Raw genomic sequence first — 56,084 nt, 5'->3', positions numbered from 1 at the left:
GCGGGGACGCGATGCTGCGAATCCTCGGCCAGCGATACGACGCCACCGGGCAGGATCTGCGTTTTTCCGTGATGGGGCAGGCGCATATGGTGCGCCTTCACCTGATCGGCGGCTTCCAGGCCGAGAATGTGCTGGCCGCGATGGGACTTGCCATGGCATCCGGCGATGCCGCCGAAGCGATTATCGCGGCGCTGCCTGAACTGCAGACCGTCCGGGGCCGGATGCAATTGGCGGCGCAACGCGACAATGGTGCGGCGGTCTTCGTGGATTACGCCCACAAGCCGGGCGCGCTGATCGCCGCCCTGCAATCGCTGCGCCCGCATGTGATGGGCCGTATCATCGTGGTATTCGGTGCGGGCGGAGACCGCGACCGGGGCAAGCGCAAGCTCATGGGCGAGGCCGCGCGCCAACATGCCGATGTGGTCATTGTCACCGATGACAATCCGCGCAGCGAGGATCCGGCCTCCATCCGCGCCGCGATCATGGAGGGCGCGGGCCCCGAGGCCACCGAGATCGGGGACCGGGCCGAGGCGATCCTGCGCGGCGTGGACGCGCTGCAACCCGGCGACGCCCTGCTGATCGCGGGCAAGGGGCACGAGACGGGGCAGGTCGTGGGGCAGGATATCTATCCTTTCGACGATGCCGAGCAGGCCTCCGTCGCCGTCGCCGCGCTGGATGGCCGCATATGAGCCTGTGGACCGCGGCAGACGCCGCCGCCGCGACCGGCGGGCGAACACAAGGGGACTGGGTGGCTTCCGGCGTCTCCATCGACACGCGGACGATCCGGCCGGGCGATCTTTTCGTTGCGCTCAGGGATATCCGGGATGGTCATGAATTCGTGGCGCAGGCGCTGGAGAAGGGGGCCTCCGCCGCCCTGGTCAGCCGCATTCCCGAGGGTGTGCCGGATAACGCACCGCTGCTGATCGTGCCCGAGGTTCTGCCGGCGCTGGAGGATCTGGGCCGTGCCGGGCGGGCGCGCATGACGGGCAAGGTCATCGCCATCACCGGCTCGGTCGGCAAGACCTCGACCAAGGACATGGCACGGGCGGCGCTGGCCGGGCAGGGGCGGATCCACGCCGCCGAGGCCAGCTACAACAATCACTGGGGCGTGCCGCTAACCCTGGCGCGGATGCCGTGCGACAGCGATTTCGCCATTATCGAGATCGGCATGAACCAGCCCGGCGAGATCGCGCCGCTAGCCCGCATGGCCCGCCCGCATGTCGCCATGATCACCACGGTCGCCGCCGCCCATCTTGAGGCCTTTGGCGCCATCGAGGGCATAGCGCATGAGAAGGGCGCGATCTTCGAGGGGCTGGAGGCGATCGGCACCGCGATCATTCCCGAGGAACTCTCCGTAACTCCGATCCTGCGAGATCACGCGGACGCGGCTGGCGCCATCCTGGTGGGGTTCGGCCGCGATGGCATGGCGCGGCTTATACGGGCCCAGGCCGAGGGCGGCATGTTGAGCTGCCGGGCGAAAGTATCCGGAGAGATAGTTGATTTCACCTTGCAGACGACCGGCACCCATTTCGCGCTGAATGCGGTCGGGGTGCTTGCCGCGCTTGCCGCCGCCGGGGCCGATGTGAAAGAGGCGGCCCGGCATCTTGGCGACTGGCAGCCGCCCAAAGGCCGCGGCGCAGTCGAGGAACTGGGTGGCATCCGCCTGATCGACGATGCGTTCAACGCCAACCCGACCTCTCTGGCGGCAGGGCTGGCCATGCTTGCCGGGCTGCAAGGAGGGCGCCGTGTGGTGATTCTTGGCGACATGCTGGAGCTTGGCCCCGACGAGATTGCGCTGCATCGCGCCGTCGCCGGTGACCCGGCCATGGAGGCGATCGACATGGTTCATGCCGCGGGCCCGCTGATGCGGCATCTTTACGACGCCCTGCCAGAGGAGAAGCGCGGGGCCTGGGCCAAGACCTCTGCCGAGTTGGCTGCGAAGGCGGCGGAACTGGTGGCGCCCGGCGATATCGTGCTGGTCAAGGGGTCGAAATCCTCGAAAGTGTCGGCGGTGGTTGACGCGCTCCGGCAATCAGGGCAAGGGCCCGCTCCGCAACAGAAGGGGTAAATAATGCTCTATTGGCTGAGCAGTTTTTCCGAGGGGGGCGACCTCTTCAACTTGTTTAGATACATTACTTTTCGTGCAGGCGCCGCTTTTTTCACCGCGCTGATATTCGGCTTCATCTTCGGCAGCCCGCTGATCAGCTATCTGCGGAAGGTTCAGAAAACCGGCCAGCCGATCCGTGATGACGGTCCCGAGGGGCATCTGCTCAAGGCCGGCACGCCGACCATGGGTGGCATCCTGATCCTCTCGGCGCTGTTCATCTCGACCCTGTTATGGGCACGGCTGGACAATGGCTATGTCTGGATCGTGCTGTTGGTCACGGCAGGTTACGCGGCAATCGGTTTCGCCGATGATTACGCCAAGGTCAGCAAGAACAATACCAAGGGCGTGTCCGGGCGGATCCGGATGGGCCTGGGGCTGGCACTGGCCTTCATCGCCTCGGCCTGGGCGATGTGGCTGCATCCGGCGGATCTGAGCGGGCAACTGGCGATGCCGGTATTCAAGGACGCATTGCTCAATCTCGGCCTGCTGTTCGTTCCCTTCGGCATGATCGTGATCGTCGGGGCCGCGAATGCGGTGAACCTGACCGACGGGCTGGACGGGCTGGCGATCATGCCGGTGATGATCGCCGCCGGAACCCTGGGCGTGATCGCCTACACGGTCGGCCGGGTTGATTTCACCGAATATCTTGGCGTGCACCAGGTGCCGGGAACGGGCGAGATCCTGATCTTCGTCGCGGCCCTGATCGGGGGCGGGCTGGGCTTCCTGTGGTATAATGCGCCTCCCGCCGCGGTCTTCATGGGCGATACCGGCTCGCTGGCCCTGGGCGGCTCGCTCGGCGCCATCGCCGTGGTCACCAAGCACGAGATCGTGCTGGCCATCGTCGGCGGGCTCTTCGTGGTCGAGGCGCTCAGTGTCATCATCCAGGTGCTCTATTTCAAGCGCACCGGCAAACGTGTCTTCCTGATGGCCCCGATCCACCACCATTTCGAGAAGAAGGGCTGGGGAGAGGCGCAGATCGTGATCCGCTTCTGGATCATCGCGCTGGTTCTCGGCCTGATCGGGCTGGCGACGCTCAAGCTGCGCTGATACTCTTCTTCTTTGTGCAAATACCTCACGGGGGTTCGGGGGTGTGAAACCCCCGGCCGAGGCTGAAAAGGTGCAAGTGATGATCCCTGTCCAAGGCGTTGAAGATCAGACCGTCGCCGTCCTCGGCCTTGGCCGTTCGGGCAAGGCGACCGCCGCCGCCCTGCAGGCCGGCGGGGCGCATGTCGTCGCGTGGGATGACGGCGTGGACACCCGCGAGGCAGCCGAAGCCGAGGGGTTGCATATCGCCGATCTGAACCGGGACGAGGCATGGCATGGCGTCACTATGCTGGTCACTTCTCCGGGCATTCCGCATCTTTATCCCAACCCGCACCCGGTGATCGCCAGGGCCTATGCGCTTGGCGTGCCGGTGGATAACGATATCGGCCTGTTCTTCCGCAGCTATGCGAGCGCTGACTGGGACGGTTTCGACCGTGCGCCCAAGGTGATCGCGGTGACCGGCTCGAATGGCAAATCCACCACCACGGCACTGATCCACCATATCCTGAAAGAAAGCGGCCGGCCCAGCCAGATGGGCGGCAATATCGGCACCGGCGTCTTGTCGCTGGAACCCGCGCGGGATGGCGAGGTGGTGGTGCTGGAACTGTCCAGCTACCAGACCGAACTGGCGCGGGCGCTGACGCCGGATGTCGCCGTGTTCACCAATCTGACGCCGGATCACCTTGACCGGCATGGCGGGACGGGCGGATATTTCGCGGCGAAACGCCGCCTGTTCGCCGAAGGCGGGCCTGACCGCGCGGTCATCGGCATCGACGAACCCGAGGGGCTGTATCTTGCCGGACAACTGGCGACGGCGCCTTCGGATGACCGGGTGATCCGGATCTCGGCGGGGCAGAAGCTGGACCGCGCGGCCTGGTCGGTCTTTGCCCGCAAGGGGTTTCTGGCCGAATATCGCAAGGGGCGGCAGGTGGCCTCGATCGATTTGCGTGGGATTTCCGGATTGCCGGGCGCGCATAATCACCAGAACGCCTGTGCCGCCTATGCGGCCTGCCGGGCGGTGGGGCTGGCCCCGCGCGAGATCGAGGCGGCTTTCCACAGTTTCGCCGGGCTGCCGCATCGCAGCCAATTGGTGGCCGAGATCGGGGGCGTCCGTTACGTCAATGATTCCAAGGCGACGAATGTCGATGCCGCCGCCAAGGCGTTGCAGGCTTTCCAGCGTATCCGCTGGATCGCCGGGGGGCTTGGCAAGGATGGCGGGATCGCGGCGCTGAGCCCCTGGCTGGAACATGTGACCAAGGCCTATCTGATCGGCCATTCGGCGCGGGATTTCGCGCTGGAGATCGGCCAGACGCCCTATGAAATCTCGGAAACGATGGAGCAGGCGGTCGCGAACGCAAGTGCCGAGGCGGAACCGGGCGAAACTGTCCTGCTTGCCCCTGCCGCTGCCAGTTTCGACCAGTATCCGAATTTCGAGAAACGCGGCGAGCATTTTACCGCGTTGGTCGAGGGGCTGAAGGCAGGGTGATCCGGTAAAGTTTGCCTGAGCGCTCGTCCGCCTAGGCATTCACCCCGAGCAGCGACAGAAACCGGTCCAGTTCTGGCCCCGTTGCCGCGCGATTGGCGAACAACGTCGCCTGAGAGCGCAGGATCGGCTCTTCCGACAGGATTTTCAGGTTATTGGCCCGCAGGGTTTCGCCCGAACTGGTAATATCGGCAATCGCCTCGGCGGTCTGGTTCGCCACCGTGCCTTCGGTCGCGCCCTGACTGTCCACCAACTGATAATCGGCGACCTCGTGGCTGGCCAGCCATGCCCGCACCAGCCGGTGATATTTCGTCGCGATGCGCAGCCGGAAACCATGCGTGGCGCGGAAATCGCGGGCAATCGAGGTCAGGTCGTCCAAAGTGTCGCAATCGCGCCAGCACTCGGGAACGGCGAGGATCAGGTCAGCATGGCCAAAGCCCATCCCGGCGAGCTCGATGATATCCGAGCGCCATCCGGCCAGCTTCTCGCGCACCAGGTCGGTGCCGGTCACGCCCAACTCGATCCGGCCCGCCCGCAGCTCCCGCGGGATTTCCCCGGCCGACAGCAGCACCAGCGACACGTCCTCGGCGCCTTCGACCCTGCCGGCATATTCACGATCCGAGCCGCTGCGCGATAAGCGCACGCCGCGATCCGCGAACCAGTCGAATGTCTGCTCCATCAACCGCCCCTTGGAGGGCACCCCAAGCCGGATCATGTCGCCTCCAGTTCCGCCAGCAATCCGGGGCGTATGATGCCGCCCACCGCCGGGATGGCACGGCCCTTGCCCAGCACCGCCGTCAGCGCATCATAGCGCCCGCCCGTGGCCAGCGGCGGCCAATCCGGATGCCCGGCCAGGAAGCTGAAGGTGAAGCCATCGTAATATTCCATCGTCGTCCGGCCATGACTCGCGTCGAAGACAACCTGTGCCGGGTCTATCCCGGCATTGGCGATTGCCGCGAACCGGGTCTCGATCCGTTCGACTGCCGGTGCGATCCCGGACCAGTCCGATGCGAGTTCCCGCAGCGCCGCCAATGCCTCTGGCGCAGGGCCACGCACCGCGAAAAGCCGCTCAAGCCGCTCGCTCCAGATGGCGGGCAGCGGCGCGGTGGCGGCATCGGCGCGCAGCCGGGCGATCCGTGTCACCATTTCCGACTCGCTGCGCAGGCCCGACCAGTTGGCCCGAGGCTCCGGGAAGTCGCGAGCCATGGCGGGGGTCGAGAAACGCGCCAGCAGGCGTTGAAAACGCAGGGGCCGCCAGATGTGATGCAGCAGCGCATCGCGGCGTGGATCGGGCAGGGGCAGGCCCCGGACCGCGTCCCGCAGCAGGCCCATATCGCCGGTTTCGGACCGGGCGCCATAGGACGCCAGAAGGCGGTGGAACAAGGCAAATATTTCGGCATCCGCGCCTGCCTCGCGCGAGAACAGCTCGAACCCCGCCTGCAGGTATTCATTGTCGCGCGGATTCTCGGGGCGAGTATCGCCCATGTCCTGCTTGCGGAACACCTCCCCCAGATAGCAATAGCGTGCCGGTTCCGCGCCGTTCTCCATATGCGCCTGCACCACGGGGACGGTGAAATCGGGCCGCAGCATCATCTCGCCCCGGATCGGATCGGCGGTGACATAGGCGCGGGCGCGGATATCCTCGCCGTAAAGATCCAGCAGGCTTTCGGCGGGCAACAGGATGTCGGGCGCGATCTCGACCGCCCCGGCATCGCGGAACGCCGCCAGCAGCTTCTGGCCGAGCACCTGCTTGTCGCGCTTGGAGGTCATCCCAGAATCCGCCGCACTTCATCCACCAGCTTTTCGCGTGGCACCTCGGTCTGCGCGGGCTGTGCTTTCCATTCGTCATGGCTGGCCTCGGCGGCGAGTTTCGCGCCCAGCACCAGGTCCTTGACCTGCACCACGCCACGCTCGGCCTCGTCCCCACCCTGGATGATGGCGACCGGAGCGCCGCGCTTGTCGGCATATTTCAACTGGTTGCCGAAATTCTTCGGATTGCCTAGGTAAACCTCGGCCCGGATTCCGGCGGCGCGCAGATCCGCGGCCATGGCCTGGTAATCGGCCATCCGGTCGCGATCCATCACTGTCACGACCACCGGCCCCATCGCATCCGCACCGGCCAGCCCCTTGGCGCGCAGAGCGGCCAGCAGCCGGTCTACGCCGATGCTGATCCCGGTCGCCGGGACCTTCTGGCCGGTAAAGCGCTCCACCAGCCCGTCATAACGCCCGCCCCCCGCGACAGAGCCGAATTGCCGCTTGCGGCCCTTGTCGTCGAGGATCTCGAAGGTCAGCTCCGCCTCGAAAACCGGGCCGGTATAGTAGCCGAGGCCCCGCACCACCGAGGGGTCGATCACCGCGCGATCCTCGCCTATGCCCATCGCCTTCAGCATGGCGGCGATCTGCGCCAGCTCGTCCACTCCCTCGGCACCGATGCTCGATGCGCTCACCGCTTCGCGCAGGTTGTCCAGTGTGGCGGCATTGTCGCCGCCCTTCGAGGTCAGGAAGGCAAGGACCGGCGCGGCCTGCGACTCGCTCAGCCCGACGCCGTCGATGAAGGCGCCGCTGTCATCCTTGCGGCCGGTGGTCAAAAGGTCCAGCACACCATCGCGGCCCACCTTGTCGAACTTGTCGATCTGGCGCAGCACGTCCTCGGCCTTTTCCCCGCCATCGACACCTGCTGCCTCCAGCACGCCGTTCAGCACCTTGCGGTTATTGATCCGCACGATGTAATCGCCCCTCCCGATCCCCACGGCTTCCAGCGCATCGGCCAGCATCGCGCAGATCTCGGCATCCGCCGCCACCGAGGCCGAACCCACGGTATCCGCGTCACATTGATAGAACTGCCGGAACCGCCCCGGCCCCGGCTTCTCGTTGCGCCAGACGGGGCCCATCGCATAGCGCCGGTAGGGCGTGGGCAGATCGTTGCGGAACTGCGCGGCCACCCGCGCCAGCGGCGCGGTCAGGTCATAGCGCAGCGCCAGCCAATCGCCCGAGCCGCCGCCCGGTACTGCCTCTTCCTGCCATGCGAAGACACCGGCATTGGGACGATCCACATCGGGCAGGAATTTTCCAAGCGCCTCCACCGTCTCGACGGCACTTGTTTCCAGCGGGTCGAACCCATGGCGATCGTATATTTCCGCGATACGGTCCAGCATCGCCTTGCGTTCGGTCACATCCGCGCCAAAATAGTCGCGAAAGCCCTTCGGCGTTTCCGCCTTGGGACGGGGCTGTTTATTTTTATCCTTCGCCATGGTCCTGTGCCTTTCCGGCCAAATCCGTGGCTGCTCTAACGGAAGGGGGCCAGATGGACAAGCAGCAGCAGGCACGGATCGAGCATCTGGAAGAGGCGCTCGCCCATCTGACGCGCCTGACGGACGATCTCAGCGAGGTCATCGCGCGGCAGGATGCCGAGATCGCCCGGCTCACCCGCCTTGTCGAAATGCTCATGCGGGCAGAGGCCGAGCGCGAGGCCGATACCGGCAGCACCGTCCCGCTGGCCGATCAGCGCCCGCCGCATTGGTGAACAGGTTCCTTCTTCTTTGTGGCAAATACCTCGGGGGAGCGCAGGCCTGTTTCCATCGGGGAAACTGGCCTGCGCGGGGGCAGAGCCCCCGGTCTTCGGCGACAGCAAGACTCGCCGGATCGAAATCCCCGCTTTTCCCCGCCTGTCGCATGCGCTAGACCCTGCTGCGGACAATTTTCGGGCAATGGAAGGACCGGTTCATGGCCAATGTGGTGGTTGTCGGCGCACAATGGGGCGACGAGGGCAAGGGCAAGATCGTCGACTGGCTCAGCGAGCGCGCCGATGTGATCGCACGGTTTCAGGGCGGCCATAATGCCGGTCATACGCTGGTCATCGGCAATACGGTGTTCAAGCTCTCGCTGCTGCCCTCGGGGATCGTGCGCGAGGGCAAGCTGGCGGTGATCGGCAATGGCGTGGTTCTCGACCCGTGGTCGCTGTTTTCCGAAATCGACAAGCTGTCGGCGCAGGGGGTGCGGATCTCGACCGAAAACCTGATGATCGCCGAGAACACGCCGCTGATCCTGCCGCTGCATCAGGATCTGGACAAGTTGCGCGAAGAGGCCGCGGGCAAGGCGCGTATCGGCACCACCGGGCGCGGCATCGGCCCGGCCTACGAGGACAAGGTGGGACGCCGCACCATCCGCGTCGCCGATCTGGGCGATGAAGAGACGCTGGACGCGCGGCTCGACCGGCTTCTGGCCCATCACGACGCGCTGCGGCAGGGGCTGGATGCCGAGCCGATCGACCGGGCAAAGCTGAAGGCCATGCTGCAGGAGATCGCGCCCAAGCTGCTGCCCTATGCGCAGCCGGTCTGGAAGGTCATGGCCGAAGCGCGCAAATCCGGCAAGCGGATCCTGTTCGAGGGCGCGCAGGGATCGCTGCTCGACATCGATTTCGGCACCTATCCCTATGTGACCAGTTCCACCACCATGTCGGGCATGGCGGCCTCGGGCACCGGCATGGGCCCGGGTGCGATCGATTTCGTGCTTGGCATCGTCAAGGCCTATACGACCCGCGTTGGCGAAGGCCCGTTCCCGACCGAGCTCCACGATGATGATGGCCGGCGCCTAGGCGAACGGGGCCATGAATTCGGCACCGTTACCGGGCGTCAGCGCCGTTGCGGCTGGTTCGACGCGGTGCTGGTGCGCCAGACCTGCGCGATCTCGGGGGTCAATGGTATCGCGCTGACCAAGCTGGACGTGCTGGACGGATTCGAGAAATTGAAGATCTGCGTGGGTTACGAGATCGACGGCAAGCAATATGACTACCTGCCCACCGCCGCCGCATTGCAGGCGAAGGTCACGCCGATCTACGAGGAACTCGACGGCTGGCGGGAATCGACCGCCGGTGCGCGAAGCTGGGCCGATCTGCCCGCCGAGGCGGTGAAATATGTCCGCCGCGTCGAGGAGTTGATCCAGTGCCCCGTCGCGCTGCTGTCGACCAGTCCCGAGCGCGACGACACGATCCTCGTGACCGACCCATTCGCCGACTGATCGGGGCGGGGAGGCGGGGCGAACCGATCATCTCGCCCCGCCTTCGGACTCGATTTCCCTGCCCGTCAGCTATACGGATAGAGGGACGTTGCCCGGAACGGATCGGAAATGAAGAAGTCGAATGCCGTCTTGATCCTGTTGCTTGTCCTCGAACTCCTGCTGGTGCTGGGGACCTGGTATCTGGTCTCGCAGATCCGCTCTGGTGCATGGGGAGAATGGGATGAGCCGGAGGCGTTGAAACGCCTGATGACCGTGGCGTTCGGCGCGGCACCGCTGATTGCCATCCCCTTCGTGATCATCATTTTCTCGTTGCGCCGCAAGGGGCAATGAGCGAAGCGGTAAGAAGCCTCCACCCGGATCGGCGGATGAGGGGACGATAGCAAGGTATGACCGTATGGACCTGAAAACCCGCAAACGCCTGTCTATCCTGGTCCTGGTGCTTGGGCTGCCCGCCTATATCATCGTGGCGGTGACGCTGGTGAACTGGCTGGACGCGCGTTTCGGGCGGCAACCGATCTGGATCGAGTTGCTTGTCTATATTGGACTCGGCATCATCTGGATCCTGCCGCTGAAACGGTTGTTTACAGGGATCGGCCGGGACGAATGATGCCGCGACTGGTGATATCCGAACTGGGCGTGACCGTCATCGGCGGAGGGTTGGTGCGCCCGGTCGAGCTGATGACCGCCCTGAGCCTCGCTCCGACCCTGGTGGCGGCTGACGGGGGTGCCGACCGGGCGCTTTCACTGGGACAGGCCCCGGATTGGGTGATCGGCGACCTGGACAGTATCAGCAGCGCCGCGCGCGAGATCATTCCGGCAGAACGTATTGTCCGTGTGGCGGAACAGGACAGCACCGATTTCACCAAATGCCTGACCCGCATCGCGTCGCCCTTCGTGCTTGCGGTCGGGTTTTCCGGGCTGCGGCTGGACCATACGCTTGCGGCGCTGACGGCTCTGGCGAATGTCGGACGGCCGGTTTCCATCATGCTCAATTCCGACGATATCGTTTTCCTGGCTCCTCCGCGCCTGACCCTGCCGCTGATGCCGGGGACGCGGGTTTCGCTTTATCCGATGGGGCCGGCGCGCGGGGTCAGCACCGGCCTCGAATGGCCCATCGAAGGGATCGAGTTCGCACCCGGCACCCGGGTGGGCACCTCGAACCGCGCGACCGGCCTGGTGACATTGCGGATCGAGGGCAAGATGTTTGTCATCCTGCCAAGGGAAACGCTGACGACGGTGCTGACCGCATTGCGGTTGCCAGGAAACAGCCGGGCGAAGACCTGACGGAAGGGCCGCCGGCCCTTCTCCGCGCTGGCGTTTCGTGGCAGCCGCTTTCCGGCAGCCCATGCCGCCCGGCCCGGAAACGCCCTGCCGGGCGGCGCGATTACCCCTGCCGCGTTTCGCGGATGAGGCGCAGGATATCGGCGGCGGCGGCGGGGATGTTGGTGCCCGGTCCGAAGATGGCCTTCACCCCTGCCTTCTGCAGGAATTCGTAATCCTGCTGTGGAATCACTCCGCCGCAGATCACCAGGATATCGTCCGCGCCCTGCGCCTTCAGCGCCTCGATCAACTTGGGCGCCAGCGTCTTGTGACCCGCCGCCTGACTGGAGATGCCGATCACATGCACGTCATTGTCAAGCGCGTCCTGCGCGGCCTCTTCGGGGGTCTGGAACAGTGGCCCCACATCCACGTCGAAACCGATATCGGCGAAAGCGGTGGCGATGACCTTGGCGCCCCGGTCGTGACCGTCCTGCCCCATCTTGACCACCAGCATGCGCGGGCGGCGGCCCTCTTCCTCGGCGAATTTCTCGACATCGAGCTGGATCGCGGCAAAGCCCTCGTCGCCCTCATAGGCGGCGCCGTAAACCCCCGCCAGCGTTTTCACCTCGGCGCGGTGACGACCGAATTCCTTTTCCATGGCCATGCTGATCTCTCCGACTGATGCACGGGCGCGGGCGGCCTCGATGGCGGCCTCCAGCAGGTTGCCGCCCTCGCGGGCGCGGCGGGTCAACTCGTCCAGCGCCGCCTGACATGCGGCCTCGTCACGGGTTGCGCGGATTTTCTCCAGCCGGGCGATCTGGCTGTCGCGGACCTTCACATTGTCGATATCGAGAATGTCGATCGGGTCCTCCTTGTCCTTGCGATACTTGTTGACGCCCACGATCACCTCGTCGCCCCGGTCGATCATCGCCTGGCGGCGCGCGGCGGATTCCTCGATGCGCAGCTTGGGCATGCCGCTTGCGACGGCCTTGGTCATGCCGCCCATCTCCTCGACCTCCTCCATCAGCGCCCATGCCTTCCCGGCCAGTTCGGCGGTCAGGCTTTCGACGTAATAGGAACCGGCCAGCGGATCGATGACATTGGTGATGCCGGTCTCTTCCTGCAGGATAAGCTGCGTGTTCCGCGCGATCCGGGCGCTGAAATCGGTGGGCAGGGCAATCGCCTCGTCCAGCGCGTTGGTATGCAGCGATTGCGTGCCGCCAAGCGCCGCCGACATCGCCTCATAGGCGGTGCGGACGACGTTGTTATAGGGATCCTGCTCCTGCAGGCTGACGCCCGAGGTCTGGCAATGGGTGCGCAGCATCAGGGAAGACGGCTTCTGCGCGCCGAATTCGGTCATCACCCGGTGCCACAACATCCGCGCCGCCCGGAGCTTGGCGATCTCCATGAAGAAATTCATGCCGATGGCAAAGAAGAACGACAGCCGCCCCGCGAAGACATCGACATCCATGCCCGCCTCGATGGCCGCCTTCACGTATTCGCGCCCGTCAGCCAGCGTATAGGCCAGCTCCTGGACAAGGTTCGCCCCGGCCTCCTGCATGTGATAACCCGAGATCGAGATCGAGTTGAAACGCGGCATCTGGGTCGAGGTGAACTCGATGATGTCGCTGATGATCCGCATCGAGGGCTCGGGCGGGTAGATATAGGTGTTGCGGACCATGAACTCCTTGAGGATGTCGTTCTGGATGGTCCCCGACAGGACCGAGCGGTCATGCCCCTGTTCCTCGCCGGTGACGATGAAATTCGCCAGCACCGGGATCACCGCGCCGTTCATGGTCATCGAGACGCTGACCTTGTCCAGCGGGATGCCGTCGAACAGGATCTTCATGTCCTCGACCGAGTCGATGGCAACGCCCGCCTTGCCGACATCGCCGACGACGCGGGGGTGATCGCTGTCATAGCCGCGATGGGTGGCCAGATCGAAAGCGACCGAGACGCCCTGCTGACCCGCCGCCAGCCCCCGGCGATAGAAGGCGTTGGATTCCTCGGCGGTGGAAAAGCCCGCATATTGGCGGATCGTCCAGGGACGCCCCGCATACATCGTGGCGCGGGGGCCGCGGGTGAATGGGGCAAGGCCGGGCAGGCTGCCCATATGCTCGAGTGTCGCGGTGTCGGCCTCGGTATAAAGCGGCTTGACGGTGATATCTTCCAGCGTCTGCCAGTTGAGGCTTTCGGGATCGCGGCCCTTCAGCTCTTTTTCAGCCAGCTTCCGCCAATCCTCCAATGTCGGTTTTGTCATGGTTCTGCCTTTCCCACAGGCCACCCCGCCCTATATTCAGATGAGGATGAGGTGCCGATGAAGTTGAAATTCCTGATAATCGTGATGGCACTGGCCGCCATGGGCCCGGCCCGCGATGCGCCGCCTCCGTCAGAGGCGCAGGTGAGCGAATCCGCCCGCCCGATGAGCCCGGAGGAAATGGCCACAGCGCCCGACCCAGAGGCGGAAGAACCCGAGCTGCCGGTGTTCGACGCGGCTGACGCCTCGCCCGCAGAGTTCCAATGGGTCTCGCGCCCGGTCGTGGTCTTTGCCGACACGCCCAGTGATCCCGCCTTTGTCGAGCAGATGCAGGCCCTTCGGGATAGCCCGCAAAGATTGATCGAGCGTGACGTGGTCGTGATCGCCGATACCGATCCGCAGGCGAACGGCCCCTGGCGGCAGCAACTGCGTCCGCGGGGGTTCTCGCTGGTCATCATGGACAAGGACGGGCAGGTGAAGCTGCGCAAGCCCTTGCCTTGGGACGCGCGCGAGATCAGCCGCGCCATCGACAAGTTCCCGTTGCGGCGGCAGGAGATCGGGCGGGCAGGGGTAATGCCATAGAATTCACCGCGATCCAGCTTCGGATTGCGAAATCCTGTTCGTGGCCCTATATTTGGTGCAGGACGGCGGATATGCCCGCCGCTGACCGGAGGAGGCGAAATGGCGAAATCGACCAGTTTGCGCAAGGAAAAGCAGCCTTCCGCCCCGGCCGTGAGTGCCGAGAGGTTCGAGCAATTGCGTTCGCGCCTGCAGGAAATCCTGCAAGCCAGAAAGGAATTTCTGGACAAGAACGGGTCGGTCAATGACGTGACCTCTGCCTTGGGATTGACGCCCATCACCGGCCGCTCCGGTCCGCGCTCGTTTTACTGATCTGCATCGGCTTGCCCTGCTGCAGGCTTGCGGCCAGCGCATTCACGGCCTCGCGCCCGGTTTCCAGCGTCTCACTTTCTATCGCGACATAATCCAAGAACATGCCCGTGGCCCGGTCGGGATCGTCCTTGACCAGGCGAAGCACATCCTGGCCAAGTGCCGCTCGCACCGTGAGAAGGCGGTAATAGCGCACGACTGAATCGATGGTCGCTTCCGGCAGCATATGCACATCCCCGATCACGGCCCGGAAAATCCTGTCATTCGCGTCATGCGGCAGGATCGGAACATAACCCTCGGACAGCATGCGCTGCATCGCGTTCTCATATGGGGAATCCTTCATCTGCCGCTCCAGCACCACGACATGCGCCCGGATTTCAGCCAAAAGGGCGCGCTGCATGTCGTTGATCCGTTCACGGCGCAGCACCAGATCGCGCCTGCGGGACAGCGCATGAGTCCAGAACCAGCCCGCCGCGACCACGCCCCCGCCGACAATGGCGGCGACCAGGGCCGCGACGACCCTTTCGCTCAATATCAGCGCCGTCCAATCCAAGGGGTCACTCGAACTCCATGATCACGTCATCGACCTTGAGGCTTTGTCCGGCTTCGGCATCGACGGATTTTACCACGCCTTTCCTCTCGGCGCGCAGGATGTTTTCCATCTTCATCGCCTCGACGGTGGCCAGTGCCTGGCCCTCCTGCACCTCGTCGCCGGCGGCCACATTGATCTTCACCACCAGCCCCGGCATGGGGCAGAGCAGGAATTTCGACGTGTCGGGCGCGATCTTCTCGGGCATCAGCCGGGCCAGCTCGGCGGCGCGGGGGCGGCGGACATGAATGCGCAAATCGGCGCCCCGCGTGCGCAGCCGGAAACCTGCCGCGATCTTGTCCACCTTCATCACCAGGGGCCGGCCATCGACCTGCATCCGGGCCAGAGACTGTCCCGGCCTCCAATCGCTTTCCACCCGCAGGTCGTGGCCTTCGACATGAACCGTCGCACCCTCGCGGTCGGCGCTGATCTTCACCGGCAGGTCGCGATCCCCGACAAAGACAACCCAGTTCTCGCCGACATGGCGCTCGTGGTTGTCAAGCCGCCCGCTGATCCGGGCGCGGCGGATTTCGCCCACGCGATGCATTGCCGCCGCCGCTGCCGCGATGCGGATGACATCGTTACCGGCAAGCGTGGCACCCTGGAAACCGTCGGGATATTCCTCGGCGATGAAGGCAGTGGTGATGTTGCCCGCGACGAATTTCGGGTGATCCATCACCGCCGACAGGAAGGGCAGGTTATGCCCGATCCCCTCGACCTCGAATTCGTCCAACGCCACCCGCATCGCCTCGATCGCCTCGCCACGAGACGGCGCCCAGGTGCAGAGCTTGGCGATCATCGGGTCGTAGAACATGCTGATCTCGCCGCCCTCGAACACGCCGGTATCGTTGCGCACGACATGGGCCGCGTCCGAGACCTCGGCGGGAGGGCGGTAGCGGGTCAGGCGACCGATCGAGGGCAGAAAGCCGCGATAGGGATCCTCGGCATAAAGGCGGCTTTCGACCGCCCAGCCATTGATCTTCAGGTCGGACTGCGCGAAGGGCAGGGCCTCGCCATCGGCCACGCGGATCATCTGTTCGACGAGGTCGACGCCGGTGATCAGTTCGGTCACGGGATGCTCTACCTGCAGACGGGTGTTCATTTCGAGGAAATAGAAATTCCGCTCGCCATCGACGATGAATTCGACGGTCCCGGCGCTGGTGTAACCCACCGCCTTGGCCAAGGCGCATGCCTGTTCGCCCATCGCCTTGCGCGTCGCTTCGTCCAGGAAGGGTGAGGGGGCCTCTTCGATGACCTTCTGGTTGCGGCGCTGGATCGAGCATTCGCGCTCATGCAGGTAGACGCAATTACCGTGGCTGTCGGCCAGCACCTGGATCTCGATATGCCGGGGCTGGGTGACGAATTTCTCGATGAAGATGCGGTCATCGCCGAAACTGCTTGCCGCCTCGTTCTTCGAGGACTGGAAACCTTCACGCGCTTCCGCTTCGTTCCAGGCGATGCGCATGCCCTTGCCGCCGCCGCCCGCGCTCGCCTTGATCATGACCGGGTAGCCGATCTCGTCCGAGATCTTCACCGCCTCATCGGCATCCGCGATCAGTCCCATGTAGCCCGGCACGGTGCTGACCCCGGCCTCTGCGGCCAGCTTCTTCGAGGTGATCTTGTCGCCCATCGCTTCAATGGCCTTGGCCGGGGGGCCGATGAAGGCGACGCCCTCGGCCTCGAGCGCCTCGGCGAATTTCATGTTCTCGGACAGGAAGCCATAACCGGGATGCACGGCCTCGGCGCCGGTCTGACGGATCGCGTCCATGATCTTGTCGATCACGATATAGGACTGGTTCGCCGGGGCCGGGCCGATATGCACTGCCTCGTCCGCCATCTTCACATGCAGCGCGTTGCGGTCGGCATCGGAGTAGACCGCGACCGTCGCGATTCCCATCTTGCGGGCGGTCTTGATGACACGGCAGGCGATTTCGCCCCGATTGGCGATCAGGATCTTATTGAACATGGGTTATCCCTGGTCGGAGGACATGAAAAAACCGCCCGCGGCCAAATGGCCACGGACGGCTGCAAAGAGATCGCGGCGCGGATATTCCGCGGCGCGGTCAGAATGCTATTGGCAAAGCCGTACGTCGTCGCAAAGCGCACCGCCGGCCGCGCCGATGGCTGCCGCTTTGTAGATGTCGCTTTCCTCGCGACCTCCGACCTTGGCGATGGTTGCGCCGGCGGCAGCACCCAATATGCCACGATCGACATCGGTCGGCCTGATGTTCTGGGTGCACCCGGCCAGCAGGGTTGCGCCGAGTATGGCCGCCAGAGCGATTGTCTTGCCCATGTCAGATATCCTGTCCTGTTATCGGTAGGGCCATAACGCGGGCCGCACCGTTTTGGTTCACAATACCGATGGGGATCAGTAGCTGCGCTGGCAGACACCCGCCTCGTCGCACAGCGCACCGGCCGCACCACCGAGCGCGGCGCCGGTCGCGATGTCCTCATCCAGTGCCTTGGCGATGACGGCACCGGCGACGGCACCGCCAGCGGCGCGCTGAGCGTCGGGCGAAAGGCCGGTCTGGTAGCCTTGAGCGCATGCCGACAGTCCCGCGATGGCAAGGGCAATGCCGGTGAAACGAATGATCTTGGAAACTTGCATGTTGTTCCTGTGCCTGTATTCGAGGCCTCTTTTAGAGGCGGTTGATCAAGTGAACGCGCAACTATCACATGGCGCTCGCGCATGTCCAACTGACTTGCACGTGAAAAAGTTCCGCATGGCAGTAAATCGCGCATCAGCGGTCCTCCGCCGATTCATCGCCGTTCCGGTCGTCATAATCAAGACTGCTAGTGCTGAAAATTTCTGGAAAGGACGCTTCGGCCCTGGATATGTCCACCCGCAGCAACTGCGCGTAATCGGTCGGATCCAATTCGCCCTCGGGCAGAACCTCCCGGCCAAGCAGCCATGACAGGCGCCCCGCATCCAGATTCCCGCGTTCGAAAGGCGCATCGCCGAAATGCTCGATCAGGGCGGCCAGGAAACCGGCATCGGCGCGGCGGTCCGCAGGCTTGCGGTCGCGGTAACGTTCGCGGATGGTCAGGGGGGTGGCGCCTTTCTTGTTCTCGCGCCGGATGGTGAACTGGTAGTCCGTGCCGGGAAGACGGCCTGGAAAACCGCGATGCTTCAGCATGCTGCGCCCTTTCCCATCGTGACCGGGCGCGAAAGGCGCGGGCGGCCGGGCCGCCCGCGCGGAATCATCGGATGATCTGTCTCAGCCGTATTTGCCCTGATAGACCGGCTCGGTCGTGACCGGCTCGGGCGCGGGCGGCACATAGACTTCCGGCTCCTGCCGCTGGCATGCGGCGAAGGCCGACACCAGAACGAGGCCGAGAATGATCTTCTTCGACATGGGCTAACTCTCCTGTTTTGCGGGCGGCTTTGCGCCCGACTGCTCGGGTTTGTGCCGGCCGGTTTCGGGGCCGGACAATTATCCATGATAGCCTGTCGATCTGCATGCAGACAGCCGGTCCTGTGCGGCCTCGGCATGACTCCGCCGGGCTGTGGCAAGGCTGCATCATTCACATCGTTGTGTATCGGCATTTGGTTCCAGAGAGTTAAAGGGGAATGTTGTCGTGCTTCTTCCATGGGTTCGACAGCTTCTTGCCGCGCAGAGAGGCGAAGGCGCGGGCGACCCGCCGGCGGGTGGAATGGGGCTGGATCACCTCGTCGATGAAACCTTTCTCGGCGGCGACGAAGGGGTTGGCGAAGCGGTCCTCGTAATCCTTCGTCCGCGCCGCGATCTTGTCGGCATCGCCCAATTCGCTGCGATAGAGGATCTCGACCGCGCCCTTGGCGCCCATCACCGCGATCTCGGCTGTAGGCCAGGCATAGTTGAAATCGCCACGCAGATGTTTCGAGGCCATGACGTCATAGGCGCCACCATAGGCCTTGCGGGTGATGACCGTGACTTTCGGCACCGTCGCCTCGCCATAGGCGAAGAGCAGCTTGGCCCCGTGCTTGATGACACCGCCATATTCCTGCCCCGTCCCGGGCAAAAAGCCGGGCACATCGACAAATGTCAGGATCGGGATCTCGAAAGCGTCGCAAAAGCGCACGAAACGCGCCGCCTTGCGGCTGCTGTCGATATCCAGGCAGCCCGCCAGCACCATCGGCTGATTGGCGACCACGCCCACCGTCCGGCCTTCGATGCGGATGAAGCCCACGATGATATTGCCCGCGAAATCCTTCTGGATCTCGTAGAAATCGCCCTCATCGGCGACCTTCACGATCAGCTCTTTCATGTCATAGGGCTGGTTCGGATTGTCGGGGATCAGCGTGTCCAGGCTTTCCTCGATCCGGGCGGGATCGTCGAAGAAGGGCCGCTCGGGCACGCCGCTGCGGTTCGAGAGCGGCAGGAAGTCGAACAGGCGGCGGATTTCCGAGATCGCCTCGACATCATCCTCGAAGGCACCGTCGGCGACCGAGCTTTTCCTGGTATGGGTCGATGCGCCGCCAAGCTGTTCGGCCGTTACCACCTCGTTCGTCACCGTCTTGACCACATCGGGGCCGGTCACGAACATGTAGGAGGTATCCTTTACCATGAAGATGAAGTCGGTCATCGCCGGGCTGTAGACCGCGCCGCCCGCGCAGGGGCCCATGATGACGCTGATTTGCGGGATCACGCCCGAGGCCATGATATTGCGCTGGAACACATCGGCATAACCGGCAAGGCTGGCCACGCCCTCCTGAATCCGCGCGCCGCCGGAATCGTTCAGCCCGATCACAGGCGCGCCGTTCTGCATCGCCATATCCATGATCTTGCAGATCTTCTGTGCATGGGTCTCGGACAGCGATCCGCCGAACACGGTGAAATCCTGGCTGAACACATAGACCATGCGGCCGTTGATCGTGCCCCACCCGGTCACCACCCCGTCGCCATAGGGCCGGTCGGCCTCCATTCCGAAATCGGTCGAGCGATGCGCGACGAACATGTCGAACTCTTCGAAACTGCCCTCGTCCAGCAGTAATTCGATCCGTTCACGGGCGGTCAGCTTGCCGCGTGCATGCTGCGCATCGATGCGGCGCTGGCCGCCGCCGAGGCGGGCTTCGTTGCGACGGCGCTCTAGCTCTTGCAGGATATCCTTCATGGGCCGGCCTTTCGGTTGAGTTGTCGGAAAATACTCTGTGCGGCCGGAGCAGGAAAGGAAAATACGGAAAATTTGCAAACTACACTATTGCATGGCGGTGAAAAATGCAAAATAGCAAATTACTGCTTTCTACTCTTCTCGATAACTTCCAGGCTCCGGGGTAGTTGAGTCCCGGTAGTCAAAAAGAGCCACTTTCCGGGGTCTTGATGCTCATTAGGTCATGTTGACAACTGGCTAACCCGAGGCGGATCGAGGCGATATCGATGGAGCCGAGAAAACTTTCTGCCGTTTGCCATAGCGGGCTGGTGAGTCAAGGTACTCCCCAACGCTAGTCCGGTTGAGGCACTTTCGCGTAATGACATGATGATAAATAACAGTAATGTCTGCTGGTAGGCCCGGAGGGACTCGAACCCCCAACCAAGGCGTTATGAGCGCCCTGCTCTAACCAATTGAGCTACAGGCCCCTGCAGCGGCATCTGCCTAGTCGCAGCCAGGGAATTGGTCAAGCATTCTCGTTGCTCCCATGCCCGCCTTGGGCTATCCGGGGCGCTATATTCAGCCGAGGGTTGCCATGACGAAGAACGGGATCAGCTATCGTGACGCAGGCGTCGATATCGACGCGGGGAATGCGCTGGTGGAGCGGATAAAGCCTGCGGCGGCTTCGACCTCCCGATCCGGTGTTATGGACGCGCTTGGCGGCTTCGGGGCGCTGTTCGACCCCAAGGCGGCAGGATATGACGATCCGGTGCTGGTTGCCGCGACCGATGGGGTCGGCACCAAGCTGCGGATTGCCATCGATACCGGGCATCTGGACGGCATCGGGCAGGACCTGGTGGCGATGTGTGTCAATGACCTTGTGTGCCAGGGGGCTGAGCCGCTGTTCTTCCTGGATTATTTCGCGACCGGTAAGCTGTCGGTCGATGAGGGCGCAAGGGTTGTCGAAAGCATCGCCCGAGGTTGCAAGGAAGCGGGCTGCGCGCTGATCGGCGGCGAGACGGCCGAAATGCCCGGCATGTATCATGACGGCGATTTCGACCTGGCCGGTTTCGCGGTCGGCGCAATGCAGCGCGGCACGGCGCTGCCCGCGAATGTGGCCGAGGGCGACGTGTTGCTGGGGCTGGGCTCGGACGGGGTTCATTCCAACGGCTATTCGCTGGTGCGCAAGGTGGCAGAACGGGCCGGGTTGGGCTGGAACGATGCCGCACCCTTCGCCGATATGTCCTTGGGAGAGGCGCTGTTGACACCGACCAGAGTTTACGTGCGTCCGGCGCTGGCGGCGATCAGGGCAGGGGGCGTGCATGCCCTGGCCCATATCACCGGCGGCGGCATCACCGAGAACCTGCCACGGGTCCTGCCCAAGGGGATGGCGGCCGAAATCGATCTGACCGCGTGGAATTTGCCCCCTGTTTTCAACTGGCTGGCCGAGGCGGGTGGAATCGATCAGGCCGAAATGCTGAAAACCTTCAACAGCGGGATCGGAATGATCCTCGCCGTGGCCGAGGACCGCGCGGATGCGCTGTCCGAGCTTCTGGATAACGCGGGCGAGCGGGTTTTCCGTATCGGGAAAACCATTTCAGGTGAAGGAGTTGCCTATAGCGGAGCGCTTGCATGAAACGCGTTGCCATCCTGATCTCGGGTGGTGGTTCGAACATGCTGCGGCTGGTCGAGGATATGATCGGGGATCATCCGGCGCGCCCGGTTCTGGTGGCGTCGAACGATCCGCATGCGGCGGGATTGGAAAAGGCGGAGGCCAGGGGAATTGCCACCGCCGCCGTGGATCACCGCGACTTTCCGCGTGACCGGGCGGGATTCGAGGCCGCACTGTTAAGACCGTTACTGGCGGCAAAGCCCGACATTATCTGCCTGGCGGGGTTCATGCGTATCCTGACGCCGGAATTCGTGTCCAGGTTCTCGGGGCGGATGCTGAATATCCATCCTTCGCTTTTGCCGAAATACCAGGGACTTGATACCCATGCCCGGGCGATCGCCGCGGGTGATGCCGAAGCCGGGGCGACTGTGCACGAAGTCACGCCCGAACTGGACTCGGGGCCGATCCTCGGGCAGGTGCGGGTGCCGGTGCTGCCGGGGGATACGCCACAGGCGCTGGCGGCGCGGGTGCTGGAGCAAGAGCACCGTCTATACCCTGCGGTGCTGCGCCGCTTTGCGGCGGGGGACCGGACACCGCTGATGCTGTAAGGCAAACAATCCGAGAAAGATCATGTTTTCGACGTCTGCGCCATCTGTTCGCACAGAGCCGGGCGCGGCCCGACGAACCTTCGGCCCTTGCTTCCGGGTAGAGCGCAGCGGCAGGAAGGCATGAACCTTTTAAGGGGTTTGGTTGCAAGAAAGACCTCTGCACAATGCGCGTGACCGCGAATATGCAGAGATCTTCAAGAGTGCATCCGGCCCGGGACCCACAGGGGGCAGAAGCGTTGCCGGCAAAGCGGAACCGTTCAGCGGTTCGGCCACAGCGTCGCGTGGCGGTTCACATCCTTGTAGAGTAGATAGCGGAACCGTCCCGGCCCGCCTGCATAACAGGCCTGCGGGCAGAAGGCGCGCAGCCACATGAAATCGCCGGGACCGACCTCGACCCAATCGCGGTTAAGGCGATAGACAGCCTTGCCCTCCAGCACGAAGAGCCCGTGTTCCATCACATGGGTCTCGGCGAAGGGAATCGAGCCGCCGGGTTTGAACGTGACCACGGTGATATGCATGTCATGGCGCAGATCGGCCGGATCCATGAAGCGGGTGGTCGCCCAGGCTCCATCGGTATCGGGCATTGGCGAAGGGGCGATATCCTGCTCCTGCGCGATGATCGGGTCGGGATAGTTGAGGCCATGGACAGGCTGCCAGCGCTTGCGCCACCAGTGGAACCCGGTCTCGCCGGTGGTGATATTGCGCAGCGACCAAGCCGTTCCCGGCGGCACATAAGCGAAGCCGCCCGGCGTCAGGTCATGAGCGGTGCCGTCGATGGTGATGCGCAAGCTGCCGCCGGTGACAAAGATCGCATGCTGGATCTCGGGGTCGTCGTCGGGATGGTCGCTGCCACCACCTTCAGCCAGTTCCACGACATATTGGCTGAAGGTCTCGGCAAAGCCGGAAAGCGGGCGGGCAAGTACCCACATCCGCATTCCTTCCCATCCGGGCAGATAGCTGGTGACGATATCGCGCATCACCGTCCGCGGAATGATCGCATAGGCATCGGTCAGGACCGCGGTATCTGTCGTCAGCCCGGTCTGCGGCGGCAGGCCCGCGACGGGGCCGGCATAAGAGCCGGTCGGAGCTGCACGGGGCACGGGGGCGGGATCGCCAGTCGGGGCACCTTTGGGGGGATGGTCGTTCATTTCAGGGCCTCCTTGAGGCGAAGTTCCGCGATGCGCATGACCTGGGCCTCGGCCTCTTCGCGCTCGGCCGGGGTGTCGTTCTCCACGCGCGCCCGCATGGCGGCGAGGATGCCCGCCTTGTCATGATCGCGCACGGCGATGATGAAGGGAAAACCATGTTTGGCCGTGTAGGCGTCGTTCAACCGGGTGAACTCGGCCCGCTCGGCGTCGGTCAGCGCATCCAATCCGGCGCTGGCCTGTTCGGCGGTGCTCTCGGCGGTCAGGCGCCTGGCGGCGGCCAGCTTGCCCGCGAGGTCGGGGTGGGCGGTCAGCACGCCAAGCCGTTCGTCGTCGCTGGCGGCGCGGAAGACCTGAGCCATCCGGGCGGCAAGACCCGCCGCACTGTCATGGGTTGCTCCCATTTCTCCATCCCAGACACGTTCGGCGATGAAGGAGGAGTGCTCGTAAATGCCGCCGAATGCCTTGACGAAGGCGTCGCGGCCCATCTGCGAGGGGCGGCTGCGGTCCTGATAAGGGTGCATCTGCTTCCAGTGGCGCGCGATATCGAGGCGGGTCGCGAACCACACGCCCTCATGCGCACGGGCATATTCGATGAAACGGCGTACGGCCTCGGCCCGCCCGGGGCGTCCGGCCAGCCGACAATGCAGGCCGATGGACAGCATCTTGGGCGCGCCTTCGACACCTTCGCGATACAGGTTGTCAAAGGCGTCGCGCAGATAGAGGAAGAATTCCTCGCCATTGGTAAAGCCGCCATTGGCGAAACGCATGTCATTGGCGTCCAGCGTATAGGGCACCATGAGTTGTGGCTTGCCGTCATGGACATGCCAGAAGGGCAACTCGTCTGCATAGGTATCGGCGAGATACTCGAACCCGCCCTCTTCGCAGCCAAGCGCCACCGTGTTCATCGAGGCGCGGCCCTGATAGAATCCCAAGGGACGGCTGCCGGTGACCTCGGTATGGATGCGGACGGCCTCGGCGATATGCTGGGCCTCGGCCTCGCGCGGGACATCCTTGTATTCGATCCATTTATAGCCGTGGGTGGCCATTTCCCATCCGGCATCTATCATGGCGCGGGTCTGTTCAGGGCTGCGCTGCAGGGCGGTCGCGACGCCGTAGACGGTGACGGGGATATCTTTCAGGATACGGTGCAGGCGCCAGAACCCGGCGCGGGCGCCGTAATCATAGATGGTTTCCATGTTCCAGTGCCGCTGGCCGGGCCAGGGCTGGGCGCCGGGGATCTCCGACAGGAACCCTTCCGAGGCGGCGTCGCCATGCTCGATGCTGTTCTCGCCGCCTTCCTCGTAATTCACGACGATCTGGATGGCGATTCTTGCACCTCCGGGCCATCGCGGATCCGGGGGGTTTTCGCCATATCCTCGCATATCGCGGCTGTAACGCATCTTGGCCGTCCTCCGATTGGCTGATCAGCCCATAGCAAACAGTGCAAAGCACTGCCCGGCAAGCCAGCAAGAGTGAAATTCTGTATCAATGAATCGACAAAGATCGCCCGCGGTTTCAATTCGTCATTGAAAGACTTCCGGTTTCGCGCTGATTGTAGGATCGATCACGGCAACAATAAGCTGCGGCAAGGCGGCCTTGCCGGCCGCGCGGAGGGAAAATTCATGGAACGTTACTTCAAGCTGGCAGAACATGGCAGCAGTATCAGGACCGAGGTGATCGCGGGCGTGACCACGTTCCTGACGATGGCCTATATCATTTTCGTCAATCCGGACATCCTGTCCTCGACCGGCATGGACCGGGACGCGGTTTTCGTGGCGACCTGCCTGGCAGCGGCGCTCGGCTCGGCGATCATGGGGTTGTGGGCGAACTGGCCCATTGGCATGGCGCCGGGGATGGGATTGAACGCGTTTTTCGCCTTTACCGTGGTTGGAGCGATGGGCTTCAGTTGGCAGCAGGCGCTTGGCGCGGTGTTCGTCAGCGGGGTGATCTTTCTGATCCTGTCGGTGACGGGGATCCGGCGCTGGCTGATCTCGGGTATCCCGGCCTCGATGCGCAGCGCGATCGCCGCCGGTATCGGGCTGTTCCTGGCCATCATCGCGATGAAATCCTCGGGGCTGATCGTGGCCAGCGATGCGACTTTCGTCACGCTTGGCGACCTGACCTCGACCGGGACGCTACTGACGATTGCCGGCTTCTTCATCATCGCGGCGCTGGACGCGCTCAAGGTGCCGGGTTCGATCCTGATCGGCATCCTGGTGATTACCGTGGCCGCGATGCTGCTGGGGGTGACCGAGTTCGGCGGGGTGATGTCCGCGCCGCCCTCTATCGCGCCAACCTTCCTGCAGCTCGACCTGCTGGGCGCGCTGAGCTTTGGCATCTTCCACGTGATCCTGGTCATGGTGCTGGTCGAAGTGTTCGACGCCACCGGCACGCTGATCGGTGTTGCCAAGCGGGCGGGGCTTCTGACCGAGGGGCCGACGCATAAGAACAAGAATCTTGGCCGTGCCCTGATGGCGGATTCATCGGCGATCCTGGCGGGTTCGATGCTGGGAACCTCATCGACAACCGCTTACGTCGAAAGCGCCTCGGGCGTGCAGGCGGGCGGCAGGACCGGGCTGACGGCACTGGTCGTGGCAGCGCTGTTCCTACTGGCGATGTTCTTTGCGCCGCTGGCGGGCGCGGTGCCTGCCTATGCCACCGCCCCGGCGCTCATTTACGTGGCGGCGCTGATGGTGCGGGAATTGCGCGAGGTCGATTTCGACGACGTGACCGAAGCCGCGCCCGCCGTGCTGACCGCGATCGCCATGCCTTTCACCTATTCCATCGCCAATGGGCTGGCTTTTGGCTTTGTCAGCTACGCGCTGCTGAAGCTGTTGACGGGGCGTGCGCGCGAAGTCCATGCGGCGACATGGATCGTGGCAGCGCTGTTCGTAATCCGCTTTGCATTCTTTCCGGAGGGGTAGGAGCGCATAAGGTATCTGCGTATCGTGACGGCCGGGGGAAAGCCCCGGCCGCAATCACTTTTGTTTCGGGATAATTATCCCGCCGTTGATGCTTTGGCTGTCAGTCTGCCGTTTCCGGCACCCGCATACCCTTTTCACGGGCCAGGATCCGCATCCGGTCCTGCAGCTTTTCAAAAGCGCGGACCTCGATCTGGCGAATCCGCTCGCGCGAGACGTCATAGCGGCTGGACAAATCTTCCAGCGTCATCGGGTCGTCGCGCAGGCGGCGTTCCATCAGGATGTCCTTTTCGCGGTCGTTCAGCACGTCCATCGCCTCGATCAGCATCTGGCGGCGGGTGTCCAGTTCCTCGGTTTCGGCATAGGCCTCTGCCTGGTTGGCGTCCTCGTCCTCGAGCCAGTCCTGCCATTGCGCCGTCGAATCCCCATCGGCCGAGCCGACCGTCGCATTCAGCGAGGCATCGCCCCCCGACAGGCGCCGGTTCATCTCGGTCACTTCCTGTTCCGTCACGTTCAGGTCATTGGCGATCTGGGCGACGTGATCGGGGCGCAAATCGCCCTCTTCCAATGCGCCAATCCGCGATTTGGCCTTGCGCAGGTTGAAAAACAGCTTTTTCTGCGCGCTGGTCGTGCCCATCTTCACCAGCGACCATGAGCGCAGGATATATTCCTGGATCGAGGCGCGGATCCACCACATCGCATAGGTGGCCAGCCGGAAGCCCTTTTCGGGATCGAAACGCTTGACGGCCTGCATCAACCCGACATTGGCCTCGGAGATCACCTCGGCCTGGGGCAGCCCATAGCCGCGATAGCCCATGGCGATCTTGGCGGCGAGCCGTAGATGGCTGGTCACCAGCTTGTGCGCGGCCTCGGAATCCTCGTGATCGGCCCATGCCTTGGCCAGCATGTATTCCTCTTCGGGTTCCAACAGGGGGAACTTGCGGATCTCCTGAAGATAACGGTTCAGGCCCTGTTCGGGACTGGGGGCGGGAAGATTACCATAATTAGCCATATCGGTGGCCTTTCGCAGAGATAAAAATAACGCAGGCAAGGCTGTCACGGTTCCGTGATGGGCGAGGCGGCTGCGATTGCCCTTTGCGGGGCAGCTTGAAGCTTGAAATCATTCTGGCTGGATTTTGCGGAATGGTAACGTGGGAACGGCTCACGTTCATGTCAAGTCTTCGCGATCCGCAGCATGTCCAGCAGGGTCTGCATATCGGCGGGGATCGGACTGTCGAACCCCATCATAGCACCGCTGACCGGATGTTCAAACCCCAGATACGCGGCATGCAGCGCCTGCCGGGGGAACGCGGTTGCCGCATTGGCTGCCTCGCCAAGCGCCCTGACGGATGCCCGCCGCGCCCCGCCATAAACCGGATCGCCGATCAGGCCCAGTCCCGCATGGGCCATGTGAACGCGGATCTGGTGGGTGCGCCCGGTCTCCAGCCGGCATTCGACCAGCATGGCGGATGGAGGACGGCCAAAGCTTTCCAGCATTCGCGCCCGTGTCACCGCATGGCGGCCCCTGTCGAAATAGACCGCCTGCCTTTGCCGGTCGATGGCATGGCGGGTCAGGCGCGAGGTGATCTTCAGCACGCCGCCATCCTCGAAGCTGACACCGGGGGTTCCGCGCAGCCGCGGATCGGCGGCATCGATCACCCCATGCGCCAGCGCCAGGTAGCGGCGCTGCGCGCTATGCGCCTCGAACTGCGCCGCCAGCCCGTGATGGGCGCGGTCGGATTTCGCCACGACCAGCAGGCCCGAGGTATCCTTGTCGATCCGGTGCACGATGCCGGGGCGCCGTTCGCCCCCGATCCCCGAGAGCGTCTCGCCGCAATGCGCCAGCAGCGCGTTGACCAGCGTGCCCGAGGGCGATCCCGGCGCGGGATGCACGACCATCCCGGCGGGCTTGTCGATCACGATCAGGTCGTCATCCTCGTGGGCGATGTTCAGCGGGATCGCTTCGGGCCGGGTCTCGACCGGTTCCGGCTCGGGCAGGATGATATGGTATTCCTGCCCCTCGGCCACTTTCGCCTTGCCGTCCCGCGCCACCCCGTCCGGTCCGCTGACGGCGCCATCGGCGATCAGCCGGGCAAGCCGGGACCGCGACAGCGCCGCTTCCTCTGGCACTGCCAGCGCAAGGGCCTTATCAAGCCGTTCAGGCGGATTGGCCGGGATGGTGATGACAAGGTTCGACATGAGCGATGATGATAGCGACTGGAAAGAGGCAGCGAAAGCGGTTCCCGAACTGCGCTTCCTGAAAACGCTGGTCACCGGGCTGACGCTGGTGATGGGGCTGGGTATGGTGGCGATCGTCGTGCTGCTCTGGACCCGGCTTGGCCAGCCGATGCTGCCGGAACTGCCCGACGGCATAACCCTGCCCGAAGGCGCGACAGCCGAGGCCGTCACCTTTGCCCGCGACTGGATCGTGGTTGTCACGGATGGCGGAGAGATACTGCTTTATACCCGGGAGGGCAGCCTGAAGGACCGGGTTCAGTCGCCCTGACGCCCGGCCTCCAGCGCGTCCAGCCTTGCCTTCAGTTCGGCATTCTCGGTGCGGGCCTTGATGGCCATGTCACGCACGGCGTCGAATTCCTCGCGGGTCACGAAGTCGCGATCGGCCAGCCAGCGGTCGATCCAGCCTTTCATCGCCGTTTCTGCCTCGGTCTTGGCGCCTTGCGCCACACCCATCGCATTTGTCATCAATTGCGAGACATCGTCGAAAAACTTGTTCTGCGCGGTCATTTAGCCTGATCCCTTGCTTTGCTTGCCCCATATATGGGCCCCACCGCGCCGGGGTTCAATATTGACACTGCCGGGCGCGGCGCTAGCGTGCGCCCGAAACCGGCCCAGAGGCAGCATGATCCCCTTTCCCGATATATCGCCCGAGATTTTTACCATCCATATCGGCGGGTTTCCCCTGAGCCTGCGCTGGTATGCGCTGGCCTATCTGGCCGGGCTGCTGATCGGCTGGCGGATCATGGTTCGGATGATGCGGGGCGATTCCATCTGGGGCGACAAGGCGCCTATGCAGGGCGAGGCCGTCGATGATCTGCTGACCTGGGTGATCCTTGGTGTGATCCTTGGCGGGCGGTTGGGCTTCGTGCTGTTCTACGAGCCGGGCTATTACCTCGCCAATCCCGCCGAGATCGTAAAGGTCTGGCAGGGCGGGATGAGCTTTCACGGCGGTTTTGCCGGGGTCATCGTGGCGTCATGGCTGTATTGCCGGGCGCGGGGGATACCTCCGCTTCGCCTGGCCGATGCGATGGCGGTCGTCGCGCCCATCGGGCTGTTTTTCGGCCGCATCGCCAATTTCATCAATGCCGAACTGTGGGGGCGCCCGACCGATCTGCCCTGGGGGGTGATCTTCCCCGGAGAGGCCGCGCAGTCCTGCCCCGGAATCGAGGGGCTGTGCGCCCGCCATCCCAGCCAGCTTTACGAGGCGGGACTGGAAGGGCTGCTTCTGGGGCTGGTTCTTTGGGCGGTGGTGTGGGCAGGTGGGTTGCGCCGTCCGGGGCTCGCATTCGGGATTTTCCTTTCCGGCTACGGGCTTGCCCGCATATTCGTGGAACTGTTCCGGGTCGCCGACGCGCAGTTCATCACGCCCGAGAACCCGCTTGGCCATGTCGTCGGCGGGCCGGTGATCGGGCTGACCATGGGGCAGGTTCTTTCCCTGCCGATGCTGTTGATCGGGCTGTTCTTCATCCTTCGCGCATGGCGTCGTGCCCCGGTCGCCGCTGGCGCATGACCCCGCTGGCCGAGATCATCGCACAGCGCATCCGGGCCACCGGACCGATCACTCTGGCCGATTACATGGAGCTTTGCCTGCTCCATCCCCGTTATGGTTATTACGCCACCCGCGATCCTTTCGGACAGGCCGGAGATTTCACCACCGCGCCGGAGATCTCGCAGATTTTCGGAGAATTGTGTGGTCTCGCCCTGGCGCAGGCCTGGATGGATCAGGGCCGTCCCGCGCCTTTCACATTGGCCGAACCGGGGCCGGGGCGGGGCACGCTGATGGCGGATATGCTGCGGACCATCCGGGCCGTGCCCGGAATGGTCGAGGCCGCCGATGTAACGTTGATCGAAGCATCAGATCACCTGCGCGGCCTGCAGCGCGAGAAGCTGGGCAATATCCGGCATATTGATGGAATAGAGGAACTGCCTGATAGTCCATTGTTCCTGATGGCAAATGAATTTCTGGATGCGCTGCCGATCCGACAATTCCAGCGGGTCGAACAGGGCTGGGCAGAGCGAATCATCGGGTTGGGCGAAGGCGGGCTGCGCATGGGACTCGCCCCGCCGGTCGATCTGCCGCGAGAGGGGCGGATCGGCGATATCGTAGAGGATTGCCCCGCTGCGGTCGCCGTCATCGGGGTGATAGCAGGGCGGATCGCGGCGCATGGTGGGGCGGCGATCATCGTCGATTACGGTGGCTGGAACGGTTTTGGCGACACGTTCCAGGCGCTGCGGGCGCATAGGTTCGAGGATCCGCTGGCCAATCCCGGAGAGGCCGATCTGACCGCGCATGTCGATTTCGCGCCCTTGGCGGCGGCGGCGATCCGGGCAGGGGCAGAAGTATCGAGACCGGTCCATCAGGGCGATTGGCTGTTGTCGCTTGGTGCCGGGGCACGGGCGCGGCGGCTGGCGGATGCGGGCGACGGAGGCGCGATGGTTGCGCTTCGGCGCTTGACCGATGCGGGGGAAATGGGTCACCTGTTCAAAGCGATGGCCATCTGGCCGAAAGGGGCGCCGCCGGTGCCCGGATTTGACCCGCTGAGGCATCATGCAGACGACGCTTGAGATCCTGACCAGTCCGCTGCTTGCAAATGTCAGGCACGGATTTTTCACCCGAAAGGGCGGGGCCTCCTCGGGTCTGTTCGCGGGGCTGAATTGTGGGCGCGGCAGCAGCGATCAAAGCGATATGGTTACGCTGAACCGAGCGCGGGTCGCCGAGGCGATGGCCGTGCCGGCGGATGGATTGGCTACCGTCAGGCAGGTGCACTCTGCGGATGTGGTCACGCTGATGGAAGGCGATGACCTGCGGCAAACAGCCGAGATCAAGGCCGATGGGTTGGTCACGAAACGGAGCGACGTGGCGCTTGCGGTCCTGACCGCCGATTGCCAGCCCATTCTACTGGCCGATCCCGCTGCGGGAATCATCGGTGCCTGCCATGCGGGATGGCGTGGCGCTTTGGGCGGTATCATCGAGGCGACTGTCGAGGCGATGCGATCACTTGGGGCACAGGAAATCCGGGCGGTGATCGGGCCGACGATCAGCCAGCGCGCCTATGAGGTAGGCGAGGATTTCATGGAGGATTTCCTTGCCGAAGATCCGGATCATGCAAGGTTCTTCAGTGGCGGGCCGAATGGCCGTCCGATGTTCGACCTGCCATCCTTTGGATTATCGCGCCTGCGTGCATTGGATGTCGAGGCGGAATGGTCGGGACATTGCACCTATTCCGACCCCGAGCGTTTCTTCAGCTACCGCCGTGCCACGCATGAAGGGCAGGTGGATTACGGTCGGCTGATCTCGGCCATCGCGCTATAGGATTTGGCGGAACATATCTTCCGCTATTGAAATGCGCGGGGTCGCGGTCAGGCGGCGAGTGTCGGGGGAACCGCCTTGTCGTCATCGCTGCTGCCGTCATCGGGCAGTCCCTCGCGCGACAACAGCACCGCGACCGGGCGCAGCCAAGGGATATGCGCACAGACGATCATCAATGCGACCATGATCGGCACGGCCAGGAACATCCCGGGTATTCCCCAGATTGCGCCCCAGAAGGCCAGGCTGAGAATGATGCCGAAGCTTGACAGCCGCAGCGTCTGGCCCAGCAGCATGGGATCCAGCACGTTGCCGATGGCAAATTGCACCAATGTGCACGAGGCGCCGATGATCAATGTCAGTGTCGTATCGCCGCTGAGAACGAAAGCCAGAACGGCGGCGATGGCCGTGGCAATGATCGAACCGACCGAGGGGATGAAATTAAGCACGAAGGTCAGCAATGCGATGGGGCCGGCAAGGCTCAGTTCCGCCAGCGTGAAGATCAGCCAGACCGCCACCGCCGTCACGGTGCTGACCGCCGTCTTGACGACCAGGTAGCGGTTCACCCGGTGCATGATCGAGGAAATGATCCGGCGCACCTGTACTGCCCGGACGGGATCGCCTGTCAGGCGTTCGATCTTGCTGGGAAACCAGACCTGCTCGGCGAACATGAAGCCCACGAACAGGATCACCAGGACACTGCCCGACAGCACCCCCGAGGCCTGCCCGGCCAGCGAACGAATCCAGCCGGTGAGGTTGAAATTCGAGATCGCGGTCATCAGCCGCTCCTGCATGTCGGGGCCCAGCCATTGGGTCAGGGTGGGCAGGGCAGCCTGCGCCTGCTCGGCATAAGCGACGGCAGTCAGGACGACCTGGTTCACCTGTGCCACCACCGTGGTCGAGACCCATAGCAACCCCAAGGCGATGCCGATCAATGCAAGGATCGTCCCCAGCCAGTTGGGCACTTTCAGTCGCGAGCAGATGGCGAAGATCGCATCGGTCGTCAGCGAGAACAGGATGATCGCGATGGCGAGCGAAATCAGGATAAAGCGTGCCTGCACCAGCATGAACAGGATTAGACCGAAGGCGATGATCCCCAGAAAACCCGTCTGGAGTCTTTCCCGCAATACCGTTTCGCTTGACTGATCCACCTCGTTCCCCGTTCAATACCGGCAAGACCCTGCACGGCAGTGCAGGGCCACCGGATCATTATTCTTCCACTTTATTACCGTCTTCGCCGCTTTCTCCGTCCTCGGCATCGTTTTGTTCGGCGACGCGGGCCACGGAGACCACAACCTCGCCATTCGCGGTGTTGAATACCCGCACCCCGCCGGCCGAGCGCGAACGGAAGCTGATCCCCTCCACCGGCACCCGGATCGACTGGCCGGTCGAGGTCGCCAGCATGATCTGGTCATCCGATTCTACCGGGAAACTGGCGACCAGCGGCCCGCCGCGCATTGCCTTGTCCATCGCCATGACGCCCTGACCGCCACGGCCGCGCACCGGGTAGTCATGCGAAGAACTGATCTTGCCCGCGCCTTTGGCGGTGATCGTCAGGATCAGGTCCTCGGCCGCCGACATCTCGGCATAGCGTTCCTGCGTGATGCTGCCTTCCTCGACGGCATCCTCGTCCTCATCGGCCTCGGCCCCGTCGTCCAGCGCACCGGCCACGGCGCGGCGCATCTTGAGATAGGCGGCGCGTTCGGCCGGATCGGCCTCGAAATGCCGGATCACCGACATGCTGACGACGCTGTCACCCTTTGCCAGCCTGATTCCACGCACTCCAGTCGAATCGCGGCCCTTGAAGACCCGCACCGCCGTGGTGGGAAAGCGGATCGCCCGGCCTCCGGCGGTGACCATCATCACGTCGTCCTCTTCGGTTGCCATGCGCGCGGCCACGAGGCTGACGCCTTCGGGCAGTTTCATCGCGATCTTGCCGTTCGAGCGGACATTGGCGAAATCTGACAGGGCGTTGCGGCGCACATCCCCCTGCGAAGTTGCAAAGATAACCTGATACCTGTCCCATTCGCTTTCCGGCGCGTTCACAGGCATCAGCGCGGCGATGGAAACGCCCGGATCTATGGGCAGGATATTGACGATCGCCTTTCCCTTGGCGGTCCGCCCGCCAAGCGGCAGGCGCCAGGTCTTGAGCCGATAGACCATGCCGTCCGTGGTAAAGAACAACAGTTCCGTGTGGGTATTGGCGACGAACAGCGTGGTCACCACGTCGTCTTCCTTGGTTGCCATTCCCGACAGGCCCTTGCCTCCGCGGCGTTGCGCCCGGAACTCGGCCAGCGCGGTGCGCTTGATATAGCCGCCCGAGGTGATGGTGACGACCATGTCCTCGCGCTCGATCAGGTCCTCGTCCAGCATGTCGCCGGACCATTCGGTGATCTCGGTCCGGCGCGGCACGGCGAAGAGGTCTTTCACCTCGCGCAATTCGTCGCTGATGATCCCGAGGATCCGTTCGCGCGAGGCAAGGATCGCCAGGTATTCCCGGATCGCATCGGCCAGTTCCTGCAACTCGTCGGTGACTTCCTTCACGCCGATCTGCGTCAGGCGCTGCAACCGCAGGTCCAGGATGGCGCGGGCCTGCGTTTCCGACAGGTTATAGGTCCCGTCCTCGTTGATCGGATGCAGCGGATCGTCGATCAGCCGCAGATATTCGGCGATGTCATGGGCAGGCCAGCGCCGTTCCATCAGCCGCGCGCGTGCCTCTGCCGCATCGGCCGAGGAGCGGATGGTCGCCACCACCTCGTCGACATTGCTGACTGCCACGGCAAGCCCGCAAAGGATATGGCTGCGCTCGCGCGCCTTGCGCAGCTCATAGGCCGTCCGCCGGGCGACAACTTCCTCGCGGAAGGCAATGAAATAGGTCAGGAAATCGCGCAGGGTCAACTGCTCGGGACGACCGCCGTTCAGGGCCAGCATGTTGCAGCCGAAATGGGTCTGCATGGGGGTGAAGCGGAACAGCTGGTTCAGCACCACGTCGGGGGTCGCGTCACGCTTCAACTCGATCACCACGCGCACGCCGGAACGGTCGGATTCGTCCTGGACGTTGGAAATCCCCTCGATTCGCTTTTCCTTGGCCAGTTCGGCGATCCGCTCGATCAGGTTGGCCTTGTTCACCTGATAGGGGATTTCGTCCAGCACGATGGCGTAACGATCCTTGCGCGGTTCCTCGATATGCGTCCTGGCGCGGATAATGACGCTGCCACGCCCCTCCAGATAGGCCTTGCGCGCCCCCGAACGTCCAAGGATCAGCCCGCCGGTGGGGAAATCCGGGCCGGGAACGATTTCGAGGATACGTTCGGTCGGCAGGTCGGGATTCTCGATCAGTGCCAGCGTTGCATCCACGATCTCGCCCAGGTTATGTGGCGGAATATTGGTTGCCATGCCAACGGCGATACCGCCCGCGCCATTGACCAGCATATTCGGGAAACGGGCGGGCAGAACCGTGGGCTCGCGATCCTTGCCGTCGTAATTGTCCTGGAAATCGACCGTGTCCTTGTCGATATCCATCAGCAGGTAATTGGCGGGCTTGTCCATGCGCACTTCGGTGTAACGCATCGCCGCCGGGGGATCGCCATCCATCGAGCCGAAATTGCCTTGTCCGTCCAGCAGCGGCAGCGACATCGAGAAATCCTGCGCCATCCGCACCAGCGCGTCATAGATCGCGCTGTCGCCATGCGGGTGGTATTTCCCCATCACGTCGCCGATCGGCCGGGCCGATTTGCGATAGGGCTTGTCATGGGTGTTCCCGGTCTCGTTCATCGCGTAGAGGATACGGCGGTGAACCGGCTTCAACCCGTCGCGCAGATCGGGGATCGCCCGGCTGACGATCACCGACATCGCATAGTCGAGATAGGATGTCCGCATCTCGGACGAAATGTCGATCACCGGACCGTCATGCACCATGACCTGGCGTGGGGCGGAGCCGTTTTCGTCGCCTGCTTCCGGTGTTTCCGGCAGATCGTCTTCTGGGGTATCGGCCACGTGAATTCCTCAACATCTTGTTGAAATGTCATATAGCCGACACGGCGGGTGGGGGCAATCTTGGCAGGGCAGATTGACTGATTTTCGTCGCTTCGTTGCCGATATGCGCGCCTGTCCGGCCCGGGCAGGGTGTGGGCCGCAAAATAGCTCGGATTGTATTTATTCACGGGCCGTTAAGCGCGCGGGTCTATCGATTTGCAGATCAAGGAAGTAGGGCCGCGTGTTGCGTTGCCTTCAGCCTGCCCGCATACGGAGTGGACACATGTCGCTGAATAACCTTTCCATAGGCCGAAAGCTTGGCCTCGCCTTTGCTTTACTGGTCGCGATCTCGGTCACGATCTCTTACGTGACATTCAACAGCCTTAGATCGCTGGCCGAACAGGATCGCTGGACGGTCCATACCTACGAGGTCATCGACGAAGGTGGGGAAATGATTGCGGCCATTCTCAATCAGGAGGCCGGGATGCGCGGGTATATGGTTTCGGCCGAGGAAAGCTTTCTTGACCGTGTGGAAGAAAACAGGAACATCTTTCAGGAACAGCTGCGCGAATTGTCCGAACTGACATCGGATAACCCGGTGCAGCAAGAGCGTCTGAAAAAGCTGGGGGCACTTGAGGAAAAATGGCGAACCGAGGTCAGCGACCGGCAAATCACCCTGATGAAGGATCCCGTAACGCAGGATGAAGCCCGGGCGCTGGAAGCTGCGGGTGTCGGAAAGCCGCTGTTGGCCGAAATCCGCGCCATCCACCACGATCTTGTCTCGGAAGAGGAAAGTCTGCTGGGTGAGCGGGCAGGTGCCAAGGAGATGGCCAGAGAACGCGCAGCGACGACCATTCTCGTGGGATCGGCTGTTCTGGTGGTCACTTCGATCATTGTCGGTCTGGCGCTCAGCATCCCGATCAGCCGTGGCCTGAACGAGTCGGTCTCTGTCGCCGAAGCGGTTGCCCGCGGCAATCTGGCTGTCGCGCCGCAATCATCTTCGTGCGACGAGGTGGGCACGCTTCTCGACGCCATGGGCCGGATGGTCATGGATTTGCGCGGGATGAGTTCGGCCGCCGAGCAGATCGCCAAGGGTGATCTGACTGTCGAGATCGAGCCTCGTTCAAAGGATGACCGCCTTGGAAGCGCCCTGCGTGACATGGTGGCCCGATTGCGCGATGTGATCGTCAACGCGAATCGCAATGCAGAGCAGGTTGCCGCAGGCGCTTCGCAGATGAGCGAGGCATCCAATGCTCTCAGCGAGGGGGCGAACAGCCAGGCCGCTGCCGCCGAAGAAGCCTCGGCCTCGATCGAGGAGATGAGCGCCAATATCAACCGTTCGGCCGATAATGCGGGGCAGACCGAGAAAACCGCCCTCCTGTCGGCTGATGAGGCCAGGAAAAGCGGCGAAGCAGTGGGACGTGCGGTCGCGGCCATGAAGACGATCGCCGAAAAGATCAACATCATCCAGGAAATCGCCCGCCAGACCGATCTTCTTGCTCTGAATGCGGCCGTCGAGGCGGCGCGCGCGGGCACGCATGGCAAGGGCTTTGCCGTGGTTGCATCGGAAGTGCGCAAGCTGGCCGAGCGCAGCCAGACCGCCGCGGCGGAGATCAGCGAACTTTCAAAGCAAACCGTCGATGTCTCGGGCGAGGCCGGGCGCATGCTGGAAACCCTGGTGCCAAACATCCAGCGCACTGCAGACCTGGTGCAGGAGATCAGTGCCGCAACGCGCGAGCAGAATATCGGCGCGGAGCAAATCAATCAGGCGATCGGCGAACTGGACACCGTGATCCAGAAGAACGCCGCTTCGGCCGAGGAGTTCGCCGCCACCAGCCGTCAGCTTGCCGACAATGCGACCGAACTTGCCGAGGTGATCAGCTATTTCAAGGTCGATCGATCCGGCGGATACAAGCCGCGCGCCGTCGCCAGTGAAACTGGAGCCGAGGCGGGTCTTGGCTATGCCGACGGCCATGCTGCCTGATGCGGTCATGGTGATGCACTGAAACGGGTTGCCGGCGATGCGGACCGGCGCGTTTTCGGGGGGGCTCAGCGCGAGCGCCCCGCCGCCATCCCCCAAATCACGGCGAGACAGGCCGAAAACACCGCGTTCCAGCTGGCCATGGACAAGCCGAGAAACCGCCATGCTACCTCGTCACAGCGCACCACCGGGGCGTCCTGAAGCCTGGTCATCAGATCCTGCGTAGACAGTCTTGCAAGATCACTGACCCCGCCCGAGCAATGTGCGGGGCCGGCCCACCACGCCATCTCGACGCCGCTATGATAGATGGCCAGCCCCATCGCAACCCCCGCTGCGACCATCCCCAGCACCGCCAGCACCCGGACCCGTCCCGTCAGCCAGATCAGACCCGCAACGATCACTGCGGCCAGATGCGGCCAGCGCTGCAGGATGCACAACTCGCAAGGTGCATAACCCGCCGCCTGGAATCCAAGTGCCGCGAGCAGCAGCGCTGCCGATCCGGCACCTGCGAGAAGGGCCAGTCTGGTTGCGTTCATAGATACCTCAGCGCGATAAAGCCTCCGACGAGGCAGATCATGAAGACAGTGAAAACCAGTCCCAACCGCCGCTCGATAAAGTCGCGGATGGGCGGGCCGAAGCGCCACAAAAGCGCCGCGACGACAAAGAACCGCCCCGCGCGCCCGACGATCGCGGTCAGTACGAATAGAGGCAGGGAGAAACCGACGGCGCCTGAAAAGATGGTGATGACCTTGAAGGGAAATGGCGTCAACGCGGCGAACAGCACTGCCCATCCGCCATATTCGGCAAAGCGGACGGCAAGCTGGTGGTAGGATTCCTCCTTGCCATAGACGGTAAGAACCCATTGCCCGAGCGTGTCCATCAGGGCCGCGCCGATCCAGTATCCCAGAAGCGCGCCCAGCACAGATCCGAGCGTCGCTATCGCCGCGATAAGGAAAGCCCGCGCCTTCCGCGCGAGCACCATCGGGATCATCAGCACATCGGGCGGAATCGGAAAGACTGAGCTTTCGATGAAACTGACCCCAAACAGGGCCGGCATGGCGTGCCGGTGGGCGGCAAGCCCCATCGTCCAGTCATAAAGCTTGCGCAGCATCTCGTCCCTTTCGTTTCAGTGTGATGGATTGACCGCCCATGCACCGGTCGTCAAGACACTTGCGCAGGCTTCGCGCTGCTGTGATGATCTGTGTTCAGGAATTGCGAGGGGAGCCGGGCGATGAGATGGCGGGGCAGGCGGGGCAGCGGCAATATCGAGGACCGGCGCGGCATGGGCCGCACACGCGCCGGGGGTGTCGGCGTAGTGGGCGTGCTGGCGGTTCTGGCCGTTGGCTATTTCTTCGGTATTGATATTACGCCGCTTGTCCAGGGGCTGGATCAGGGGCAGCCACAGCAAGGGGCGCCACTCAGCGAAGCCGATCAGCAATATGGCGAATTCGTCTCGGTGGTGCTGGCCGATACCGAAGAGGTCTGGGGCGCGACCCTGCCCGAGCAGGCGGGCATCGACTATGCCGAACCGACGCTGGTGCTGTTCAGCGGCGTGGTGCAATCCGCATGTGGCGGGGCCTCGGCAGCGATGGGACCGTTCTACTGTCCCGGCGACCGCAAGGTATATCTCGACACCGATTTCTTCGACCTGATGGCGCAGAGGATGGGGGCGGGGGGAGATTTCGCCGCCGCCTATGTAATCGCGCATGAGGTAGGCCACCATGTCCAGAACCTCACCGGGGTGCTGGGAGAGGTGAACGCCATGCGTAGCCGCGTCAGCGAAGCGGACTCCAACGCGCTGTCGGTGCTGACCGAGCTGCAGGCCGACTGCTATGCCGGTATCTGGGCGCGCCAGGCGAATGAGCGTTTCGGCACTCTGGAAGAGGGCGATCTGGCCGAGGCCATGGGGGCTGCCGAAGCCGTCGGCGATGACGTGATACAGGCCAGTGCCGGGCACACGCCGATGCCTGACAGTTTCACCCATGGGAGTGCTGCGCAGCGACAGGAATGGCTGATGCGCGGTTTCCGCTCGGGCCAGATGGCGCAATGCGACACATTCGCCGAGGCAGGGCTATAGGCCAAACTCGTCTCAATGCGGCAGGCGCGGCCTGCGGCTCCGTTCCATCGTCGCCCATTCGGGCCACCAGCCCAGCTTTTCCAGTGCGATGATGACGACGGCAATGGCAACAATGGACAGAACCAGCTTTACCATCCGTGCGCTTGGCGGATGACGCGCCCATTTCGACGCACGAATAAGCCAGATCAGGTTGTTCATTGCCCGTTTATCCTGTTACTGCCCTTGGAATAACAAACAACCCGACCTGCTGAAACTCAAGAGTTCCCCGTGCCGCATCATCAGGACAGCCGCGACCTTCCCTATTCCGCCCGCCAGATGTACGACCTCGTCGCTGATGTGGAAAGTTATCCGCAATTCCTGCCCTGGAACAGTGCGGCCCGTATCCGGTCGCGCCGGACCCGCCCTGACGGGGCGGAGGAAATCGCCGCCGATCTGGTTATCAGTTTCAAGGTTTTCCGTGAGAGGTTCGGCAGCAGGGTCGTGCTATGGCCGGCCGATCCCGAGACGGAGATTCTGAAGATCGACACCGAATACCTGGACGGTCCTTTCAGGCATATGCGCAGCGGCTGGACTTTCCTTGATCGTCCCGGTGGCGGCAGCCGGGTTGAATTCTTTGTCGATTTCGAGTTTCGCAACGCCATCCTGCAACGGTTGATCGGCGTCGTCTTTCACGAGGCCATGTCCCGGATCGTCAAGGCATTCGAAGATCGCGCCCGCGCGCTTTACGGCTGATCCTTGGGGCCGTTGCCGAATACGCGCGCCCTTCTTCTTCATGCAAGTATCCCCGGGAGTCGCCGGGACGGAGCCCCGGAAGGCCCGGCGCCACGCAGCAGAATCAGCTGGCCGCCGCTTTCAGCGCCTCGGCCCGGTCGGTCTTTTCCCAACTGAAGGCGATCGCGCCGTTCAACGTGTAGGGATCGCGTCCGAAATGCCCATAGGTCGCGGTTGGGCGATAGATCGGATGCAGCAGGTCCAGATCACGGATGATTGCGAAGGGGCGCAGGTCGAACACGTCGCGCACGGCAGCGACGATCCTGTCATGCGGAACGGTTTCCGTGCCGAAGGTGTTCAGCGAGATCGAGGTTGGCTGCGCCTCGCCGATGGCATAACTGACCTGGATCTCGCACCGGCTGGCCAGTCCTGCCGCCACGATATTCTTGGCCACCCAACGTCCCGCATAGGCCGCCGAGCGGTCCACCTTGGACGGATCCTTGCCCGAAAAAGCCCCGCCACCGTGACGGGCCATGCCGCCATAGCTGTCGACGATGATCTTGCGCCCGGTCAGACCGCAATCGCCCACCGGACCGCCGATCACGAACTTGCCGGTAGGATTGATGAAATATTTCGTCTCTTTCGACAGCCATTCGGCGGGCAGGACCGGCCTGATGATTTCCTCGATCACTGCCTCGCGCAGATCGGCAAGCCCGATATCGGGGTTATGCTGCGTCGACAACACGACCGCGTCGATACCCTCGGGACGCCCATCGGCACCGTAGCGCAGCGTTACCTGCGATTTCGCATCCGGGCGCAGCCATGGCAGGATGCCGTTGCGGCGAACCTTGGACTGCCGCTCGACCAATCTATGCGCATAGGTGATCGGGGCGGGCATCAGCACATCGGTCTCGTCCGAGGCATAGCCGAACATCAGCCCCTGATCGCCGGCACCCTGCTCTTCGAGCTTTTCGCGGTCGACGCCCTGGTTGATTTCGGGCGATTGCTTGCCGATGATGTTGATGACCGAACATGTCGCCCCGTCGAAGCCCACTTCGGATGAACTGTAGCCGATATCGTTGATGACCTCGCGCACGATCGATTCCAGGTCGACCCATGCGCTGGTGGTAATCTCGCCCGAGATGATCGCGACACCGGTCTTCACCATTGTCTCGCAGGCGACGCGGGCGCGAGGGTCCTCGGCCATGATGGCGTCGAGGATCGCGTCCGAGATCTGGTCGGCAATCTTGTCGGGGTGGCCCTCGGATACAGATTCCGAGGTGAACAGCGAGTATTCAGTCATGGCTCAATACCGGTAATGATCTGATTTGAAGGGACCTTCAGGCGTGACGCCGATATATTCGGCCTGCTCTGGAGACAGTTGTGTCAGCTTGACCCCGATCTTGTCCAGATGCAGCCTTGCGACCTTTTCATCCAGGTGCTTCGGCAGGATATAGACGCCGGGTTGGTAATCGTCCCCCTTGGTCCACAGCTCGATCTGAGCCAGCACCTGGTTGGTGAAGCTGGCAGACATCACGAAGGAGGGGTGCCCGGTCGCATTGCCAAGGTTCAGCAGCCGTCCCTGCGACAGCAGGATGATCCGGTTGCCCGAGGGCATCTCGACCATGTCCACCTGGTCCTTGATATTGGTCCATTTGTGGTTCTTGAGATTGGCGACCTGAATCTCGTTGTCGAAATGGCCGATATTGCCGACGATGGCCATGTCCTTCATCTCGCGCATATGCTCGATGCGGATCACGTCGCGGTTGCCGGTGGTGGTGATGAAGATGTCGGCGCTGTTTGCCACATCCTCCAGCGTCACCACCTCGAACCCGTCCATCGCCGCCTGCAATGCGCAGATCGGATCGACCTCGGTCACCTTCACCCGCGCGCCGGCCCCGGCCAGCGAGGCCGCCGAGCCCTTGCCGACGTCGCCATAACCGCAGACGACTGCCACCTTGCCCGCCATCATCACGTCGGTGGCGCGGCGGATGCCGTCGACAAGGCTTTCCTTGCAGCCGTATTTATTGTCGAATTTCGACTTGGTGACGCTGTCATTGACGTTGATCGCCGGGAAGGGCAGCAGGCCCTTCTTGTGCAGGTCGTAAAGACGATGCACGCCGGTCGTGGTTTCTTCGCTGACACCCTTGATCGCATCGCGCTGAGCGGTGAACCAGCCGGGGCTTTCCGCCAGCCGCTTCCTGATCTGGGCGAAAAGCGCCTCTTCCTCCTCGCTGGTCGGTGTGGCGATCAGGCCGGTTTCGCCGGCCTCCACCCGCGCGCCCATCAGCACGTAAAGCGTCGCATCCCCGCCATCGTCGAGGATCATGTTCGCCGTGCCTTCCGGGAACTGGAAGATTCGGTCGGTATAGGACCAGTATTCCTCCAGCGTTTCGCCCTTGATGGCAAAGACGGGCACGCCACTGGCGGCAATTGCCGCCGCGGCATGGTCCTGTGTCGAGTAGATATTGCAGGACGCCCACCTTACCTCGGCGCCAAGCGCCGTCAGCGTCTCGATCAGCACGGCGGTCTGCACGGTCATATGCAGCGAACCGGCGATCCGTGCGCCCTTCAGCGGCTTTGCCTCGCCGTATTCCGCCCGCAGGGCCATCAGCCCCGGCATCTCGGTCTCGGCGATGTCCAGTTCCTTCCGGCCGTAATCAGCCAGGGAAATATCCTTGATGATGTGATCGGTCACGAGAATCCTGCCTTGTCATCATGCATGTGTCGTAGGCTCGATATCCTATCGGGAGCCCAAGCGGAATGCCGCTTTGACTACAAGTTGAAACATTCACCCCGAAAAACTGCAATCTGCCAAATCAGCTACCCGGGTTCATCCGTCGCTGCGCGCCTGCCTCTTGCGCTCATGCGGATCCAGCCAGCGCTTGCGCAGCCGGATATTCTTCGGTGTGACCTCGACCAACTCGTCGTCGTTGATATAGGCGATGGCCTCTTCCAGCGACAGCCTGATTGGCGGGGTCAGCCGCACGGCCTCGTCGGTGCCCGAGGCGCGCACATTGGTCAGCTTCTTGCCCTTGAGCGGGTTCACTTCCAGGTCGTTGTCGCGCGAATGCTCGCCGATGATCATGCCCTGATAGACCTGTTCCTGGGCGCCGATGAACATCTTGCCGCGCTCTTCGAGATTCCACAGCGCATAGGCGACGGACACCCCATCCTCCATCGAGATCAGCACGCCCTGGCGGCGGCCCTGGATATTGCCCTTGTAGGGGGCCCATCCGTGGAAGATACGGTTCAGCACGCCGTTGCCGCGCGTATCGGTCATGAATTCGCCATGATAGCCGATCAGCCCGCGCGAGGGCACATGCGCGACGATCCGGGTCTTGCCATGGCCTGCCGGACGCATGTCGACCATGTCGCCCTTGCGGTCGCCGGTCAGCTTCTCGATCACCGCGCCGGTATAATCGTCATCGACATCGATGATGACCTCCTCGACCGGTTCCATCCGCTGGCCGTCCTCTTCGCGGAAAATCACGCGTGGGCGGCTGATCGACAGCTCGAATCCCTCGCGGCGCATGTTTTCGATCAGCACGCCCATCTGCAGTTCGCCCCGGCCCGAGACGACGAAGGCTTCGCCCCCCGGTGTGTCCTCGACCTTGATGGCGACATTGGACTCGGCCTCTTTCATCAGCCGTTCGCGGATCACTCGTGATTGCACCTTCTTGCCGTCGCGCCCGGCCAGCGGGCTGTCATTGATACCGAAGGTGACGCTGATCGTGGGCGGATCGATGGGCTGCGAGGGCAGGGCGGTCTCGACCTCGGGGGCGCAGAGCGTATCCGCGACCGTTGCCTTGGCCATGCCCGCCAGCGTGACGATATCGCCCGCGACCGCCTCGTCGATGGGTTGCTGCGTCAGCCCGCGAAAGGCCAGCACCTTGGAGATCCGGAACTGTTCGATGCGCTGGCCCCCGCGGCTCAGTGCCTTCAGCGTATCGCCCGCCTTTGCACGCCCCGCCTCGACCCGGCCGGTCAGCAGGCGGCCGAGGAAGGCGTCGGCGCCAAGCGTGGTCGCCAGCATCTGGAACGGCTCATCCGCCCGGGTGACCTGTTTCGGAGCCTCGACATGGCGCAGGATCATGTCGAACAGCGCGGTCATGTCCTGACGCGGCCCGTCCAGCGACTCGTCCGCCCAGCCCCCGATGCCCGAGGCATAGAGATGCGGGAAATCGAGTTGCTCGTCGCTGGCGCCCAGATTGGCGAAAAGGTCGAAAACATCGTTCAGCGCGTCGTCGGGCTCGGCGGCGGGCTTGTCGACCTTGTTCAGAACGACGATGGGGCGCAGCCCAAGCGCCAGCGCCTTGGAGGTGACGAATTTCGTCTGCGGCATCGGGCCCTCGGCGGCATCGACCAGCAGACAGACGCCATCGACCATCGACAGGATGCGCTCCACCTCGCCGCCGAAATCTGCGTGACCCGGCGTATCGACGATATTGATCCGCGTGCCCTTCCATTCCACCGAGGTTGCCTTGGCGAGAATGGTGATGCCGCGTTCGCGTTCGATATCGTTGCTGTCCATGGCGCGCTCGGCCACGGCCTGGTTCTCTCGGAAGGACCCCGATTGCCTGAGCAACTGGTCGACCAGCGTGGTCTTGCCGTGGTCGACATGGGCGATGATGGCGATATTGCGGATATCCATGGGGTAGCCTTCCGGTTTGCGCCGCTGCCCTAGCCGAGCGGCGGAGGAAATGCCAGCCGAAAGTGATTCCGGTCACCATGTGCCGGGCAGTGGGATGACAGGGCGGACCGGTATTCGGACATGCCCGACCTGCCTCAAATTCCTTCGATGGAATATTCGGGCGTGCCGGTCCAGGTCAGCTTCCAGTTGGCGCCGGGGCGGACATTCTGGACTATGCCCGGATCGAAGGCGACAAGGCATCGCCCGCCCTCGTGACGCACGGAAGGATAGAGCAATCCCCGGTGACCTTCCCGGCGAAGTTCCGCCGCGAGTTTCTGCCCCTCGGGATAGCCGATATCCGGATCTGCATTCAGTGCCGGATGGTCACGCCTGCCGTCGAGATCCGGGAATTCGCCGATGAAATCGGCCAGGATTTCGACATAGCGGGCTTCATCGTGGAAAATGCCGATATAGCCAAGCTCGCGTGTCCTGTGGAACCCGACCTCGGCGGCCGAAGTCAGCAGGTGATAGCTGCAATACCACGCTCCCCGGTCGCCGCTGTTGAAACGGTTGCCGGTCGGGCGTGTATATGTGAACGCTGCGTTGATGTGGCTTTGCCCGTAAAGCTTCAGGTCATGTGCCCGCCGCGCGAATACCAGTTCGCGCCTGTCGAGCGCCGGGCTTCCGTCACGTTCCGCGATCAGCCGTGCGCTGGTCTCGCCCTCAAGCTCGGCGAGGATCTCGGCCTCTTCGTCGGTATCGACGAGACCGCGCAATACCGGCGGCTTGTGATGGGTTTCCGAGATCAGGCGCACTAGCCCCCGATCGTTTATGACGGTCATCCTCAAACGCCGCCTCGCAATGCGTCGACATAGTTCCGCACGCGCAGGATTTTCGGCAATCCGCCATGAATCATGGCATCGATCGGGCGCTGGCCGTCGAATTCGGGGCCGCGATTGGCCAGCTTTGCCCATTGGCCCGCGATCGGTGGATTGAAATAGAGCTCAAGCGATTTGTAGAGCCCCACCAGAGCGCTGAGCCGCAACATCTGGTCGCGCGTAAGCTCGCCCGCGAAACCCGGTTTCTTGGCGCGTTTCCAGGTCGACTCCGACATGTCGGCAAGTGCCGCCGCCTCCTTGCCGGTCAGTGACCATGTCTCGGCAATCCTGCCGAACGCTTTCAATGCAACTGCCTGCATATCGGCTGCGGAACGCTCTCTGACGGCATTTTCCATCTCGGTTCCTCCTTTGCATTGCAAGATAGGTCCGTATGATCCGATATTCAAGTCCATATGGCCATTTCGTTGCGCTGGCAGGGCGATTGCTTCAACCGAAAACCGACCAGCCCATTTCCTGCACCAGTCGCTCGGCGGCATAAGTGCCCATTTTCGAGTTGCCATAAACATTAAGCCCTGGCGACCAGATGGCGACCGATGCCACTCCCGGCGCAATCATCAGCAGCCCGCCTCCGACACCCGATTTCCCGGGCAATCCGACGCGGAAGGCGAAATCACCCGAGCCGTCATAATGCCCGCACAGCATCATGAGCGCATTCAACCGCCGGATCTTTTGCGCCGACAGGATGCGGGGAGCATCGGGCAGGCTGGCGATCATCCGACCCGCACGGGCGAGTTGCACGCAGGTCATCTCGATGGCGCATTGATGGAAATAGGTGCCAAGCGTCATCTCGGGCGGATTGCGGAGATTGCCGAATGACATCAGGTAATTGGCAAGCGCGACATTGCGAAAGCCGGTCTCGGCCTCGGATTTGGCGACGGCCTTGTCAATATGGATATCGTCGTCCTCGGCAGCAGTGCGCAGGAAACCGACGATCTCGGACAAGGCGTCTTTCGGTGTCCGCCCGGCCAGCATCTCGTCGGTTGTGACGATGGCGCCCGCATTGATGAAAGGGTTGCGCGGACGGCCATGTTCGCGCTCCAGCAGCAGGATGGAATCGAAGCGTGCGCCCGAAGGCTCGCGCCCGACACGCGTCCAGATCTGCTCTCCGATCCGGCCCAGAACGCAGGCGAGTGCAAAGACCTTCGAGATCGATTGGATCGAGAAACGCTGTTCCGCATCTCCCGCGGTCAGCATGGTCCCGTCCGCGAGGGCCACCGCAATGCCGAACTGCGCCGGGTCGATCCGGGCCAGTTCGGGGATATAAGAGGCGACGTCGCCCCAATCGGCCCGTTCACGAATTTCCGCGTCAAGCGCGCCCAGAAACGCCGTGAAAGTCATGCGGTGCCGTTTCCCCTGCCTTTCGGACCTAGCGCAGCCCGAGGAAGGACAGGATGAACAGCACCACGACCACGAGTCCGATGATATAGATGATGGTGTTCATGGCTCGGTTCCTTTTGTTGCAATATGAGAATAGCCGCTTGCGCAATATGATCTAGCCGCGCGGCAGCCAGCCCAGCCCGTTCTCGGTCAGGTGTTCCGGGTCATATTCCGCGCTTACCCATCCGCGGTAACCCGATGCATCCAGGGCCGCGAAAAAGGCCGGATAGTCGATCTCGCCGCCGGCGGGTTCGTGGCGACCGGGATAGCCTGCGATCTGGACATGACGGATGATCGGGGCGTGTTTCCGCCAGCATTCCATCGCATCGCCGGTGATTGCCTGGGCGTGATACGTGTCGAACTGCAGCCCCAGATTCGGAGCCCCGATTTCCGCGATGATCCCCGCGGCAAGTTCGAAATCAGACAGGTAATAGCCGGGCATGTCGGTTCTGTTGATGACCTCGATGGTCAGGCTGGCATGCGGAGCCCGTTCAGTGGCCCAGGTCAGATTCTCGACGAATGTGGTTCTTGCCGCGGGATCCTGCGTCGCGCCCGCCATGACATGGATGTGCCGTGCCCGCAGTGCGCGCGCGAATCTCAAGGCACGGTCGAAATCATGGCGAAAGCGTTCTTCGAGCCCGGGTATGGCGGCGAAACCGCGCGGCCCGCCCGCCCAATTCGGAGGCGGCGTGTTGATCAGCACGATCTCCAGGCCCGCCGCGATGGCGGCACGGGCAAGCTTGGCAGCGGGAATATCGTAGGGAAACAGAATCTCGGCGCCCGTGAACCCCGCCTCGGCGGCCGCGGAAAACCGGTTCTCGATCGGCATTTCGGTGAAGAGCTTGGTGAGATTGGCGGCAAAGCGCGGCATCGGACTTTATACCTCAAGGGCAAAGAACTGCCCGCCCGAATGGACTCCCGCCCGTCCGTCAGGCCCGTCCTCGGCGGCGGCAGCCAGCCGGTAGAAGGTCTTGCGGTCGATCAGCGCCTCGAGCCCCGCGCGGACGTGAACATAGGGTCTTGGCTCGGCCTTGTCGCCGCGAATGATGATCGGATGATCGGCATCGGCAGTGACTTCATCGCCGACATTGGTGGTGAAGGTGATACGGTCGGCGGCTATCTCGGCATCGGTGGCGATGAAGGGCGCGTCCTCGACGCGAATCCCCACCTTTTCCACGGGGGTGACAAGGAAGAACCTGTCATCCTCGCGCTTCAGCACGGTCGAGAACAGCCGCACCATCGCGGACCGTCCGATTGGCGTGCCCTGGTAGAACCAGGTCCCGTCCGCCCGAATCTCCATGTCCAGATCGCCGCAGAATGGCGGGTTCCACAGATGCACCGGCGGCAACCCGCCCTTTTGGGCCGCCTTGCTGGCCGCTGCGGCGATTCCCTCGGCGCTCACGTTATTGTCAGTCTGATTCGGCATTCGATATGGTCGCCCCTTCATGACTTCCTTATGCTCTGGTCTAGAGCAGCAGAAGGGCATTGTCATGACTTCGGATGAAATTCTGGTGCAGGAGGTCGAGGCGCTCGGGCAGCGCCTTGCCGAGGCACGCAGCAGTATCGAGCGGCGCTTCGTCGGTCAGCACGCGGTGGTCGAGCAGGTTCTGGCGGCGATCCTGTCGGGCGGCCACGCGCTTCTGGTCGGCCAGCCGGGGCTGGGCAAGACGATGCTGGTCGATACCCTGGCCACGGTGCTGGGGCTGGACAGCCAGCGGGTGCAGTTCACGCCCGACCTGATGCCCGCCGATATCCTGGGATCGGAAGTGCTGGACGTGCTCGCCGATGGCAGCCGGGCCTTCCGCTTCATCGAGGGGCCGGTCTTCACCCAGCTTCTGATGGCCGACGAGATCAACCGCGCCTCGCCCCGCACGCAATCGGCGCTGTTGCAGGCGATGCAGGAGCGCGAGGTGACGGTCAGCGGCCAGCATCGCCCGCTCGGGCGGCCGTTCCACGTGCTGGCCACCCAGAACCCGATCGAGCAGGAGGGCACCTACCCGCTGCCCGAAGCACAGCTCGACCGCTTCCTGCTGCAGATCGACGTGGATTATCCCGACCGCGACACCGAGCGCGATATCCTGCTGGCGACGACGGGAACAGAGCAGGGCATCGCGCATGCGGCCTTTGATGCCGAGGAGCTGATCGCGGCGCAGCGGCTCATTCGCCGGATGCCGGTGGGCGAGGCGGTGGTCGAGGCGATTCTCGACCTCGTCCGTGCCAGCCGCCCCGGTGCCGAGGAAGCCGACGGTTTCATCAGCGATACGCTGGTCTGGGGGCCGGGACCGCGTGCCGCGCAAGCGCTGATGCTGGTGACGCGGGCGCGGGCGGTGCTGAACGGCCGTTTCGCCCCGACGCTGGAGGATGTCGAGGCGATGGCGCCGCCGGTCCTGCGGCACCGCATGGCGCTGTCCTTCGCGGCGCGCGCCCGGGGCGAAAGCGTCGAGGGCGTCATCGACCGGCTGTTGGGGCAGCGGCTGAATTCCAGCCAGGCGGCATGAGGCGGCTTTGGCACTGACCACCACGGAACTTCGCGCGCAGGCGCAGGCGGCCAGCGCTCATCTGCCCGGCCTGATCCTGTCGGCGGAACGCCTGGCGGCGATGGTCGCGCCCGGCGCGCATGGGCTGCGGCGCGCCGGTCCGGGCGAGGATTTCTGGCAATACCGTCCCGCAACCCATGGCGATACCGCGCGCAGTATCGACTGGCGCCGCTCGGCCCGTTCGGATTCTCAATTCGTCCGTGACCGCGAGGTGCAGACGGCACAGGCGGTCGCGCTGTGGGTCTCGCGTGGGCAGGGGATGACCTATTCCGGTGCGCGGGACCGCCCTGACAAGAACGCACGCGCGCAATTGCTGGCGCTGGCTCTGGGGATGGTATTGCTGCGTGGCGGCGAACGGGTCGGCCTACTTGGCCAGCCTGCCCGGTCGGGACGGATGCAGGCCGAAAGGCTGGCAGAGGGGCTGATCGGTGCGGTTCCGGCTCAGGGCGATGATGACTCGCCATCGCCCGAAGCGCTGCGCCCGAACCAGCGTCTGGTGATTCTTTCCGATTTTCTGGCCGATCCGGCCTGGCTCGAAGCCCTGCTGGCCCGGGCCGCGGGTCTGGGTGTCCGGGGTGTGCTCATGCAGGTGCTGGATCCGGACGAGGAAAATTTCCCCTATTCCGGCGCAGTCCTGTTCCGTTCGCTATCCGGCGCGATCCGCCACGACAGCCGGGACGCCGCCGGACTGCGTGAGGCATACCTGGCCCGGCTGGCCGAGCGCCGCGACTGGCTGCGGGCACAGGCCGAGAGTGCCGGCTGGCATTTCGGGCATCACACGACCGACCACGCCCCCGCTGTTGCGCTGAGCTGGCTTTACCGGATGCTGGAGGGGTGATGCTGATTCTCGGTCCACTCGGTTTCGTGACCCCCTGGGTGCTATCGGCGCTGATCGTCCTGCCGGTGCTCTGGCTGATCCTGCGCGCCATGCCGCCGACGCCGCGCCGCGTGGCCTTTCCCGGTGTCGCGCTGCTGCGGGGACTGACCGACCGGACGCCTGTTGCACGCCGGACACCCTGGTGGCTGCTGCTGCTGCGGCTGCTGGCGGTCGCGGCACTGATCCTTGCCTTCGCCGGCCCGGTCTGGAAACCTGTTCTGCGGACCGGGTCGGATGGGCCGTTGCTGGTGGTCATGGACGCGGGCTGGGCGGCTGCGCCCGGTTGGGCCGGCCGACAGACCCGGGCCGAGCGGGCGCTGACCGAAGCTGCGGCGGATGGCCGCCCCGCTGCCTTGTTGCTGGCCGATGGGCGCAGCGGAGCCGAGCCGCTGGTCTTTGCGGCTGCCGATACCCTGCTGGCCCGGCTGCGCGCGGCGCGGCCGGTTTCATGGGAGACGGCTCTGCCTGACGATCCCGAAGCCGCGCTGGCCGATCTGCCTGACGGTTCCCTTTCGACGCTGTGGCTGGCGGATGGCCTCGATCACCCTAATCGCGACGAGTGGCTGGCGGCCCTGCTGGCTCGGGGGAGCGTTACGGTCGTGCCGCCCGCGGTGCCCGTCCGGGCGCTCAGCCTGCATGACGAGGATACCCCGTCACTGACGCTGACCTCGACGGATCAGACTGCGCCCGAGATCCTTGCCATCGGGCCCGATCCGCAAGGGGTCGAGCGGGAGCTGGCGCGCCTTGCCCCCGGCGAAGCGATCACCGAGGCGGGCATCACCACGCGTCCCACGGCCATCGACCTGCCGCCGGAACTGCGCAACCGCGTCACCCGTTTCCAGGTCGAGGGCGAGGCGCATGCCGGGGCGGTGGTGCTGGCCGATGATCGGGTCAAGCGGCGCAAGGTCGGGCTGGTCGGTGATGCCGACGCGCATGCCGAGGGGCAGCAGCTTCTGTCGCCGCTCTATTACCTGCGCCGGGCGCTGGCGCCGACAAGCGATCTGGTCGAGGGGGGGCTTGGCGATGTGCTGGATGCCGCGCCCGACGTGATCATCCTCGCCGATCAGGTCGAGATGGCCGAGATAGGCGAACTGGCCGAGTGGGTCGATGCGGGCGGGCTGCTGATCCGTTTCGCCGGGCCGCGCATGGCGGGATATGAGGGGTTGATGGACGAGCCGCTATTGCCTGTGACATTGCGGCAGGGCGGGCGTGATATCGGCGGCGCGCTGAGTTGGGGCGATCCGCGCGGGTTGGAGCCTTTCGATACCGACGGGCCCTTTGCAGGGCTGACGTCTCCGGGTGACGTTACCGTTCGGGCACAACTGATGGCGCAACCCTCGCCCGAGCTTGCCGAGCGCACGATCGCCTCGCTGAGCGACAACACCCCGCTGGTGACCCGCGACCGCCTCGGGCAGGGGCAGGTGGTACTGTTCCACGTCACCGCCAATGCCGAATGGTCTAATCTGCCGCTTTCGGGCCTGTTCGTGCAGATGCTGGAGCGCCTGGTCGCGACCGCACGCACCACTCCGGCCGAGCAGCAGGCGGACGATCGCGAACATCCGTTCTGGACCCCCGAAATGGTGCTGGACGGCTTTGGCCGTTCCCATCCCGCCGAGGATCTGGCGCCCGTGGCAGCCGAGGATCTGGCAAAGGGGACGGGGCCGGACCGTCCGGCTGGAATCTACGCAGCGGGGGAGCGGCGGCTTGCACTGAATGCGGGCGGGCATTTCACCTTGGCGGAGTGGCCCGGGGCCGTGTTCGAGGACCGCTCCGACGTGCCGGGACGGGACCTCAAGGGCCTGCTGCTGGCCGCTGCCGCGCTGATCCTCGCGTTGGATGTGCTGGGCTCGGCCGCGTTGGCGCGTGGGGGCAGGATCGCCGCGCTTTTTCTGGTGGCGCTGTTCGGCTTGCCGGGTGAGCGTGCGACCGCGCAGGAACCGGTTCTCGACTCCGAACTGATCCGCGCGGCGAACGAGGTCGCGCTGGCCTATGTGGAAACGGGCGACGAGGAGGTCGACCAGACCTCCTACGAGGGGCTGCGCGGATTGTCCCTTGCCCTGCGGCAACGGACATCCGTGGAACCCGGGGAACCGATCGGCATCGACCTGAACGAAGATGACCTTTCGATGCTGACTTTCATCTACTGGCCGGTGACCGCGGACCAGCCGATGCCGTCTCCGCAGGCCTATCTGCGGTTGAACCATTATCTGCGGTTGGGAGGCATGATCCTGTTCGACACAAGGGACGGGGATGTTGCCGGAGTAGGAGGGCCGGACATGTCGGCATCCTTGCAGACATTGGCCGCGCCGCTGGAGATCCCGCCGCTTGCCCCGGTTCCCGAGGATCACGTGCTGTCGCGCAGCTTTTACCTGCTCGAGGATTTTCCGGGCCGCTGGCAGGGCCGTCCGGTCTGGGTCGAGGCTCCGACGATGCGGGCCGAAGCGCGCGAGGGCATGCCGTTCCGGCAGCTCAATGATGGCGTCAGCCCGGTGGTGATCGGGGGCAACAGCTGGGCCGAGGCATGGGCGGTCGATGACAACGGTTATCCCAGCTTTCCCATCGGCGGTGGTTGGGAGGGTGAACGCCAGCGTGAAATATCCTTCAGATTCGGCATTAACTTGATCATGTATGTGCTTACAGGAAATTATAAATCTGATCAGGTGCATGTGCCGGCGCTGCTTGATCGCCTGCGTGTCGAGGAGGAGCTTGCCCCATGACCGCGCTGCGCTTCGATCCGGCATTGCCTTGGTGGGCCATCGCCGCGCTGGCCGGGCTCGCGGTTCTGGTCGCGGGCTTTGCGCTCTGGCGCGGCCTGCGTGGCTGGGTCTGGCGGGGGCTGGCGGGCCTGGCGGCGGCTGCGGCACTTGCCGGACCGGCACTGGAACTGGGCAGCCGGGCGGGGCTGTCGGATATCGTGATCCTGCTGGATGATCGCAGTGCCAGCCAGAATCTGCCCGGACGCGGCGAACAGACCGATGCCGCCGTGGATCAGCTTGGCCAGCAGATTTCCGCGCTGCCGAATACCGAATTGCGGCGGGTGACGGTGGGCGACGATCCCGACGGCACGTTGCTGGCCACCGTCCTTGCACGCGCCATCGCGGCAGAACCCGAAGGGCGGCTGGCCGGGGTGATCGCCGTCACCGATGGCCGTATCCACGACCCGGCCATGTTGCCCTCCGAACTGCCTGCACCCTTCCACGCGCTGCTGACCGGACGTCCGCAGGATTGGGACCGCCGTCTGGTTATCGAAGAGGCCCCGGCTTTCGGGCTGATAGACCAGGAGGTGACCATCCGCCTGCGCATCGAGGACCAGGGCGAGGTGCCGCCGGAGGCCCGGACCGGCTCGGTCAATCTGCGCATCAGCATCGATGGCGAGGCAGAGCAGGTCTTCGCGGTGCCCATGGACAGTTCGCTGGAACTGCCGGTGACGCTGACACATGCCGGGCAGAACGTTGTTCAGGTCGGTTTCGACGCGCCCGGAGCCGGAGAGTTGACCGACCGCAACAACACCGCCGCGATCAGCATCAACGGGGTGCGCGACCGGCTGCGCGTCCTGCTGGTCTCGGGCGAACCTCATGCGGGCGAGCGCACCTGGCGCAATCTGCTGAAATCGGATGCGGCGGTAGACCTGATCCATTTCACCATCCTGCGCCCACCCGACAAGTCCGACGGTGTGCCGGTGAACGAACTGTCGCTGATCGCCTTTCCCACCCGCGAACTCTTCCTGGAACGGATCGACGATTTCGACCTGATTATCTTTGACCGCTACCGGGTCCGGGGGATTCTGCCACCGGATTATTTCCGCAATATCGTCCGCTACGTGGAAAACGGTGGCGCTATCCTCGTGGCGGCGGGGCCGGAAATGGCCAGTGTCGAAAGCCTGAACCTGTCGCCTCTGGGTTCGGTTCTGCCGGCGCGCCCGACAGGCCGGGTGGTCAGCCAGCCGTTTACTCCCGCGCTCACCGAAGCCGGGCGGCGTCATCCGGTGACTTCCGGTCTGCCCGGTGCGTCGGGGGAAGGCGGCGGCGAAACCTGGGGGCGCTGGCTGCGCATGGCCGAGGTGCAGCCCAATTCCGGGGCCGAGGTGGTGATGACCGGTGCCGATGACCTTCCGCTGCTGGTCATGGATCGAGTCGGAGAGGGGCGGGTGGCGATGCTGACCTCGGATCAGGTCTGGCTCTGGGGGCGCGGCTTCGAGGGCGGCGGGCCGCAACTGGAGATGCTTCGCCGCATCGCGCATTGGTCGATGAAGGAGCCCGAGCTGGAAGAAGAGGCCCTGCAGGCCGATGTCTCGGGGCTCGATGTGCAGTTCACCCGGCGGACTATGGAGGACCGCGCCGGTCCGGTCCAGATCATCCATCCCGATGGCAAAACCGAGGAACTCGCGCTGGAAGAGGCCGGGCCGGGCCGTTTCAGGGCTGATTGGACGGCGCCTGAGCCGGGGCTCTACCGGTTGCGTGATGGCGACCTGCGCCGTGTGCTGGCGCTCGGCCCGGCTGCTCCGCGTGAATTCGAGCAGACGGTCGCCAGCGACGAGGCGCTGGCGCCATTGGCCGAGACGACCGGCGGAGCGGTGTCGCGGCTGTCGGATGGCGTGCCCGACCTGCGCACGGTCTCGCCGGGCCGGCCTGCGCATGGCCGGGGCGTCGCCCGCGACTGGATCGCCATCACCCCACGCGAAGCGGCGACGGTCACCGGGTTGGAACGAACCCCGTTGCTTCCGGGTTGGGCGTGGCTGATACTGATTTCGGGGTTGATCCTTGCGGGATGGCTGGCCGAGGGTCGTGCAGGCGGCGGTTCCTCCACACGCGGACGGGCCGGTGCCGGAACCTACTGAAGCTTGCCAATGCATGGGCTCGTTGATACCTCAAGGAAAATTGTTGCAAGGAACGCTCATGGCCGATGAAAAGCGCAGCCCCGCACCCTATACCGAGGCCGATCTCGGCCTTATCAAGCGGATCATCCCGCACCGTTACCCGTTCCTGTTCATTGATAAAGTGCGGGATATCGTGCCCCATCAGGGCGGCGTGGGCATCAAGAACGTGACTTGCAACGAGCCGCATTTCCAGGGCCATTTTCCCGATCAGCCGGTCATGCCCGGCGTGACCATCGTCGAGGCGATGGCGCAAACCTCGGCGGTGGTTGTGGGGATCAGCATGAACATCATCGATCAGCCGATGCTGACTTATTTCATGGCCATCGACAAATGCAAGTTCCGCCGCATGGTGGTGCCCGGCGATGTCCTTGAAATGCATGTCACGGCCAAGCGCGGCGGCGGCAAGATCTGGAAATTCGAAGGCCGCGGGATCGTCGAGGGCCAGCTTTGCGCGCAGGCCGAATTCACCGCCATGATGGATGCGAAAGCCGATGGCTGAAACGAAAATCCACCCTTCCGCGGTCATTGAGCCCGGCGCCGAAATCGGGGCAGGGGTCGAGATCGGACCGTTCTGCGTGGTTGGCCCACAGGTT

Annotated in this window: 56 protein-coding genes and 1 tRNA gene (2 of these 57 cut by a window edge); 27 read left to right on the top strand and 30 right to left on the bottom strand. The window is 63.8% G+C overall.

Features of this window, described 5'->3' with window-relative positions:
* The 4 genes from C9E81_RS02830 to murD form a co-directional block, all read left to right on the top strand.
* On the top strand, positions 1-689 hold the 3' portion of the coding sequence (locus C9E81_RS02830) for a UDP-N-acetylmuramoyl-L-alanyl-D-glutamate--2,6-diaminopimelate ligase (RefSeq protein WP_122110782.1). Its footprint begins 811 nt before the window's first position; 689 of the gene's 1,500 nt are visible here — the last part of the coding sequence; the start codon falls outside the window, past its left edge; it ends in the stop codon at positions 687-689.
* Complete coding sequence (locus tag C9E81_RS02825) at positions 686-2,068, top strand: UDP-N-acetylmuramoyl-tripeptide--D-alanyl-D-alanine ligase (protein ID WP_122110781.1); 1,383 nt, start codon at positions 686-688, stop codon at positions 2,066-2,068. Before C9E81_RS02830 ends, C9E81_RS02825 begins: the two co-directional genes overlap by 4 nt.
* Before the next feature lie 3 nt (positions 2,069-2,071).
* A complete protein-coding gene (mraY, locus tag C9E81_RS02820; RefSeq protein ID WP_122110780.1) occupies positions 2,072-3,154 on the top strand; it encodes a phospho-N-acetylmuramoyl-pentapeptide-transferase in 1,083 nt (360 codons plus the stop codon).
* Between the two features lie 79 nt (positions 3,155-3,233).
* Complete coding sequence (murD, locus tag C9E81_RS02815; RefSeq protein WP_122110779.1) at positions 3,234-4,637, top strand: UDP-N-acetylmuramoyl-L-alanine--D-glutamate ligase; 1,404 nt, start codon at positions 3,234-3,236, stop codon at positions 4,635-4,637.
* Positions 4,638-4,668: 31 nt separating this feature from the next.
* On the opposite strand, the gene hisG is transcribed toward murD, so the two are convergent.
* From hisG to hisS, 3 genes are read right to left on the bottom strand one after another with little or no spacing between them, the layout of a single operon-like run.
* Positions 4,669-5,349 carry an ATP phosphoribosyltransferase gene (gene hisG, locus C9E81_RS02810; protein ID WP_122110778.1) on the bottom strand — a complete coding sequence of 227 codons (681 nt, stop codon included), beginning with the start codon at positions 5,347-5,349 and terminating at the stop codon, positions 4,669-4,671.
* Complete coding sequence (locus C9E81_RS02805) at positions 5,346-6,404, bottom strand: ATP phosphoribosyltransferase regulatory subunit (RefSeq protein ID WP_122110777.1); 1,059 nt, start codon at positions 6,402-6,404, stop codon at positions 5,346-5,348. Before C9E81_RS02805 ends, hisG begins: the two co-directional genes overlap by 4 nt.
* Positions 6,401-7,885, bottom strand: a complete 1,485-nt coding sequence (hisS, locus tag C9E81_RS02800; protein ID WP_122110776.1) for a histidine--tRNA ligase — start codon at positions 7,883-7,885, stop codon at positions 6,401-6,403. The genes C9E81_RS02805 and hisS overlap by 4 nt, the downstream gene beginning before the upstream one ends.
* Positions 7,886-7,938: 53 nt before the next feature.
* Between hisS and C9E81_RS02795 the strand changes: the two genes are divergently transcribed.
* From C9E81_RS02795 to C9E81_RS02775, 5 genes are all read left to right on the top strand, one after another.
* Positions 7,939-8,157: a SlyX family protein gene (locus C9E81_RS02795; RefSeq protein WP_122110775.1), complete on the top strand. Its 219-nt coding sequence runs from the start codon at positions 7,939-7,941 to the stop codon at positions 8,155-8,157.
* 200 nt (positions 8,158-8,357) lie between these two features.
* Entirely contained in the window at positions 8,358-9,650 is a 1,293-nt protein-coding gene (locus C9E81_RS02790; RefSeq protein WP_122110774.1) for an adenylosuccinate synthase, read from the top strand.
* A gap of 108 nt (positions 9,651-9,758) precedes the next feature.
* The gene (locus C9E81_RS02785) at positions 9,759-9,980 is read left to right on the top strand and encodes a hypothetical protein (protein ID WP_122110773.1); all 222 of its coding nucleotides are present in this window, start codon (positions 9,759-9,761) and stop codon (positions 9,978-9,980) included.
* A gap of 64 nt (positions 9,981-10,044) precedes the next feature.
* Entirely contained in the window at positions 10,045-10,257 is a 213-nt protein-coding gene (locus C9E81_RS02780) for a DUF2842 domain-containing protein (RefSeq protein ID WP_122110772.1), read from the top strand.
* On the top strand, positions 10,254-10,934 hold the full coding sequence (locus C9E81_RS02775) for a thiamine diphosphokinase (RefSeq protein ID WP_122110771.1): 681 nt from the start codon (positions 10,254-10,256) through the stop codon (positions 10,932-10,934). The genes C9E81_RS02780 and C9E81_RS02775 overlap by 4 nt, the downstream gene beginning before the upstream one ends.
* A gap of 100 nt (positions 10,935-11,034) precedes the next feature.
* On the opposite strand, the gene scpA is transcribed toward C9E81_RS02775, so the two are convergent.
* Positions 11,035-13,170, bottom strand: a complete 2,136-nt coding sequence (gene scpA / locus C9E81_RS02770) for a methylmalonyl-CoA mutase (protein ID WP_122110770.1) — start codon at positions 13,168-13,170, stop codon at positions 11,035-11,037.
* A 57-nt stretch (positions 13,171-13,227) separates the two neighbouring features.
* Here scpA and C9E81_RS02765 point away from each other — a divergent pair, with 57 nt between their 5' ends.
* Complete coding sequence (locus C9E81_RS02765; protein ID WP_122110769.1) at positions 13,228-13,749, top strand: DUF4174 domain-containing protein; 522 nt, start codon at positions 13,228-13,230, stop codon at positions 13,747-13,749.
* 99 nt (positions 13,750-13,848) lie between these two features.
* Positions 13,849-14,058: a hypothetical protein gene (locus tag C9E81_RS02760; RefSeq protein ID WP_122110768.1), complete on the top strand. Its 210-nt coding sequence runs from the start codon at positions 13,849-13,851 to the stop codon at positions 14,056-14,058.
* Here C9E81_RS02760 and C9E81_RS02755 read toward each other — a convergent pair.
* From C9E81_RS02755 to C9E81_RS02725, 8 genes are all read right to left on the bottom strand, one after another.
* The gene (locus C9E81_RS02755) at positions 14,024-14,587 is read right to left on the bottom strand and encodes a hypothetical protein (RefSeq protein WP_147457549.1); all 564 of its coding nucleotides are present in this window, start codon (positions 14,585-14,587) and stop codon (positions 14,024-14,026) included. The two genes, C9E81_RS02760 and C9E81_RS02755, sit on opposite strands and share 35 nt — an antisense overlap.
* A gap of 25 nt (positions 14,588-14,612) precedes the next feature.
* On the bottom strand, positions 14,613-16,610 hold the full coding sequence (locus tag C9E81_RS02750; RefSeq protein ID WP_122110766.1) for an acetyl-CoA carboxylase biotin carboxylase subunit: 1,998 nt from the start codon (positions 16,608-16,610) through the stop codon (positions 14,613-14,615).
* A 105-nt stretch (positions 16,611-16,715) separates the two neighbouring features.
* Positions 16,716-16,937 (bottom strand): hypothetical protein, encoded by a 222-nt coding sequence (locus C9E81_RS02745; RefSeq protein ID WP_122110765.1) that lies wholly within the window; start codon positions 16,935-16,937, stop codon positions 16,716-16,718.
* 75 nt (positions 16,938-17,012) lie between these two features.
* Positions 17,013-17,252, bottom strand: a complete 240-nt coding sequence (locus C9E81_RS02740; RefSeq protein WP_122110764.1) for a hypothetical protein — start codon at positions 17,250-17,252, stop codon at positions 17,013-17,015.
* Positions 17,253-17,385: 133 nt separating this feature from the next.
* Positions 17,386-17,781, bottom strand: a complete 396-nt coding sequence (locus C9E81_RS02735; RefSeq protein ID WP_122110763.1) for a hypothetical protein — start codon at positions 17,779-17,781, stop codon at positions 17,386-17,388.
* 81 nt (positions 17,782-17,862) lie between these two features.
* Entirely contained in the window at positions 17,863-18,000 is a 138-nt protein-coding gene (locus C9E81_RS22820; RefSeq protein ID WP_166461795.1) for a hypothetical protein, read from the bottom strand.
* 205 nt (positions 18,001-18,205) lie between these two features.
* Complete coding sequence (locus C9E81_RS02730; protein ID WP_122110762.1) at positions 18,206-19,738, bottom strand: acyl-CoA carboxylase subunit beta; 1,533 nt, start codon at positions 19,736-19,738, stop codon at positions 18,206-18,208.
* A 387-nt stretch (positions 19,739-20,125) separates the two neighbouring features.
* Positions 20,126-20,202 (bottom strand) — tRNA-Ile (locus tag C9E81_RS02725).
* Between the two features lie 107 nt (positions 20,203-20,309).
* Between C9E81_RS02725 and purM the strand changes: the two genes are divergently transcribed.
* Positions 20,310-21,350 carry a phosphoribosylformylglycinamidine cyclo-ligase gene (purM, locus tag C9E81_RS02720; protein ID WP_122111136.1) on the top strand — a complete coding sequence of 347 codons (1,041 nt, stop codon included), beginning with the start codon at positions 20,310-20,312 and terminating at the stop codon, positions 21,348-21,350.
* Entirely contained in the window at positions 21,347-21,934 is a 588-nt protein-coding gene (gene purN, locus C9E81_RS02715) for a phosphoribosylglycinamide formyltransferase (RefSeq protein WP_122110761.1), read from the top strand. Before purM ends, purN begins: the two co-directional genes overlap by 4 nt.
* Positions 21,935-22,191: 257 nt before the next feature.
* Here purN and C9E81_RS02710 read toward each other — a convergent pair whose 3' ends face one another.
* Together C9E81_RS02710 and puuE are read right to left on the bottom strand one after the other, a co-directional pair.
* Positions 22,192-23,082 (bottom strand): bifunctional allantoicase/(S)-ureidoglycine aminohydrolase, encoded by an 891-nt coding sequence (locus C9E81_RS02710; protein ID WP_122110760.1) that lies wholly within the window; start codon positions 23,080-23,082, stop codon positions 22,192-22,194.
* Positions 23,079-24,482, bottom strand: a complete 1,404-nt coding sequence (gene puuE, locus C9E81_RS02705; protein WP_122110759.1) for an allantoinase PuuE — start codon at positions 24,480-24,482, stop codon at positions 23,079-23,081. Before puuE ends, C9E81_RS02710 begins: the two co-directional genes overlap by 4 nt.
* Positions 24,483-24,704: 222 nt before the next feature.
* Between puuE and C9E81_RS02700 the strand changes: the two genes are divergently transcribed.
* Entirely contained in the window at positions 24,705-26,006 is a 1,302-nt protein-coding gene (locus tag C9E81_RS02700; RefSeq protein ID WP_122111135.1) for an NCS2 family permease, read from the top strand.
* Between the two features lie 100 nt (positions 26,007-26,106).
* Here the strand turns inward: C9E81_RS02700 and rpoH are convergent, their stop codons facing one another.
* Together rpoH and C9E81_RS02690 are read right to left on the bottom strand one after the other, a co-directional pair.
* Positions 26,107-27,015, bottom strand: coding sequence for an RNA polymerase sigma factor RpoH (rpoH, locus tag C9E81_RS02695; RefSeq protein ID WP_122110758.1), 909 nt, complete (start codon positions 27,013-27,015; stop codon positions 26,107-26,109).
* A 161-nt stretch (positions 27,016-27,176) separates the two neighbouring features.
* Positions 27,177-28,202, bottom strand: coding sequence for an RluA family pseudouridine synthase (locus C9E81_RS02690; protein ID WP_122110757.1), 1,026 nt, complete (start codon positions 28,200-28,202; stop codon positions 27,177-27,179).
* Between C9E81_RS02690 and C9E81_RS02685 the strand changes: the two genes are divergently transcribed.
* Positions 28,201-28,509 carry a DUF6476 family protein gene (locus C9E81_RS02685; protein ID WP_122110756.1) on the top strand — a complete coding sequence of 103 codons (309 nt, stop codon included), beginning with the start codon at positions 28,201-28,203 and terminating at the stop codon, positions 28,507-28,509. The genes C9E81_RS02690 and C9E81_RS02685 overlap by 2 nt on opposite strands.
* Here the strand turns inward: C9E81_RS02685 and C9E81_RS02680 are convergent.
* Complete coding sequence (locus C9E81_RS02680) at positions 28,497-28,748, bottom strand: accessory factor UbiK family protein (protein WP_122110755.1); 252 nt, start codon at positions 28,746-28,748, stop codon at positions 28,497-28,499. The two genes, C9E81_RS02685 and C9E81_RS02680, sit on opposite strands and share 13 nt — an antisense overlap.
* Before the next feature lie 115 nt (positions 28,749-28,863).
* On the opposite strand from C9E81_RS02680, the gene lgt reads away from it, so the two are divergent.
* The 3 genes from lgt to pgeF are packed head-to-tail and all read left to right on the top strand — an operon-like array spanning position 28,864 to position 31,554.
* Positions 28,864-29,751, top strand: coding sequence for a prolipoprotein diacylglyceryl transferase (gene lgt, locus C9E81_RS02675; RefSeq protein ID WP_122110754.1), 888 nt, complete (start codon positions 28,864-28,866; stop codon positions 29,749-29,751).
* A complete protein-coding gene (locus tag C9E81_RS02670; protein ID WP_122110753.1) occupies positions 29,748-30,806 on the top strand; it encodes a class I SAM-dependent methyltransferase in 1,059 nt (352 codons plus the stop codon). The genes lgt and C9E81_RS02670 overlap by 4 nt, the downstream gene beginning before the upstream one ends.
* Positions 30,790-31,554 (top strand): peptidoglycan editing factor PgeF, encoded by a 765-nt coding sequence (pgeF, locus tag C9E81_RS02665; RefSeq protein WP_122110752.1) that lies wholly within the window; start codon positions 30,790-30,792, stop codon positions 31,552-31,554. The genes C9E81_RS02670 and pgeF overlap by 17 nt, the downstream gene beginning before the upstream one ends.
* 47 nt (positions 31,555-31,601) lie before the next feature.
* On the opposite strand, the gene C9E81_RS02660 is transcribed toward pgeF, so the two are convergent.
* The gene (locus tag C9E81_RS02660) at positions 31,602-32,699 is read right to left on the bottom strand and encodes an AI-2E family transporter (RefSeq protein ID WP_243698466.1); all 1,098 of its coding nucleotides are present in this window, start codon (positions 32,697-32,699) and stop codon (positions 31,602-31,604) included.
* A gap of 58 nt (positions 32,700-32,757) precedes the next feature.
* Entirely contained in the window at positions 32,758-35,466 is a 2,709-nt protein-coding gene (gyrA, locus tag C9E81_RS02655) for a DNA gyrase subunit A (RefSeq protein WP_122111133.1), read from the bottom strand.
* Between the two features lie 340 nt (positions 35,467-35,806).
* Here gyrA and C9E81_RS02650 point away from each other — a divergent pair, with 340 nt between their 5' ends.
* Entirely contained in the window at positions 35,807-37,507 is a 1,701-nt protein-coding gene (locus C9E81_RS02650; protein ID WP_122110751.1) for a methyl-accepting chemotaxis protein, read from the top strand.
* Between the two features lie 65 nt (positions 37,508-37,572).
* Here C9E81_RS02650 and C9E81_RS02645 read toward each other — a convergent pair whose 3' ends face one another.
* Positions 37,573-38,040: a disulfide bond formation protein B gene (locus C9E81_RS02645; protein WP_122110750.1), complete on the bottom strand. Its 468-nt coding sequence runs from the start codon at positions 38,038-38,040 to the stop codon at positions 37,573-37,575.
* Positions 38,037-38,615, bottom strand: a complete 579-nt coding sequence (locus C9E81_RS02640; RefSeq protein ID WP_122110749.1) for a YqaA family protein — start codon at positions 38,613-38,615, stop codon at positions 38,037-38,039. Before C9E81_RS02640 ends, C9E81_RS02645 begins: the two co-directional genes overlap by 4 nt.
* A gap of 120 nt (positions 38,616-38,735) precedes the next feature.
* Here C9E81_RS02640 and ypfJ point away from each other — a divergent pair, with 120 nt between their 5' ends.
* A complete protein-coding gene (gene ypfJ / locus C9E81_RS02635; protein ID WP_122110748.1) occupies positions 38,736-39,581 on the top strand; it encodes a KPN_02809 family neutral zinc metallopeptidase in 846 nt (281 codons plus the stop codon).
* 12 nt (positions 39,582-39,593) lie between these two features.
* On the opposite strand, the gene C9E81_RS02630 is transcribed toward ypfJ, so the two are convergent.
* A complete protein-coding gene (locus C9E81_RS02630; protein ID WP_122110747.1) occupies positions 39,594-39,779 on the bottom strand; it encodes a hypothetical protein in 186 nt (61 codons plus the stop codon).
* 69 nt (positions 39,780-39,848) lie between these two features.
* Here C9E81_RS02630 and C9E81_RS02625 point away from each other — a divergent pair, with 69 nt between their 5' ends.
* Positions 39,849-40,313: a type II toxin-antitoxin system RatA family toxin gene (locus C9E81_RS02625; protein WP_122110746.1), complete on the top strand. Its 465-nt coding sequence runs from the start codon at positions 39,849-39,851 to the stop codon at positions 40,311-40,313.
* 103 nt (positions 40,314-40,416) lie between these two features.
* On the opposite strand, the gene metK is transcribed toward C9E81_RS02625, so the two are convergent.
* The 8 genes from metK to C9E81_RS02585 all read right to left on the bottom strand — a co-directional run bounded on the left by metK (position 40,417) and on the right by C9E81_RS02585 (position 48,627).
* Positions 40,417-41,595, bottom strand: a complete 1,179-nt coding sequence (metK, locus tag C9E81_RS02620; RefSeq protein WP_122110745.1) for a methionine adenosyltransferase — start codon at positions 41,593-41,595, stop codon at positions 40,417-40,419.
* Between the two features lie 3 nt (positions 41,596-41,598).
* Complete coding sequence (gene ahcY / locus C9E81_RS02615; protein ID WP_122110744.1) at positions 41,599-42,990, bottom strand: adenosylhomocysteinase; 1,392 nt, start codon at positions 42,988-42,990, stop codon at positions 41,599-41,601.
* Positions 42,991-43,125: 135 nt separating this feature from the next.
* Complete coding sequence (gene typA / locus C9E81_RS02610; protein ID WP_122110743.1) at positions 43,126-44,946, bottom strand: translational GTPase TypA; 1,821 nt, start codon at positions 44,944-44,946, stop codon at positions 43,126-43,128.
* A 134-nt stretch (positions 44,947-45,080) separates the two neighbouring features.
* Positions 45,081-45,767 (bottom strand): RES family NAD+ phosphorylase, encoded by a 687-nt coding sequence (locus C9E81_RS02605; RefSeq protein WP_425010592.1) that lies wholly within the window; start codon positions 45,765-45,767, stop codon positions 45,081-45,083.
* A gap of 2 nt (positions 45,768-45,769) precedes the next feature.
* Positions 45,770-46,159 carry an antitoxin Xre-like helix-turn-helix domain-containing protein gene (locus C9E81_RS02600; RefSeq protein ID WP_122110741.1) on the bottom strand — a complete coding sequence of 130 codons (390 nt, stop codon included), beginning with the start codon at positions 46,157-46,159 and terminating at the stop codon, positions 45,770-45,772.
* A gap of 91 nt (positions 46,160-46,250) precedes the next feature.
* On the bottom strand, positions 46,251-47,162 hold the full coding sequence (locus C9E81_RS02595) for a glutaminase (RefSeq protein WP_122110740.1): 912 nt from the start codon (positions 47,160-47,162) through the stop codon (positions 46,251-46,253).
* Positions 47,163-47,316: 154 nt separating this feature from the next.
* Positions 47,317-48,072, bottom strand: a complete 756-nt coding sequence (locus tag C9E81_RS02590; protein WP_122110739.1) for a hydroxypyruvate isomerase family protein — start codon at positions 48,070-48,072, stop codon at positions 47,317-47,319.
* A gap of 6 nt (positions 48,073-48,078) precedes the next feature.
* Entirely contained in the window at positions 48,079-48,627 is a 549-nt protein-coding gene (locus C9E81_RS02585; RefSeq protein WP_122110738.1) for a DUF1285 domain-containing protein, read from the bottom strand.
* Between the two features lie 64 nt (positions 48,628-48,691).
* On the opposite strand from C9E81_RS02585, the gene C9E81_RS02580 reads away from it, so the two are divergent.
* The 6 genes in view from C9E81_RS02580 to lpxA are tightly spaced (at most 58 nt apart) and all read left to right on the top strand, a layout consistent with a single transcriptional unit that may run on beyond the window.
* Positions 48,692-49,699 (top strand): AAA family ATPase, encoded by a 1,008-nt coding sequence (locus C9E81_RS02580; RefSeq protein ID WP_122110737.1) that lies wholly within the window; start codon positions 48,692-48,694, stop codon positions 49,697-49,699.
* Between the two features lie 7 nt (positions 49,700-49,706).
* Entirely contained in the window at positions 49,707-50,576 is an 870-nt protein-coding gene (locus C9E81_RS02575) for a DUF58 domain-containing protein (protein WP_243698465.1), read from the top strand.
* A complete protein-coding gene (locus tag C9E81_RS02570) occupies positions 50,576-53,332 on the top strand; it encodes a DUF4159 domain-containing protein (RefSeq protein ID WP_122110736.1) in 2,757 nt (918 codons plus the stop codon). The genes C9E81_RS02575 and C9E81_RS02570 overlap by 1 nt, the downstream gene beginning before the upstream one ends.
* Positions 53,329-55,452, top strand: coding sequence for a hypothetical protein (locus C9E81_RS02565; RefSeq protein ID WP_122110735.1), 2,124 nt, complete (start codon positions 53,329-53,331; stop codon positions 55,450-55,452). The genes C9E81_RS02570 and C9E81_RS02565 overlap by 4 nt, the downstream gene beginning before the upstream one ends.
* A 58-nt stretch (positions 55,453-55,510) precedes the next feature.
* Positions 55,511-55,990, top strand: coding sequence for a 3-hydroxyacyl-ACP dehydratase FabZ (gene fabZ / locus C9E81_RS02560; protein ID WP_122110734.1), 480 nt, complete (start codon positions 55,511-55,513; stop codon positions 55,988-55,990).
* On the top strand, positions 55,983-56,084 hold the 5' portion of the coding sequence (lpxA, locus tag C9E81_RS02555; RefSeq protein WP_122110733.1) for an acyl-ACP--UDP-N-acetylglucosamine O-acyltransferase. The gene runs 684 nt beyond the window's last position; the window shows 102 of its 786 coding nt (coding positions 1-102); the start codon lies at positions 55,983-55,985; its stop codon lies off the right edge, out of view. Before fabZ ends, lpxA begins: the two co-directional genes overlap by 8 nt.

Source organism: Paracoccus alkanivorans (genome assembly GCF_003697785.1).
Lineage (GTDB): Bacteria > Pseudomonadota > Alphaproteobacteria > Rhodobacterales > Rhodobacteraceae > Paracoccus > Paracoccus alkanivorans.
The sequence above is the reverse complement of the archived record's forward strand: the minus strand, read 5'-3'. Positions and strand labels throughout refer to the sequence as shown.

Excerpts from the sequence above, each read along its gene's own strand:
- C9E81_RS02825 (WP_122110781.1), top strand. The coding sequence starts at position 686 with ATGAGCCTGTGGACCGCGGCAGACGCCGCCGCCGCGACCGGCGGGCGA.
- mraY (WP_122110780.1), top strand. The coding sequence starts at position 2,072 with ATGCTCTATTGGCTGAGCAGTTTTTCCGAGGGGGGCGACCTCTTCAAC.
- murD (WP_122110779.1), top strand. The coding sequence starts at position 3,234 with ATGATCCCTGTCCAAGGCGTTGAAGATCAGACCGTCGCCGTCCTCGGC.
- hisG (WP_122110778.1), bottom strand. The coding sequence starts at position 5,349 with ATGATCCGGCTTGGGGTGCCCTCCAAGGGGCGGTTGATGGAGCAGACA.
- C9E81_RS02805 (WP_122110777.1), bottom strand. The coding sequence starts at position 6,404 with ATGACCTCCAAGCGCGACAAGCAGGTGCTCGGCCAGAAGCTGCTGGCG.
- hisS (WP_122110776.1), bottom strand. The coding sequence starts at position 7,885 with ATGGCGAAGGATAAAAATAAACAGCCCCGTCCCAAGGCGGAAACGCCG.
- C9E81_RS02795 (WP_122110775.1), top strand. The coding sequence starts at position 7,939 with ATGGACAAGCAGCAGCAGGCACGGATCGAGCATCTGGAAGAGGCGCTC.
- C9E81_RS02790 (WP_122110774.1), top strand. The coding sequence starts at position 8,358 with ATGGCCAATGTGGTGGTTGTCGGCGCACAATGGGGCGACGAGGGCAAG.
- C9E81_RS02785 (WP_122110773.1), top strand. The coding sequence starts at position 9,759 with ATGAAGAAGTCGAATGCCGTCTTGATCCTGTTGCTTGTCCTCGAACTC.
- C9E81_RS02780 (WP_122110772.1), top strand. The coding sequence starts at position 10,045 with ATGGACCTGAAAACCCGCAAACGCCTGTCTATCCTGGTCCTGGTGCTT.
- C9E81_RS02775 (WP_122110771.1), top strand. The coding sequence starts at position 10,254 with ATGATGCCGCGACTGGTGATATCCGAACTGGGCGTGACCGTCATCGGC.
- scpA (WP_122110770.1), bottom strand. The coding sequence starts at position 13,170 with ATGACAAAACCGACATTGGAGGATTGGCGGAAGCTGGCTGAAAAAGAG.
- C9E81_RS02765 (WP_122110769.1), top strand. The coding sequence starts at position 13,228 with ATGAAGTTGAAATTCCTGATAATCGTGATGGCACTGGCCGCCATGGGC.
- C9E81_RS02760 (WP_122110768.1), top strand. The coding sequence starts at position 13,849 with ATGGCGAAATCGACCAGTTTGCGCAAGGAAAAGCAGCCTTCCGCCCCG.
- C9E81_RS02750 (WP_122110766.1), bottom strand. The coding sequence starts at position 16,610 with ATGTTCAATAAGATCCTGATCGCCAATCGGGGCGAAATCGCCTGCCGT.
- C9E81_RS02745 (WP_122110765.1), bottom strand. The coding sequence starts at position 16,937 with ATGGGCAAGACAATCGCTCTGGCGGCCATACTCGGCGCAACCCTGCTG.
- C9E81_RS02740 (WP_122110764.1), bottom strand. The coding sequence starts at position 17,252 with ATGCAAGTTTCCAAGATCATTCGTTTCACCGGCATTGCCCTTGCCATC.
- C9E81_RS02735 (WP_122110763.1), bottom strand. The coding sequence starts at position 17,781 with ATGCTGAAGCATCGCGGTTTTCCAGGCCGTCTTCCCGGCACGGACTAC.
- C9E81_RS22820 (WP_166461795.1), bottom strand. The coding sequence starts at position 18,000 with ATGTCGAAGAAGATCATTCTCGGCCTCGTTCTGGTGTCGGCCTTCGCC.
- C9E81_RS02730 (WP_122110762.1), bottom strand. The coding sequence starts at position 19,738 with ATGAAGGATATCCTGCAAGAGCTAGAGCGCCGTCGCAACGAAGCCCGC.
- purM (WP_122111136.1), top strand. The coding sequence starts at position 20,310 with ATGACGAAGAACGGGATCAGCTATCGTGACGCAGGCGTCGATATCGAC.
- purN (WP_122110761.1), top strand. The coding sequence starts at position 21,347 with ATGAAACGCGTTGCCATCCTGATCTCGGGTGGTGGTTCGAACATGCTG.
- C9E81_RS02710 (WP_122110760.1), bottom strand. The coding sequence starts at position 23,082 with ATGAACGACCATCCCCCCAAAGGTGCCCCGACTGGCGATCCCGCCCCC.
- puuE (WP_122110759.1), bottom strand. The coding sequence starts at position 24,482 with ATGCGTTACAGCCGCGATATGCGAGGATATGGCGAAAACCCCCCGGAT.
- C9E81_RS02700 (WP_122111135.1), top strand. The coding sequence starts at position 24,705 with ATGGAACGTTACTTCAAGCTGGCAGAACATGGCAGCAGTATCAGGACC.
- rpoH (WP_122110758.1), bottom strand. The coding sequence starts at position 27,015 with ATGGCTAATTATGGTAATCTTCCCGCCCCCAGTCCCGAACAGGGCCTG.
- C9E81_RS02685 (WP_122110756.1), top strand. The coding sequence starts at position 28,201 with ATGAGCGATGATGATAGCGACTGGAAAGAGGCAGCGAAAGCGGTTCCC.
- C9E81_RS02690 (WP_122110757.1), bottom strand. The coding sequence starts at position 28,202 with ATGTCGAACCTTGTCATCACCATCCCGGCCAATCCGCCTGAACGGCTT.
- C9E81_RS02680 (WP_122110755.1), bottom strand. The coding sequence starts at position 28,748 with ATGACCGCGCAGAACAAGTTTTTCGACGATGTCTCGCAATTGATGACA.
- lgt (WP_122110754.1), top strand. The coding sequence starts at position 28,864 with ATGATCCCCTTTCCCGATATATCGCCCGAGATTTTTACCATCCATATC.
- C9E81_RS02670 (WP_122110753.1), top strand. The coding sequence starts at position 29,748 with ATGACCCCGCTGGCCGAGATCATCGCACAGCGCATCCGGGCCACCGGA.
- pgeF (WP_122110752.1), top strand. The coding sequence starts at position 30,790 with ATGCAGACGACGCTTGAGATCCTGACCAGTCCGCTGCTTGCAAATGTC.
- gyrA (WP_122111133.1), bottom strand. The coding sequence starts at position 35,466 with ATGGTGCATGACGGTCCGGTGATCGACATTTCGTCCGAGATGCGGACA.
- C9E81_RS02650 (WP_122110751.1), top strand. The coding sequence starts at position 35,807 with ATGTCGCTGAATAACCTTTCCATAGGCCGAAAGCTTGGCCTCGCCTTT.
- C9E81_RS02645 (WP_122110750.1), bottom strand. The coding sequence starts at position 38,040 with ATGAACGCAACCAGACTGGCCCTTCTCGCAGGTGCCGGATCGGCAGCG.
- C9E81_RS02640 (WP_122110749.1), bottom strand. The coding sequence starts at position 38,615 with ATGCTGCGCAAGCTTTATGACTGGACGATGGGGCTTGCCGCCCACCGG.
- ypfJ (WP_122110748.1), top strand. The coding sequence starts at position 38,736 with ATGAGATGGCGGGGCAGGCGGGGCAGCGGCAATATCGAGGACCGGCGC.
- C9E81_RS02630 (WP_122110747.1), bottom strand. The coding sequence starts at position 39,779 with ATGAACAACCTGATCTGGCTTATTCGTGCGTCGAAATGGGCGCGTCAT.
- metK (WP_122110745.1), bottom strand. The coding sequence starts at position 41,595 with ATGACTGAATACTCGCTGTTCACCTCGGAATCTGTATCCGAGGGCCAC.
- typA (WP_122110743.1), bottom strand. The coding sequence starts at position 44,946 with ATGGATATCCGCAATATCGCCATCATCGCCCATGTCGACCACGGCAAG.
- C9E81_RS02605 (WP_425010592.1), bottom strand. The coding sequence starts at position 45,767 with ATGACCGTCATAAACGATCGGGGGCTAGTGCGCCTGATCTCGGAAACC.
- C9E81_RS02600 (WP_122110741.1), bottom strand. The coding sequence starts at position 46,159 with ATGGAAAATGCCGTCAGAGAGCGTTCCGCAGCCGATATGCAGGCAGTT.
- C9E81_RS02595 (WP_122110740.1), bottom strand. The coding sequence starts at position 47,162 with ATGACTTTCACGGCGTTTCTGGGCGCGCTTGACGCGGAAATTCGTGAA.
- C9E81_RS02590 (WP_122110739.1), bottom strand. The coding sequence starts at position 48,072 with ATGCCGCGCTTTGCCGCCAATCTCACCAAGCTCTTCACCGAAATGCCG.
- C9E81_RS02585 (WP_122110738.1), bottom strand. The coding sequence starts at position 48,627 with ATGCCGAATCAGACTGACAATAACGTGAGCGCCGAGGGAATCGCCGCA.
- C9E81_RS02580 (WP_122110737.1), top strand. The coding sequence starts at position 48,692 with ATGACTTCGGATGAAATTCTGGTGCAGGAGGTCGAGGCGCTCGGGCAG.
- C9E81_RS02570 (WP_122110736.1), top strand. The coding sequence starts at position 50,576 with ATGCTGATTCTCGGTCCACTCGGTTTCGTGACCCCCTGGGTGCTATCG.
- C9E81_RS02565 (WP_122110735.1), top strand. The coding sequence starts at position 53,329 with ATGACCGCGCTGCGCTTCGATCCGGCATTGCCTTGGTGGGCCATCGCC.
- fabZ (WP_122110734.1), top strand. The coding sequence starts at position 55,511 with ATGGCCGATGAAAAGCGCAGCCCCGCACCCTATACCGAGGCCGATCTC.